The organism is Streptomyces sp. NPDC002896 (genome assembly GCF_040295225.1).
Taxonomy (GTDB): Bacteria; Actinomycetota; Actinomycetes; order Streptomycetales; family Streptomycetaceae; genus Streptomyces.
In genome coordinates, this window is record NZ_JBEOVA010000028.1 from 1 (window position 1) to 56600 (window position 56600).

Sequence of the window (56600 nt, forward strand, 5' to 3'; positions counted from 1 at the left end):
GAGACAACACAACATGCCATCACTGCCGCACGACAGCGGAACTATGTCTGACCAGCAGAAACACAGCCGTCACTCTCGGAAAGACAACGGCTTCTGAGCACTCCGCGTTCTGCCCAGACAATGTCTGGCAGGGGCTCACCCGCACACTCTTGCCGCCTACGCGGAACAGCTCATCGATGTGAACTGTTGGGAATTCTGGTGGGATTGACCCCACCCAGCCGGGAGGATCACGCCGAGCAGCCAGCCGCCGGGCGGAGGTGGCAGGCCCCAACGACCGCAGCTGACCGGGTCCCACCACAGTGCCGAACGGCCGGGGCGCTGCCGTGTCCGGGGTAGCGTCATCTGCGGCTGACGCGGCTGTCCCGATCAGGTGAACCACCGGCCACGCCCGAACCGCCCAGCGGCCGGGCGGCATCTTCGCAGGCATGACCGTCAGCCACTCCCACCTGCACCAGCCCGGACACGTCAGCATCACCATCCAGGGCGCCGACGAGAACACCGTCCTCGACTTCGCGTACGCCCTGGCGCTACGCAACAACGTCAGCGGGCCCGGCCAGCCCTGGCAGGTCCCCGGACGCCCTGGCGTCAACGTCCAGGTCTGCGGCCACCTCGAGCCCGCCGACGAACCGGGACCACCCGGATACGGCGCCGCAGTGGCCGATGGCTGTCAGTGCCAGATGCCATCGTGATCGGATGACCGCACCGAGCCGCGTGCGGGCCGAGGGAACCGGATTCCGGTCCGGCGCCCCAGCCCACGGCAGCGGCCGTCTACGGTCTCTACTGCGTGGAGTCAGCGCACTCGGCCGGCGGCGGGCCTTGCCCCCTCGGCGCCGCGACGGCGGTCGCCCTCAGGGGGCATCTACCGGCGGCGCTGACCCAGTGGCCGGCGGGGAGTGCCTGCCTGTCACAGCGTCTCCCCGCTGGGCGTAAGACAAATTGTCTTCCGCCTCTCGAGGGCTACCCGTCGAGATAGCCGAGCTCCGCGTCCACGCCGCAGTACCCGCAGCCGTCGACACCCTCGACCCGGGCGTGAAGTGCCTGCTCGCGCGTGATGCCCCGGATGCGTTCGCCTGCCATGTGGCAGCCGCCGACGTGCACGGCAACGGGCTGTGCACCGAGGGACTCCTGCAGCACCCACTCCGCCGTCGGCGGCCGCGCCTGCTCCTGGCGGCGCACCTCGGCCAGGCGCCGTTCCTCCTGCGCGATCCATCGGCGGGTGCGCTCCAGGTCGGCGACCTGGACTCGCTCGAGGAATCGCAACTGGTCAAGACGGGACGGCGAACGTTCGGTGTGACTGAGCACGCTAGTTGGTTGTGACCGCCCTTCCGTGATGACTACGACGGCTGCAGGAGTGCCGTCGATGCCGCCCTTCGCGACAGGTGGCCACAGACAGCGCCCCACGCCAGGGTGATCGTCGGTGCGGGCCTGGGTGTCCGACCTTCCTCTACTCCGGCGTGCACGCGCGCATGATGGACGCGATCACGTCGTCCAGTCCGTGCTCGGCCACCTCCGGTGGCAGCATTCCGCTGACTGCCAGGCCGGCGTAGCCGTGCAAGGCCGCGAAGATCGGCAGGGCGACGCGGTCCAGCGGCCCCTGCCGCACCTCGCCTCTGCGTTGCCCGTCGCCGATCAGTTCGAGGAGCTGTTCGGACCAGCGGTGGGCGACGGCCCCCAGCTCTTCCGACGCTTCCGGGCAGGGCGGACCTTGATGTGCGGCCTCTGGTGGGGCTCAGTCCACGCGGATGCCGCCGATCCGGGTGACCCACTCCGGGTCGCGGTGGTCGAAGGCGACGCTGACGCCGGTGTCCATCGCGGCGATACGGCTCATATCCTCATCGGTGAGCTCGAAGTCGAAGACGTCGAGGTTCTCCGCCATGCGCTCGGGCCGCACGGACTTGGGGATGACCACCACGCCGCGCTGGATGAGCCAGCGCAGCGCCACCTGGGCGATGGACTTGCCATGCGCCTCGCCGATGCCGGTGAGGGTCGGGTCGCTGAAAATGTCGTTGCGGCCTTCGGCGAGCGGCCCCCAGGACTCGATCTGCACCCCCCGCACAGCCATGAGCGACTGGTAGTCCGCGCGCTGGAAGAACGGGTGAGTCTCCACCTGGTTGACCGCCGGGGTGATCTCGTTGTTCTCGATGAGGTCGACCAAGCGGTCCGGGTAGAAGTTGGACACCCCGATCGCCTTGATCAACCCTTGGCGGTGCAGGTTCTGCATGGCCCGCCAGGAGCTGTAGTAGTCCCCGTACGGCTGGTGGATCAGGTACAGATCCAGGTAGTCCAGGCCCAGGCGCTTGAGCGACGCGTCGAAGGCCCGCTTGGTGCCGTCCTCACCGCCGTCGTGCACCCACAGCTTGGTGGTGACGAACAGCTCGCTGCGGGCGATGCCGCTGGCCTTGATGGCGCGGCCGACCGCCTCCTCGTTGCCGTAGACGGCGGCGGTGTCCAGATGGCGGTAGCCGGCAGCCAGGGCGTCGGTGACGACCTGCTCGGTCTGCTCGGCGGGAACCTGGAAAACGCCGAACCCGAGGATCGGCATCTGTACGCCGTTGTTCAAAGTGACCTGAGGGATCTTGGTGGACATGGTGAAGCATTCCTTCGTAGTTGCACGTGTCGTCATCGCACGTGTCGTCGTTGCCTGCCGTCTGCAGACGGTGAGCCAGTGCTCGGGCGGCAGGCGGGGCCATGCGCCGCAGGCGCATGCTGAGTGGGACCGACGAGGATCTGTAGGGGCTCGTCAGTGCAGGGCGTGCGGAGGCCTGGTCGACCGAGCCGGCCTACGGGGAGCCCGGATTCCCCGACCGCTAGGACTGGCGCTGCTCCTGCTCGTCCTGTTCCTGCTGGGCGAGGGTGGCGGCCCAGCTGGCGAGCAAATCGAGCGCCTCCTGTGACCTCGACCGCGGCTCGGCGGTGAAGATGAACAGCATCAGACCGGGGTCGGAGGGCAGCTCCAGCCCTTCGTAGGACAGGTCCAGGTCACCGACCACCGGATGGTGCAGCCGCTTGGTCCCGCTGCGGTGAAGACGCACATCATGCGCGGCCCATAGGGTGCGGAACTCCTCGCTGCGGGTGCACAGCTCCCCGATGAGGCCGGTCAGCGCCTTGTCGTAGGGGTTCTTGCCGGCCTCGGCGCGCAACACCGCCACGATGTCGCGGGCCGTGCCGTCCCAGTCGCGGTAGAAGTCGACAGCCCGCGGGTTCAGGAAACGAAACCGCGCCTGGTTGACCGGCCGGGCAGGATCGTCGAACAGAGGCGCGAGCAGCGCCCGGCCCAGACGATTGGCCGCCACAATGTCGCCGCGGCCGTTGCCCACCCAAGCGGGTGAAAGCTGACCGTCGAGGATCTGCTGAATGCCCGGACGCACCCGCCGCGCCGCCGGACGGCGCCGCACAGCCCCGCCAGCGTTGGCCGCTCGCGCCAGGTCGAACAAGTGTGCCCGCTCGGCCTCGTCCAGCTGCAACGCACGGGCGACAGCATCCAGCACGCTCTCGGAGGCGCCGCGCAGGCTACCGCGCTCCAGCTGGGTGTAGTACTCCACCGAAACCCCCGCCAGCTCAGCCACCTCGCCACGGCGAAGGCCCGAAACCCGGCGCCTGCCACCGTGCGTGACAAGACCCGCCTGCTCGGGAGTGACCTTGCCACGGCGGGAGACTAGGAACTCTCGTACCTCGCTGCGGTTGTCCATGCCCTCCACGCTACGAGCCTGCCCCTGACCCTGGGAGATGCTGCCAGCACCCCCTCAACAGCACCCTCCGCGCGGCTAGGCACTCGGACTGCGCCGGCCTTCGGGCTCAGCTACTGCGACGAGGGGGTGACGGCCTCCATTGGTGGGCCCGCCTGCCTGCGTTGCGCGCTGATTGGATGCACATCTATGTGCTGGCCGTCGGCTCGGGACGACCGACCTGGTCGATCATCGTTGCGGTGCCGGAATCTCCCGGCATGCGCTCGATCGCCACCATGGCGGCGTCGTCATCTGTCCGGTACGTCGAGGACCGCCGCGGTGATGAATGCCTCGCCGCGACCCTCGACCTCCTCACGGGGGGCTGCGGCGTCGTCCAGGTCCGAGGACGCCGTTTCCTCCAAGAAGGTGACCAGCGACGACAGGTCGGCCTGCCTGTGGGCTGCGCCCCGGAAGGCACCGAGAAGGAGAGCGGCATCCCCGACGGCATCGAGGCCCTTTGCCGCGGAAGTCACCGATGATGATCCGGATACGTCAGGTGGAAGCGGCGAACCTCGAGTCCTCGCCTCACCACATAGGAAACCGTCTCACAACGGCTAACACAATGAGGTGGGTCGACGCTGCGCCGTGTCCGAGTGCTGAGTTGCACGGCTGAACAGGCGGGCGCTGTAGTTCCGGGGGGCGGGGAGGGCCGGGTTACCTGCCGTGGCTACCGTGGCCCCAGCACCCCACCGAACCGACCCCTGGAGAACCCCCGTGCCCGTACCCCTCGGCGAGGACGTGCTGGCGCTGCTGCGCCGCCCCAGCACCTGCTACATCGCTACAACGATGCCCGACGGCTCACCCCAGCTCACCCAGACATGGGTCGACACCGACGGCGAGCACGTCCTGATCAACAGTGTTGAGTCGCATCAAAAGACCCGAAACATCGCGCGCGACCCCCGGGTAGCCATCGCAGTCTCCGACCCCTCGGACCCAGCCTCCTACGTCCAGATCCGCGGCCGTGTGGTGCGTGTGACCACCGAGGGAGCGGTCGATCACATCGAGGCGCTCGCACAGAAGTACCTCGGCGGGCCCTACCCATGGTTCGGCGGCCGCGACCAAGTCCGGGTGATCTATGTGATCCAACCCGAGCGGATCAGCAGCCCCCGCGGCTAACAACGGCTGACTCAATGACCTGAGTTGCCATTGGGTGATCAGGCAGCAGGCGAGTTTACGGAACGCCTCGTGCTGTCCACCGCAGCTGGCCGAGCGTCGACTACCGGGAGACCTCTGGCGGCTCTGGGGGTGTGGGCGCCAGGCGGTGCGCTGATGGCCCAGGCGGGCTCCGAGCCGGGCGCCGTGGTGACCGTCACCGTCGTCACGGACCGCGTTCTCGTCTCCGTCGGAGAGGTTGAGCAGGCGTTGGACACCGTCCGGGCGGAGCTGGCCGACCTGCTCGGCCAGTGTCCAGCCGTTCCTCTACCTCGAGGGGCGCGAGCAGCCCCTGGAGGTAGTCCAGCGCCCGCTCGCGCGGCTCGGACCTGCCAAAGCGGTGGGCGCACCGGGCATGCAGCCCGGCTGCCCCTCGGACCGCGTATCGACCTGCTCGACCGTCAGCTCATCAGCACACGGTCGCGCTAACGAGCGTCAATTCACCCCGTCACGCCGCATGTGATTGCGGTACTAGCCCTCGACGAACGTGACCGTCTCGTCGAGAGGTGCCCGGCCCGTACGGGTGTGACCCACCGTGACGTCCTCGAACCCGATCGACATGCCACAGAAGAGGATGAGCTCGTCCGGGGGTGACAGGACCTCCGCGACGGTCTTGTGATATTTCGCCCAGGCCATCTGCGCGCAACTGTGCAGCCCTTCGGCGCGGAGCAGCAGCATGACGGTCTGCAGATACATGCCGACGTCGGACCATTGGGCCGGGCCCAGGTCGCGGTCGATGTAGCAGAACAGGGCGGCGGGCGCGCCGAAACAGTCCCAGTTCGCGGAAGCCGCCCTCTGGCGCGCCTCTATGTCCTCGCGCGCAATACCGAGTGCGCCGTAGCGCTGCTCGCCGAAGGCGGATCGGCGTTCGCGGTACGGGGACTTCAGTGCGGGCGGGTACTGCTCGTACTCCGGCTCATCCCAGGGGTCGCCTCCGGCCACGCGCTCGCCGGCGCGCTTCTTGAGCTCGGCCAGCGGCTGGCCGGTCAGCACGTAGGCGTGCCACGGCTGGAGGTTCGATGCGGACGGCGCCCAAGCCGCGGCGGACAGCACGCGCTCCAGCACCTCTCTCGGGACATCCCGGTCGGTGAATCCGCGCACTGCCCGTCGGCTCCTGACCGCCTCATAGACGTCCAAGGTCGCCTACCTCCCACCTGCTCAACGCGTCTATCTCCGTTACACTCGCGATGGTATCATTCAATACCATCTCGTGTTTAACTATCGTCGAGTACGAATCCTCAGCCCTCGGCTCCCCGTCTCGGGCCCCGCTCTTTGGAGAAAGTCCATGGCCACGCTGCTGCACATCGACTCGTCCGTCCTCCCCGGCGAGGCGTCCTCGTCCCGTTCGGTCGCGGACGCCTTCCGCAAAGCCTGGGAGGAGCAGCACCCGGAGGGCACGGTGATCTACCGCGACCTCGCCGCCGACCCCGTCCCGCACATCACCGCCGATGCCTGGTCCGCCGGTTACACCGCACCGACCGAGCGCACCCCGGAGCAGTCCGCCGCGTTCGCCGCGCGCGTGAAGCTCATCGAGGAACTGGAGCAGGCGGACGCCGTCCTGATCGGCGCCCCCATGCACAACTTCTCGATCCCGTCGACCCTCAAGGCGTGGCTGGACAACGTGCTCCTGCTCGGCCGCACCGCGGGCGAGACCCCCTCCGCCCAGGGCACCCCGGTCACCGTCATCGCCAGCCGCGGCGGCTCCTACCGGCCGGGCACCCCGCGCGAGGGCTTCGAGTTCGTGCAGAACTACCTGGAGGCCGTCCTCAAGGGCACCCTCGGCCTGGACCTCGACTTCATCGTCCCGGAGCTCACCATGGCCCCCCGCAACCCGGCCATGTCTGAACTGGTCCCCCTCTACGAGGCCTCCCGCCAGCGCGCCTTCGAGGACGCGACCACCAAGGCCAAGGAACTCGCGGAGCGCCTCGCCGCATAAACCCCCGGGCCATAGACGCCGTGTGACACCTAGCCCCAGGGCGTCACACGGCGTCCTCGTCACCTGCGCCCACTCCGGCGGTGACGGTGGCGCTCTGTCCCTGGGGGCAGGTGCCCCGGCCTGGAGGCGGCCGGCGCGTTCGGCAATGCCAGCGGGCCGCGCATCGAGACGACGGCAAGGCGTGCGAGGGGTGAAGAGCACACCGCCGGCCAGGTATGCCGCGCGGTAGCCGTGCGGACAGCGCGATCCCCGTCAGCGACGAAGCCCTGACCGCCGCCCGCAGCCAGGGTCGGCGCGTAGCGACGATGGCCGCAGCTCTCAAGGTCGGGTTCGCCGTGAAAGCCGCATGAGACGAAGCGCGCCCACGCGGCAGGCAACCGTCGCGCGGGCGCGCTTACGCCTCACCGCCTGCTGGATAGGTAAACCGGGTCAGCAGCTCCGTCAGCTGCTTGGGCTCGCCGGGCCCCAGTTCGGCAACCAGACGCTCAGCCAGCGGCTCCGCCGCCACATGAGCTGCATCGAAAAGCTCGATGCCCTGAGGCGTGATCTCCACTGCCCGCACCCGCCGGTCCCCCGGAACGGTCTTGCGTACGGCGAGCCCCTTACGCTCCAGGTCGTCCACGACCCGCATGATTCCCGCCTTGTCCGACCCCGTTGCCGCCGCCAAGTCCCGCTGCACCGTGGGCCCGCGGTCGACCAGCACGATCAGCACGGCAAAATGCCGCAACTCGATGCCGAGCGGCCTAAGGGCCTCCGCCATCACCGCGGCCGCGTGCCAGTGCGCCCGACGCAGCAGCAAGCCGAGAGCGAAAGGCGAGGTATCCCCGGGGCGGTCGGTCGCACGCGAGGCGGTGGTTTGGTGAGGAACGTCAGCGGTCATGAGGCCACATTACAGCCACCCATTCGTTCGATACGGTATCGTTTGAAACTAAATGCGGATGCGTCTGCTGCGGCCTTGTTGCCTCACGCCTGAAGGACCTGGTCAAGACCGCGGGGCGCGATGACAGGTGGAGGTGTGCTTCCAGATCGCCAAGGGCGAGTGCGGCCTGCACCACTACCAGGTGAGGCTCTGCCGGGCCTGGTACCGGCACATCACCCTCGCCATGGCGGCTCTGGCCTATCTGACCGCCGTCCGTGCCCAAGGAGCCGAAAAAAGGGGCAGCGGATGCGGGGAACACGACCTCATACCTCTCAGCGTTCCGGAGATCCGCCGGTTGATCGGGCGCGCCATCGCACGCCCTCGGCCGATCCCAAGGCGGACTGACCACCAAAATCCACCTCGCCTGCGGCGGCCGGGCACGTCCTCTCGCCGTTCTGCTGACCGCCGATCAACGCCATGACAGCGTCTGCGCACGCCCCCTGCTCGAACGCATCCGCGTGCCGCGCAACGGACGGGGCCGGCCACGCTGCAGACCCGACCATGTGATCGCGGATGAGGCCTACGGCTCTCGCGGCCTGCGCGGCTACCTGCGACGACGCAACATCGCTCACACCATTCCGGAGAAGCAGGACCAGAAAGGGCACCGCCGCAACCGCGGCCGCCGCGGCGGCAGGCCACCTCAGTTCGACCGGGAGACCTACCGCCAACGCAACATCGTCGAACGCTGCTTCAACCAACTCGAAGGCTTCCGCGGCATCGCGACCAGATACGACAAGACCGCGACCTCCCACGAAGCAGCCGTCTGCGAGGCCTCATTCCTGCTCTGGGCAAGATCCGTTTGAAGACGGGCCCTTGCGGCATCCACTCAACCAGCGGCAGACATCGCAGGCGTCCCCCGCCGCATCCCGCACCGCCCCGTTCACGCGTCGCCCTTGAGCAGAGCCGCGCAAACTGTGCGGAACGCCAGCTCAGCGGCGTCTCCATCCACACCGGTTGAGCTCGCCAACACTCCACCCATACACGGGAGATGCCCTGCTCGCCGCAGTCTGCAGCACGCTTCAGGAGGGGCGTGGGGCTCGCTTGTCCTTGCGTTGTACCAGTTCCTCCTCGTCGACGAGGACGAGCATGGGCTTGCCGGGCTCGCACATCATCGTGACGATGAACCGACTCGGTACGTCCGTACGGTTGTTGCCATCCTGGTAATGGATCACATCGCCCCCCGGCTCCCAGAACGCCTCCCCGGCCCGGATCACCCGCTCGGGCTCTCCCTCCAGCTCGAACAGCATCTCGCCCTCCAGGACATACCCGAAGGCCGGCCCGAAGTGACGGTGCGGAGGCGTGCCAGGGTCTCCAGGGGGGAATTCGACGAGCGCAGTCATGACGTGTGCTCCTTCCGGAACGGAGGGTGGTTTCGCCTCCTGGATCACGGTGACTGCGGTTTTCCATGCCTCGGATCGCTGCCCCTGATTTCCTGGGCGGTTTGCCACCGGTTCGTTGTTCGGCATCACGCCACCTCCGGTCTCGGCGTCGATACGGAGAGCCGATCGCCCGCACCACAGATGACAGCATCAACCTGTGTGGCCCGGGGCCGCCTCGTCACGTAGATCAGCAACCGGTCATCGCCGTCCGCGCCCGGGCATCGATGGCACGGGCAGGCATGTCTAGAAAGACTACGCTGTCTCCGTACAGGCCACCTCTCCCCCGGGACGCCTGGACCAAGCAACGCTGACCGGTCACATGCGCACAATCTCTGAGCTTGGGCACGACTTCCGATCCGGTGAGCCCGCTGCCCCCGACAACGACGATCTTCATGCTGGCCAGACTGGCTCCCAGACCCTGTCACGCATCGGGCACCCCATCTGACCCGATCAGCTCCGTCGCAATGATCGGCCTGCACGGCCCTTGTGCGGGGCTTACGGTGGTCGCAGGCGATACGTTTCGATCTGCGGGCACACGCAGACGCCGACCGCGGTCGCCATGGCACAACAGAGAACGAACCGACTCCACAAGCGGACCCACCCGCACGGCTCACAACAACTCGTTCTTGGTACCCGCTCCTCCCGCATACAAGGGAGACGGACTCCTTCCCCGGACGCGATCGGAAACCTGAACAACCCAGTGAAAAGGTGCGCCATGAAGTTCACAGTCCTGGGTGGAACCGGCCTGATCGGCACACAGGTGGTCGAACGGCTGACAGCGGCCGGCCACGAAGTGATACCCGCTTCGCTTTCCACCGGAGTCGACGTGATCAGCAGCAAGGGCCTGGAGGAGGTTCTCGAGGGCGCCGATGTGGTGATCAACCTGACGAACTCCCCGGTATTCGACGAGTCCTCCATCGGCTTCTTCGACACGTCGATGAACAACATCGGGGCCGCGGCGGAGGCGGCCGGCGTCCGCCACCATGTGATTCTCTCAATCGTCGGCGTGGACCAAGTGCCCCAGCTCGACTACTACCGGGCCAAGGTCGGCCAGGAGAACGTCCTCAAGAACGGGCCGACGCCGTACTCGATCGTGCGCGCCACGCAGTTCTTCGAGTTCGTCGGAGCGACCATGTCCTGGACGACCGACGGTGACACCGTCCGCCTGCCGACCACACCTTTGCAGCCGATGGCCAGCGCCGACGTCGCCGCGGCGGTCGCGAGGGCCTCCTCGGACACCCCGTTGCAGGGCATCCGCAACACCGCCGGCCCTGAGGTCTTCCCTCTCGACGAGTTGGGCCGAATCACTCTGGCCGCACGCCCCGACGGCCGCCGCGTGGTCACCGACGACCAGGCGGGCATGTTCTCCGCAGTTGTCGGGGACGTGCTGATCGCACCGAAGGGCGCCGACCTGGCCCCCACGCACTACAGGGACTGGCTCCAGCAGCAGCCATAGCCGGACGCCGAGCCGCGTCGGGTCACTGAGGGAGCCAAGCAGTCGCGGCAAGGTCATCTCGCTCGGGGAAGGGGTGACGAGGGGGCCGGCATGCAGCCGAGGTTCCCCTTCGTTCGGATCCTTGCGAACATCAGGTCCCTGAAGAGGCATGCCCGGCATTGCCACTGTAGGCCGCGCCAAAACAATGGTGGCTGCCGGTAAGAGTGGGACCTTACTCGCGGTTGTGGGGGTGCATGCGGCGGTCCCCCTCAGCGGGCAGGCGCTCCGCTGACACGGCTTCTGCCTGCTTCTTCGTCCTCGCCCATGCTGGATTCGCCTTCCACCAGGGCCACCCATAACGAATGGATGAGACGCACGTCACACTCGGCTTCCTGTCACACATTGCCGGACCCCCCGGTCAGTAGTGCGTATCCACAACACGGCAAGGAGATCACCGTGGAATCGCGTCTCAACTACTTCGGCCACCCCCTCGCGGCGAAGGTGCTGAAGCACATCAACTCGGCCAACAAGGTGCTTTCGGACTCAACGCTGCCGGTCGTGATCCAGGAGCTGGTGAAGATTCGGGCAAGCCAGATCAACGGCTGCGGGTTCTGCACCGACATGCACATCAAGGACGCCGCCGCGGCGGGAGAGACCCCCCAGCGCCTCCACCTGGTCGCGGCCTGGCGCGAGGCCACGGTCTTCACCGACGCTGAGCGCGCCGCACTGGAACTGTCGGAGCAGGGCACCCGCATCGCCGACGCAGCCGGTGGTGTCACCGATGAGGCCTGGGCGAACGCCGCCAAGCACTTCGACGAGGACCAGCTCGTCGCCCTGATCTCCCTCATCGCCCTCATCAACGCCTACAACCGCATCAACGTCATCAACCAGCAGCCTGCCGGGGACTACCAGCCTGGCCAGTTCGGCTAGCCGACACCCGCCCGGCTCGGCACACACGGTCCGTCTCCATGCCGCCCCGACCTGCGGCGGGGAGACGGACTACCGGCGTCGACCGGTTCCGCTGAGCCAGGCGGAATCTTCGCCGCCTCACAGCCCGGGCCCGTCATGGGCCGGCTCCGGCAGGCCGTCACTCGGCACCACAGCCACTCACACCCCCGGCAGTGCCATACCCTCACTGCCTCATGGGTGACGCAAAGAAGCGTCGGTGAACGTCGTCTGCCCACTGCCACCCCGAAGTCTCCGCTCCGCCTTCCGGCTCAGTGCGCAGCGGCAGCGCCGGCAACACGCCGCTGCCTGGAGCAAGGACCGGCCCCTGTGCCGCCTCTCGCAATGTCCGGCAATCAGCCGACCCAGGCACCGGATCCGGAACGACGTCGCCCAGCACATAACACATCTTCTAGTTGGTAAACCAATGCGATTCGGTGCCATGGTGAGAAAGGTGGATCATGAGGGTTACTCGGCGCCAAAGACCAGCCACATTGGCACCCTTTGGCTTCAGCGGAGACGACTCGTCGAGTGGTCGTGGCCATGAGAGGCGTCGCACCATGACGGGCGACAAGGGGACGCATCCCCTGTCATCGAGCCGGCCGCCCGAGGACCCGACGTCGGCGGGCTTGCGCGCTCTTCCCCGTCCCGTGGCCGTGGTGGTGGGCGCCGGTGGCGTGCTCGGAGCGGCGCATGTTGGTGTCGGGTACGCGCTGGAGCAGCGCGGATTCGTCCCGGACATGATCATCGGAACCTCGGTGGGTGCCCTCAACGGGGCCATCGCGGCCGCCCACCCCGACAGGGCCGCGCCGTGGCTGGACCACGTGTGGACGCAGTTGCGTCGCCGTGAGGTGTATCCGCTCGGCTACCTGTCCTCACGGGCCAGCCTCTTCACCGATCGCGGCCTGCGTCGACTGATCGCTCGGGCTGGGCTGCCGTCGCGGATCGAGCAGTTGGCGGTCCCGTTCACCGCGGTGGCCATGGACCTGGTCACCGGCGCTCCGGCGCTGCTCGACCACGGAGACCTCGAGTCCGCGCTGCTGGCCAGCGCAGCCATTCCCGGGATGCTGCCCCCGGTGGATCGTGAGGGCCAAACGCTCGTCGACGGCGGGGTGATCGCCTACGTCCCGGTACTGGCGGCCCAGCAGGCCGGGGCGGCCAGCGTGGTGGTGGTGTCGACCGGGCCGGAGAGCTCGCCGTTGCGCCCCACCAATCCCCGCCGACGTGCCAGAGCGATCGCCGCCAGGGCCGGGCTACTGCTGTTGCACCATCAGATCGAGCGTGACCTGCAAGAGGTGTCCAAGCACATCCCGACCGTCGTGCTGCCGACCGGCATCGAGGCCTGGCCCGCCCCGTGGGACTTCGGCCAATCCCAGCGGCTGATCAGCACCGCGTCCCTCGCGGCGGGGCGCTTCCTCGACGACCTGCGCATCAGCGGGCCTGGCCTGTATCGGGCCGACGATCCTCCGGCGACATCGGTCAGTCCGGGCGAGGCATCCCCTTCCTCCGTATTGGGGCTCGGCCTGTGAGTACCATCGCGTTCCTCAACATCGCCATGCACGGGCGCGTCAACCCGACGCTGCCGGTCGTCGCCGAGCTTGTCCGGCGCGGCCACTCCGTCTCGTATCACACCTCGCCCGCGTTCCGTGAGGAGATCGAGGCCACCGGCGCGACTGTCTGCCTCTACCCCGGAGGCGACCAGCCGCTCCCCGATCCGCCGACGCCGGTCACGCTGATGGAGGGGCTCGCGTACACCACCGTCCGCTTGCTGCCCGCCGTGCTCACCGACCTGCGCCGCGTCCGGCCCCACTTGATCGTCCACGACAACGCCTGTTTGTGGGGCGCAGTCGCCGCCCGCGAACTCAAGGTGCTGGCGGCGTCGTCGTTCACCACGTTCGCGTTCAACCGGCATGTGCCCAGCCCCACCCGCGGCTCGTGGGATCTGCTGGCCGCAGCTGCGGCTCGGCCCCGCAGCCTCCAGGGCTACCTGCGGTCGCGCTGGGGTCTGCACCGCCGCTTCGACACGCGTGGGTTGCCACTGCTCGACCTGGGCAACATCCGCCAGCCGCTCAATCTGGTCTACACCTCGCGGGAGTTCCAGCCTGCCGTCGAGGACTTCGACCAGTCCTACCGGTTCGTTGGCCCAAGCATTGGCGCCCGCCCAGTCGACCCGACGTTCCCGGCCGATCGGCTGCACGACCCGGTGCTGTACGCCTCACTGGGCACGGTGTTCAACGCCGACCCGCAGCTGCTGCGCAGCTTCGCCACTGCGCTCGCCCCGCTGGGCGGCACCGTGATCATCTCCACCGGGCAGACCGATCCCGCCGCGCTGGGTCCGTTGCCGGCCAACGTGCTCGCCCGCCGCTCCGTGCCGCAACCGGAGGTGCTGGCCCGCGCGGCGCTGTTCGTCACCCACGGCGGGATGAACAGCGTCAACGAGGCCATGTACGCCGGGGTTCCGATGCTGGTGGTCCCGCAGGGCGCTGACCAGCCGATGGTGGCCCGGCGCGTCGCCGAGCTCGGCGCCGGCCTGTCGATCCGTACCCAGGACGTCACCGAGGCCTCCGTGCGTGCCCTCGCCCGGCGCCTGCTCGACGAACCCCGGTTCCGGGAAGCCGCGACCACCCTGCAGGCCGCCCAGCACAAGGCGGGTGGATATCGGCGCGCCGCCGACGAAATCGAGCGGTACCTGCATGCGGCCGGCGCGGTCAGTCAGTCGGCTCCCGTCGATCCGTCACAGCGAGGCTGAGCGATGTCACCCGTCGTCGTTCTGCTGCTGTTCGCCGGGCTGTCGGAGGCCGCCGGGCGCATCCTGCCTCTGGTAGCGCGCCGCCCGGGCATGTCGCGGACTTTTGTGGCCGGGTTGCTGCTGCCCGGTGGCCTCGTCGAGGCTGCTGTGTTCGCGCTGTGGCCGCTGACCGCATGGACCCTGGCCGAGCTGGTGCAGTCCCCTCCACCGCCAGGCGCCGGGTTGGTGTGGACACCGGGCCTGGTCGCCCCGCTGGTGCTCGCTGCCGTCCTTGCATTCCCGTTGCTCGGGCCCCTGCTCCACCTGCTGCTCTTTGTGGGGGTCGGGGCCGGTCTGGCCAGCCCGCTCGCCGCGGCGACCGGGCTGGGCTGGTGGGCCGCCGCCGGTTGCGTGGCCGTCGCCGGGGCCGGTCTTGGCGTCGCTGTAGAGGCCGTTCGGCGTCTGGTCGTGAGGATCAGTGCGACCCGGGCACCGGAGCCGATCGCATGAACGACTTCCTGATCTGGATCTGCGCGCTTGGGCCGGTGCTGCTCGCCGAAGCTCTGCTGGCCCGCTACGAGGTGCTGGCCTACACCGCCGGCTGGCGGGCCCCTACCACCGAGCTCCCGGAGGGCGTGCCCTATGCCCGGGGTGCGGCCCCTGACAGTCCCCCGGACGCCTACCTGGTCTACCTGGTCTACCTGGACGGCATCGGGAAACGCCGCGTTCGCGACACCCGCGACGGCGGCCAGCTGGTCAAGGCCCTGATCGCCGGAGCGCCGGAGCTGCGGGTGCTGGGTCAGGTGCAGCCCTACTCGCCGCTGGCCGACCCGCTTGCTGATCGGCCGGTGTGGGCGTGGCTGCGCCGCCACGTCGGGCTGCTCTTGTTCCTGCACAATGTCATGCAGATCTTCGTCGCCGCCGACCACCGATACCGCCCCCTCTACAACCGGGCCGTCGGCTCCCAGATCGCCACGCAGCTCCGCCTCGCCGGCTACCAGCCCGACAGCGGTATCCCCGTGGTGCTGCTCAGCTACAGCGGCGGCGCCCAGGTCGCCACCGGCGCGGTCGAAGAACTGCACACCCAACTGCGCTCCCCGCTCCTGCTGATCACGCTCGGTGGGTTCCACAACGGCGCCAACGACCTCACCCATGCCGAGCACGTGCATCAACTCACCAGCGCGACCGACTGGATTGAGCGGGTCGGCACCTGGATCTTCCCTCAGCGCTGGCGGCTGTTCCGCCGTAGCGGATGGAACCGCGCCGGCCGCGCCAGGAAGATCACCGTGCATCGGCTCGACCCGGCCACCCACCTCGGGCCGCGCAGCTACATCAGCCCGGAGGCCCAGCTGCCCGATGGCCGCAGCTACCTCGACCGCACCACCGACACCGTGATCGCGCTCATCCGCGCCCGACACAGCGCGACCGCGGCGACAGACGACCCGTTGCCATGAGGGCCTCGACCAGAGCGCGCAGCGCAGGGTCCGGCACGGTCGGCGCGAAATCGGCCTTGTCGGGCGTCTCCGTCGCGACGCCGTCGGCTGAACTACTCACGGAGGGGGCAATGAGCAACGGAGCCCGGAGCCCCTGCCCGGACAACGCCGCCGCCTGCCCCGTTGCCGCGGCCCGCGGGAGGCGGCCTTCACGTTGGCGGCGGCCGCCGTCCGGGACAGAGCAGCACCAGGACCCAGATCCTCACAGCCGCGCTCGAACTCTTCGCCACCAAGGGCTATTCAGGCGGCCTTCGCGTCGCGCCTGGGCCGGATCGCCCCCCGGGGAGACCGAGCGGACACCGGCGTTCACGTCCCTGGTGTCCGCGCAACTGGCCGGCCTCGTCATGCTGCGCTACGCCCTCGCGGTGGAGCCGCTGGGCTCACTCGACTTCGAGGAACTGATGGGCTCGTCCCGGCCATCGAAGTCCACTTCGACCGGCTGCCCCAGGAGGAGGCTGCCGGGGCGCCCTCGGGACGGGCCGCCGCCGAGGCCCCGGTTCGGATCCCCGCCTCGGCTGCTCCTCCCGGCGCTTCGGCGGCCTGGGCCAACGCCAGACGAAGACACCCCGCCCCGCGGCGAATAGGGAACGAATCCGACTTGCCCCTGCCCATGCGACATCCCCAGCTCATGTGGAGGGAGTGGACCATGGGATACCCGCAACAAGCAGGACGAGGAGCGTTCCGCGTGGTCCTACACGACCGGTGTGTAGCCGCGCAGCAAGGCCGCTCTTCCGCCAAGTCCGGTGTCGTGCTGAACGATCGGGTTCGAATCGCGTTGAGATACCACCAGGTGCTCCCTGTCTTGGCCGCTCGCTGCGAGCGGGCGGCCCAAGACGTAAAGCGGCAGGTCAGGTGTTGGTTTCCGCCTGGAGGGCAGCACGGTCGACGTCGAGTCCGGCGACCAGGCCGCGCAGGACGGGGCCATACTCCGGGTGGGCGAGGGCGAACGCCATCTGGGCGACCAGGTAGTCGGCCGGATTGCCGGTGTCGTACCAGCGGCCCTTGATGACCTGGCCGTATACGGCGCGGGTGGCGGCGTAGGCGTTGATGGCGTCGGTCAGGTAGACCTCGCCGGTGCGGTGCTCGTACCAGCGGCGGGTCTGCTCGCGCAGTTCGTCGATGATGCCAGGGGTGACGACGTAGCCGCCGATAGCCGCGTACGACGACGGAGCGGCAGCGGGCTCGGGCTTTTCGACCAGGCCGGTGATGCGCAGTTGGCCGTCTCCGAGGTCCTCCTTGACGATGGGCACGCCATAGCGCTGGGAGTCGGTGGGGTCCATCGGCATAAGGGCCAGCACCGGGCAGCCGGTCTGCTCATACGCGCGGACCAGCTGCTGGGCGCGGGGGACCTCGGCCACGAAGACGTCGTCGGGCCACAGCACCAACACCGGCTCGTCGCCGAAGGCACGGGCAGCGTTCAGCACCGGGGTGCCGTTGCCGTACGGGCCGTACTGGTCGAGGTAGGTGATGTGGCCCTGGCGGGCCAGCAGCGCCTCAACCGGTTGCCGGTCACCTAACATCGCACCCACGGGGTGCGCTACTCCCACGGCAGTTACTCGGTCGGCGACGACACCCTGTGGGGCGTCAACCACCGCAAGAAGGGCTCCGCAGACACCCTGACCGCGCTGAGGCCGATCCGCGCCGCCCGGCCCGACGGCGCACCCATCTACGTGACCCTGGACAACCCTTCTGCCCACAAGGGCCTGCGCCACCCGGAGTTCCGTGGCAGGACACGGTGCAGCATCTCGTGGACGGCTGCGGCCGCGAACAGCACGGTCAGCATGGAGCACACGACGTCAGTGGCGCTCATGCTTGTCGTGCCCTCCCACGGAGCGGGCCCTGCTTCGGTCGGAGCTGACCTGCCTGGACAGGAAGCCGCAGGTCAGTTCACGGGGCGCGGAGCACGCAGGTGGGCCCGCTGGGCCAGTTCCTCCTCGTCGACCAGCGTGAGCATCGGCTTGCCCGGCGCACACAGCATGGTCACAAGGAACCGGCACGGCGCGTCCGTGCGGGCGTTGCCGTCCTGGTAGTGGATCACGTCGCCGCCCGGCTCCCAGAACGTCTCGCCCGCCTTGACGATGCGTTCCGGCTCTCCCTCCAGCTCGAAGCGCACCTCGCCCTCGATCACGTAGCCGAAGGCCGGTCCCGTATGGCGGTGCGGAGGAGTGCCAGCTGCACCGGGCGGCCACTCGACCAGGATGGTCATGCCCGAGGCGCCCTCGGGGATGTGGAGCGGCTTGGCGTCCTGCAGCACCGTCGCCGCCGTCATCCACGTCTCGGGATGGGTGTCGCCTGCCGAATCCTTACTTGACACTGTGTAGTACCTCCGTAGTTGTTGCTTTGCACGGGCAGATGGCCGTGTGCCGCCAGATGGTCGGTGTACCAACCTTTCCCGAGGGCGATGACAGGGTTCGTGCGTTCGGGCTGGTCATGGGCTGTCTCGAAGTGAAGACCGAGTACACGCTGCGTCTGTGACAGATGCCACTGCTTTCGGAGCGGCTCATGAAGCGCAGGTTCGGGTCCCGCCCTGCACGGATGGCCATCGCGCGGCCACGAAAGCCGCGCGTTCAGCGGGTACGTCGTGACACTGATCCACTCTCTCTCACAACAGCGGTGTGAGCTGTCGTATGTAGTGCACGTGGCTGACCTCGCCGTCAGCCAGACGCACACGGGGTCGCTGACCCCTCGATGGGAAGGGACCCAGATGAGAGTCTGGTCAAGCGGCTGTTCGGCCGGGCCAACTTCGATCTGCTCCACAAGCGAGTGCTCCTGACGGCGCGAGGCCGTTCATGATCTCGGTTGTGGTGACCCTCCGTGGCAACCACGTCCCTCATCACTCACCACGGTGCAATGGGGTCGAGACCCACGGCCGGAACAGGTACGCACCGAGTGCATCGAGATCGTGTGAGGGCCAGGCGGCTGGACTCAGGGGCGGTCCCCTGCACGGTCACATGTCCTCACCCCCACGGTCGGTCACTGTGGCTGGGCCCGCGGGTGTGGGGAGCAGTCGCTTGCGGGGAGCCGCCAACCGGACAACCCGCGCATGACGGCGCGCGTCCTGCTGTGACGGCTTGTAGCATGGTGATCCAGAATTGGAGGACATCATGCGCGCCGGGGATGACGCGAACTCCCTTGACCAGGCGACGAGGGATTTCATCGCAGCGCGCCCCCAACTCTTTGGCATCGCCTACCGCGTGCTCGGCAGTGCTGTGGAAGCCGAGGACATCGTCCAGGAGGCGTGGCTGCGGTGGCAGAACACCGACCACGCCGACGTCCACGAGCCGGCAGCGTTCCTGGCTACGGTCACCGCCCGTCTGGCGATCAACGTCGCCAAGTCCGCCAGGATGCGGCGTGAGTCGTACATCGGGCCCTGGCTTCCGGAGCCAGTTGATACGAGCGTGGATCCGCAGCTGGGAGCGGAACGGGCAGAGGCACTCGACCTGGCGATTCTCTTCCTCCTGGAGAAGCTGAACCCCGTGGAACGGGCCGCTTACGTTCTGAGGGAAGCCTTTGACTACGCGTACAAGCAGATCGCGGACATCCTGGAGACGAGCGAAGCAAATACGCGCCAGTTGGTGAGCCGCGCCCGAAAGCATCTGTCAGCGGAACGCAGGGAGCCAGTCAGCTCCACCGCTCACCGGCGCCTGCTGGAGGTGTTCCTCGCCGCGGCGCAGACCGGCAATCTGTCAGTACTCGAGGATGTTCTCACGGCGGACGTGGTCAGTTACTCCGACGGCGGCGGGGTGCGCGGGGCATCCAGGATTCCGGTCGTCGGCCGTCCGCACGTCTCCAAGTACCTTGCCGCCTTCGCCCCACGTTTCTGGCCTCAGGCAGACATTCGCTGGGTCGAGGCCAACGGCAGGCCGGCCGTCCTTGTCTCGGCCGATGGAAACGCGGTGGCTCTGCTGTCCGTCGATGTGTCGGCACGAGGCATCGAACGCATCATGTGGGTAATGAATCCGGCCAAGCTGGCCCCTTACTTGGCTTCACTGGACAACTGAGACAGCCCTCCGCCGGCTCTGCGCCCGGGTGCCCCAAAGCGGGCTGGCAGAAGCTCGGCTACGGCACTGTGGGTGCGCGGTCCGTGGGGGGCGGGCGGGGTTCCTCACGCCCTGGGGTGCCCGGTCGGGCCTGGGCGGTCCGATGTCGCCGTGAGGTGAAAGCCGACGTCGCGCATGACGGCGTTGAGGGCGTCGGGGGTGGAGCCGATCCGGTGGCTGGGCTACTCGAAGGCGGTGCGCAGCTCGCTGTCCTCGAACCAGTGAAAAAGGTGGACGGGCTTGCCGCCGTTGGACGAGTGCATGACGGCGCGGGTGCCGGCCGAGAGGGTTTCGAGGACCTCCGGAGTCATGCCCACGCCGCCAGCGAGTTCCAGGGCGAGGGTCCAGTCGCCGCCGCGGCCGAGCCCCGCACGCGGCCGACCGCCTACTGCGCCTGTGTCGCGATCTGGATCAGGTTGCCGCAAGTGTCGTCGAAGACGGCGGTGGTGACGGCGCCCATCTCCAGGGGCTCCTGGGTGAAGCGGACGCCGAGGTCGCGCAGCCGCTCGTACTCCGCCTTCACGTCGTCGACGGCGAACTGGGCGAGCGGGATGCCGTCCTCGACGAGCGTGTCGCGGTAGGTCTTGACGACCGGGTGGCCGGCGGGCTCCAGGAGGAGTTCGGTGCCACCGGGCTCGTCGGGCGAGACGACGGTCAGCCACCGGTCCTTCTCGCCCACCGGGACGTCGTGCTTCTTCACGAAGCCGAGGATCTCGGTGTAGAAGCGCAGGGCCTTGGCCTGGTCGTCGACGAAGACGCTGGTCAGATGGATCTTCATGGGGTGCTCTCCTCCGGTCCGGGTGTGTCGGGCATGAGCCATCGCTCGGCGATCTGCCGCAGCGGGGCTGTGTTGAGGTCGTGGAACTTGTAGCGGCCCTCCCGCCTGGTCTCGACGAGCCCGGCGGTCTCCAGCACGGCGAGGTGCTGGGAGACCGCCTGCCGCGACATGCCGAGCTGATGCTTCATGCTCAGTCGCGAGCAGATCTCGAACAGTGTCTGTCCGGACTTCTCCGCGAGCTCGTCGAGGATGGTGCGGCGGGTGGGGTCGGCCAAGGCTTTGAAAAGGTCGTCGGCCACGACCACACGATAGGCAAATGCCCACTTGCCTATCAAGTCGAGGTGCGCCGCGTCCCGAGTCGGCCTGCCGTCGGCGGGCGCAGGCCCGCGGGCAGCGAGGACGCGGCAGGTGGACTGGGCGGTGCCCTGGCACTGCTCGCAGCCTGTCGTGGGATGCGCCGATGATTTGCAAAGAAGCCGCGTGGCTACAAGAAAACCTGGGGACGACGCACTCGATCCGTAAACCCCACTCCGCGCTGATCCGCACCGGCCGCAGGAGGTGACTGCCGCGGCCGCACGGCGCACCTGGCCGGGTTGCGGTGCGCCGGGCCGGCTTCGGTATCCACCAGGGCCTTCACCGCCTCGCGGCGTGCAAAATCGCGGCAGATGCGGCGATCCGATCGAGCAAGAACAGCGCCGCGATGCAAACAGCGATCCAGGCCGATAGCACCACAACACCGCTGACCAGCCCGTCGTGGTGGAAGTAGGCGATCCCGCCCAGTGCGCGGACGCCGACGCCCGGAGGCATCACCGAAGTGAGTGGTTTCAGCCAACCAGGCAGAAATTCGGGCGGCAGTACCCCACCGCTGCTGGCGTTCCCCATCACTATCAGGAAAATCGACGCCAACAGAACTCCAATCGGGCCGAAGATCCGGATCAACAGCACGGTGGATGCCGCTACAGCCCCCGCCATTAGCGCCACAAGGCCCGCGATGCCCAGAAAGGGACCGGGCATGGCTCCGAAGGCCGTACTCGCAATGAGTGCTGTCGCCAGCCCGCCGACGATCGCGAACAGCGCCAGACTGCTGACGCGTTGCCCGAAGGAGAGGCGCGGTGCCACTTGATAGGTCATCTGGCCGAAGAGAAACCCTGCCAGCACCAGCCCGAATGACGCATAGAAGACCGACAGACCCCGGCTGTCTCCATGCGAGAGCGGAAGGATGTCGATCACGGGCAGTTTCTCCCCTGCCCCACAGCCCGAGGTGCACAGACTGCCGAGTGGCGCCACCAGCGCGGACACCGCAGGACCGTTCGCACCCGCGTATACGATCTTGGGCCTGCCGTCGTCGGCCAACAGCGCAGCATACGCCTGGCGGTGCTCAACCGCCCGACGGGCCGAGGCGTTGTCCGGGTACCGGTCGACCTGGAAGCCGTCTGGCGAGACACGCTGCAGCCGGACGTCGAAAAGTGCCGCGGTCTTGTCGGATGCGGCGATGGCGACCGGCAGCCGGTGCGGCTGGGGCGTATGGAAGGCGGCGAGGAAAACGCTGACGAAGGCCAGACCGATGGTCAGCACAGTGATCACGGGCTTGAACACCGCCTGCGGACCGGTCAGCCCCGGCCGCTGGGGTGGGGCGTCGCTCTGCGGACCTGGATGGTGGCGGTGTCGACCCGGCCCTGGGTATGTGTCAGGGAAGTGACTTTGACTTGTGGAAGCGGTGCTGGGCATGGCTCCTCGGCCCTTAAGGTGTAAGGTAACTTGTATAAGCTACCTTACACATGGAGGGCTGCACCGGTGGCGGTGAAGGATCCCAGCGAGCGCATCGGCTACCTGCTCTGGCAGCTCTCGCACGCATACACGCAGCGCCTCGAACGAGCACTGCGCCCACTCGGACTGACCCAGGCGCAACTCAGCACGCTCGTCCGATTGAGCCTGGACGGGCCTCTGTCCAGTGCCGAACTCGCCCGCCGCTGCGGCGTCACCGCACAGTCCATGGGCACAGCGCTGCGGGGTCTGGTCGAGCGCGGACTAGTCGAGCGGCGTCCCCACCCCACTCACGGAAAGATCATCGAAGTGTGTGTCACGGCCGCGGGCGAGGCACTGGCACTGCGGGGCGAGACTGCGCTCGAACCGTGCGAGCAGGAGGCCCTGGAACCGTTCCTGCCCGAGGAACGGGAACAGGTGCGTACTCACCTCCGTCGCATGCTCGGCGCCCTCAACACCTCGGCGCTCGGACCGGGCAACGGAAGTCAGCGCGACGGGACATGAGTAGCGAACGGCTCAGCTCTGGAGCACGGGGAGGGTCGAGCACTGGGCCAATGCCCTGCATCAGCCGGAGGTGGCGGGTTCTGGATGGCTGGGAACCGCGTGCTGGCAGGCATGGCAGCCCGGGCCACCCTCGAAGCAGCACTGGAGCGTCGCGAGACCCGCGGCTGCCACAACCCCAGCGCCTACCCGGACCTGGATCCCACGCTGCGGGTCAATCTCGTATGGTCCCCGACGACGGGTATCACCCGCGAGAGCATTCCGGCCATCCCGGACGAGATTTCCTCTCTGATGGAAGAGGTCTCGACCGATGGAAAGCTTGCCGAATGAACCTCGTACAACACTGCGAGCACGCAATGGCGGCACACCCGTCTGCTCTCCTTCGAACACAACAGGTAACCGCCAGCGGAGTCGTGACGCGAGCGAATGAACAGCCGCACTGTCTCGTGCAACCTGGCCCCTGAGGGCCGCATCGGTGAATTTCCCCGATTCTTGCGAACCCCTGTCACAAGTAGATCCGCTGTGCTGTCTCTTCTAGTACAGACCGATTTGTTCGGTGACGGTGATCAGCTCATTCGGAGGAGCGCGCCGCACCACGAAAACCTACGAGAGGAATCCGCTGTGAAGGTCGTAGTGATCGGTGGAACGGGGCTCATCGGCTCGAAGCTGGTCGGCAAACTCAACGAGCACGGGCATGAGGCAGTCGCGGCCGCTCCTGGCACCGGCGTCAACACTCTGACGGGCGAGGGTCTGGCCGAGGTCCTGCAGGGTGCGTCGGTCGTGGTCGACGTGTCCAACTCCCCCTCGTTCGAGGACGGGGCCGTCATGGACTTCTTCCGTACCTCCACGACCAACCTCCTGGAGGCGGAGCCAAGGCCGGCGTGACGCACCACTTGGCGCTGTCCGTGGTCGGCACCGAGCGGCTCCAGGAGAGCGGATACTTCCGCGCCAAGCTGGCCCAGGAAGAGCTGATCAAGGCGTCCGGCATCCCCTACTCCATCGTCCACGCCACCGAGTTCTTCGAGTTCATGAAGGGGATCGCGGACGCGGCCACCGAGGGCGACACCGTGCGTCTGTCCCCCGCCAAGATCCAGCCCATGCACTCCGACGACGTGGCAGCGGCCGTCGGCCGTGCCGCGGTCGGCACCCCGGTCAACGGCGTGGTGGAGGTCGCCGGTCCCGACGTGTTCCAGTGCGACGAGCTCATCCGCGAGGTACTCGCCGCCACGAACGACCCCCGCACGGTCGTCACGGACCCGCACGCCCCGTACTTCGGTGCCGAGCTGCAGGAGACCTCGCTCCTTCCGGGTCCTGACGCGCACATCGCCGAGACCCGGATCAGCGACTGGCTCGCGCAACAGCAGTAAGCCCTGCGGGTGGCCCCTGCCTGCAGACGGGGGCCACCCCTGCGCCCGGCCGCAGGTTCACTACACCGCTGAACGGACACTGCGTTGGCCTTCCTTGCCGACACAGCGCTGGCAGCAGGTGGGGTCCTGATCAGCGACAAGGTGAAGCTGATTCTCGACATCTCCGCTGTACAGCGGGACCATGCAGTAGCTGCCTAGCCCGGGAAATGCCTGTCGGCGCATCAGCTGCCTGGCTCAGACAGCGCCGCATGCGCCGGCAGCACTTCTCAAGGGGCACAGCCCATGGCGTTCCGCGCCATGCCGACTCCGCCCAGTCCCCGGCCGGGACAGGCCTCGCACACGGCAGATGACTTTGTGGGGTCGTGGCGGCCACGTTGCTTTGCGGTCTCTGCCGCAGAAGGACACACAATGACCCAAGCCACTGAGAACCGAATTGACATCGCGGCCACAGTCGTTTCGCTAGCCGCTGAAGCCACCGAGCTGGAGACCCGTGTCAACGAGCTTCGCCAACAACTCGTGAACCTCAACGAGCGGATGAGAGCCATCTCCACCGCCCTGCAGAAGTTTCCCCCCAGTTGAGCGGCCGTACGAACACAGCCGTCGGTGACGGACTCTGGGCTGCAGGGCGATCCGGGGGCCTGCCGCTCGAGGACCGGGTTCTGGCTGTCGCGTACGGGCGCACGGGACGCTGCGGCACCCGCCCCGCTCCATTCAGCGAAGAAGACGCCGCTGAGCGAGGACGGCACGCTGGTTGCTCCCGCGGCCACAGCCGCTGAGCGGTCGAGAAGCTGTCGGCACTCGACCAACCACCTACTCGGCATCGAAGCCGATGCCCAGCTTGTCTGGTCGGCTGGCCGCGGGCAACTGAAGGGACGGCATGCTGCTCGCTCTCGAGCCCGTGCGGCACAGCCAGCCGAAGCCGTCGAGCGGCACACATCACGCGCCGCAGCCGCCGGCGCATCCCGACCGGCCTGCCCGCTGCCACAAGCACCTTTGCGTACCCGGCGGAAGAATCTCAAGAAGGTGCCGTAAGTCCCGGCCTGCAGGTGTCACGAAACGGCGTGCTTCGGGATGTCGCCCGACACGGCCGCTGGCATCGTGGGACGCACAGAGCCGGAATGCGCCGAACTCACCGAGCGGGCGCGCCACTGGCTTCGAGTGCAGCACTCACGCCCCACGACGCCGGAACAGCACGATGCCCTCGCCCGCGCTGTCCGCCAGGTGGAGCACAGCCGGCCAGAGTGAGTGTGGCCGTGCGCATCGCCAGGCGCGGAGCGGTGCGGCTGGATGTACACCATTCAGTACAACCACCGCCTCGGGCTGGTGTACAAGTCCGACGTAGTGACGGCGCACTGACCGCGGAACCGTAAGTACCGGGCCCACAAGGGCCGATGGGGGATCATCCGGATGCCGGTCAGCCGCCGTCGGGGTCCTTCCTGCGTACCCACCGGTCGCGGCCGGGCGAGGGGAAGCCCCCCGGTACCGCCGGTCAGCACGCGGGGGCACGCCGCCGGCAGGCGGGACGGCCGGTCCGTCCCGCCTCGCCCCGCGACACAACGCCGGACGAGGAGCCTTGAGGCGGCTGTCCCACAACGTTGCGAGGAGCTTCCCGGCTCACTGCAGGCGCCGTCCCTCCCGCAATCCCCCGGCCGTGCGCGCTTTCCCGTTCCGGCATGCTGGAGGCCACGGTCTGCTCGAACCGTGTTACCGGTTCGTCGCCGTGACACGTATCGTCACGATGCGGCCGCTCTTCAGGAGGTGACTCCTGCCGGTGGCGTGAAAATGCTGCTGCGAGGCTCATCCAGGCCTCGCCGGGACGCGGAACGACCCACTCACTGATCAACAACGTGTCAATGCTTTAATGGCATCGTTGGGAACGATTCCACGGTCTTGGGCTGGCGGAACTATGCGCGGCTCGCTGCCTAGATGGGTCCTTTACTCAGAGGTTTGATTTGATCAAGTGGTCGGGCCGTGAGCCCGCGAAAACACTGTGTGTCTGCCTGAGCTCCTGCGACAGCAGTCAGCGGCACCCCTGTGCCCCAGTCCTGTCACAGGAACGGGCCGATCCCGGTTCATCGAACAGATGCGATTGGAGCAGACGTGACTTTCAGTGACCACAGTTTCTGCAGCACCCGAACAAGCCATTCGGCGCCTCACGCCCGGCAGCACTTCGGCCTTCAGAAGAGTGTCCTGGAACCGCTGGGCGGAGCCGTCCGCAACCACACGGTAGCTGCGTGGTCCCGCCACTAGACAGCCGCAGCCGGAGGAACGAAGACCGCAGGATCATGCATCTCGAACCGTCCCCCACGACAAGTGACCTTGAAGAGGCTGTTTCTGTCTTTGTCCAGCACCGGACACGTCTCTTCGGGATCGCCTACCGCGTCCTCGGCAGCTCGGTCGAGGCTGAAGACGTGGTCCAGGAAGTGTGGCTGCGTTGGCAGAAGACCGACCGCTCCGCGGTGGTCAGCCCGGTGGCCTTCCTCTCGAGCACCACGACCCGCTTGGCCATAAACGTCGCGCGATCGGCGCGCGTGCGTCGGGAAACCTACATCGGACCGTGGCTGCCCGAGCCCATCGACACGAGCTCGGACCCGGAGGTAGGCGCGCAGCGCGCAGAGGCCCTGGAGCTGGCTCTGCTGCTGGTGTTGGAAAAGCTGAGCCCAACCGAGCGCGCCGCATACGTACTGCGCGAGGCGTTCGATTACGCCTATCCCGAGATCGCTGAAATCCTTCAACTCAGCCTCGTCAACGTCCGGAAGATCGTAAGCCGTGCTCGCAAGCATCTGTCGGACGAGCAGCGGGAGAGCGTGGACACGGCGGAGCACCGACGCCTTCTGAACGCCTTCGTCTCAGCAGCTCGAACGGGGGATGTGGCCTCACTGGAAGCCCTTCTCACCCCCGATGCCGTCAGTCTTTCCGACGGCAACGGTATCCGGGGCGCCGCTCGTATACCTGTGCTGGGCCGTGCACGCGTGGCCAACCTGGCGACCGCCTATCCACGGTTCTGGCGGGGCGCGGACCTCAGGTTGGTCGACGCCAACGGCCGTACGGGCGTGATGATCTACCGAGACGGCGAGCCCACCACGTTCCTGACGACAGCCGCCTCGAAGGAAGGTATCTACAAACTGTTTTGGGTGTGGAACCCGAGCAAGATCGCCGCGTTCCTTGATTCGCGTTCCCGCTTCGCAGCTGCTCTCGGCCCTGCGTCGGGTGGTGTGTAACTGCGGCAGTGTGACGAGGCGGTAATCGCGCGATCAACGGAGGCACGTGACAGCGTCTGCCCCGGGCGGCTGGCCGGCCGGCGAGCCCGGACGCGCGGGGTCACGCATGGCCCCCTGATGCAGCTGGCCTTCCCGACGGGGCGCGGACGACGACGGGGGGAAGCGGACGCTCACCGAACGGGACCTCTCTGCGGGCCCCATGCGGTGAGTAAGCGCCTCATGTTCACGGGAACCGAGCCGAGGACGCTGGCTGGAGCCTTCTGCGCGGGCGTGGGGTGCCGGCAGAAACAGCTGCCCACCAACGGCGACCACTCGCGAAGAGCATGTCCTCGATCCTGCGCCCGCCCGCCGTCCCCGTCCTTGAACGGGCCCGTCGGTCCCCGCACCTGCTTCCAGCGGGAGTACCCGTGTGAGGGAGCAGCCGCGTGCGGTGCTCGGGCGGGAGCGCTTCCGCCGGCAGAGCCGGCAGCGCGAGCGGTGATCGGCACTTCCCACGCACGGGCCGCACGGTGGCGCCAAGCACCACCCTTCCCTCAGGACCGTACCGTCATACATCAGCTGGTCCACCGGGCCGCCTCCGGCGTATCGGCCACCTGCGGCCATGGCCAACGGCTCCGAAAGCGCCTGTCAAAAAGTGATCAGGATCAGCCGTCGCCCTGCTGTGACGGGCTCTGGTGTGAGCGGGGGCCACCGAGGGTGGGGGGCTGGTTCCAGGAGCGCAGTTTGTCGGGGTTGAGTACGACCCAGACTTGCGCGACGTGGTGGTCGGCGATGTCGAGGCTGATGACGGCGGCGACTTGGTGGTCGTAGCGGGCTACGAGGCCGGTGCGGCCGTTGACGGACTGGGTGGTCAGGGTGGTGCGCGGGCGGCGGGCCAGGAATGTCAGCAGGCTGTGTGCGACCTGGCGGCTGCCGTGTACCGGCCTGATCAGTGCCCGGACCTTGCCGCCGCCGTCGAAGAACGCCGTGGCGTGCGGGCACAGCAGCGATGCCAGCAGATTGGCGTCCTCGGTCACGCAGGCCTGGCGGACAGCGCGGGCGAGGGCATCGTGCTGTTCCGGCGTCGTGGGGCGTGAGCGCTGCACCCGAAGCCAGTGGCGCGCCCGCTCGGCGAGTTCGGCGCACTCCGGCTCTGTGCGTCCCACGATGCCGGCGACCGTGTCGGGTGACATCCCGAAGACGTCATTGAGCACGAACGCCGCCCGCTCGGCCAGCGACAGGGAGTCCAGCGCATCCAGCAGAACTCGGCCGACCTCCTCCTCCAGCGTGGCAGCAGGACGCTCAGCCGCCTGGGGGCCCTCAGCGGCCCTTGCTACGCAGGTGGCGTCATCAGCCCGGTCGGATCGGGCGAGTCGGCTCAGGCAAATCCCGCCTGCGGTCTTCGCCAGCCAGCACCGGGGCGCTGTGATCTGCTTGCGCGCAGCGTCGGACAGCCCGTACCACCGGCCGTAGGCCTCATCGACAACGCTCTCTGCCTCACGGCGGCTGCCCAGCATCCAGTAGGCGACATCCAGCAGAAATCGACGCTCGTCTAGCAGCTCTGCGATCGGCATCGCGTCAGCGTGGTCCATACAGCACCCTCCCTCTCGCACGGCACCACACAATGCGGGCGCCGCAGCAGTGATCCAGGTGACGGGTCCGTGCACGATGGACGTCAGTGTTCCCTCTGCAGACACCTGGCAGGCCTCCAGTCAGTGGGAGTGCTTTTGGACGAAGGGCTGGCATGTCGTCTACGGGCGCGCCGAAGGGTGAGTCGGTCGTGTACCTGCCCGGCACGACAACCCCGGCTCTCCTTGGCGGGAGTGTTCGGCAACGCAAGATTTCGCGCACAGCGCCCTCTTTTTCTGTGGCCTCGTCAGTTAGACCGGAGACCGGCAGATGTTGTGACACCGCCGCATCTCGCTGGTCGGGCCGCAGAGCGCCGCTGTCGGGTTGTGACGTCGAGTAGGCCCTCTCCGGGGCGGTGCCAGCGCGCTGCGCCAGGAGGCACGCGGCTGATCGACACCGGCTCCCCTGGCTCAGCGCCGCGGCGGCCGGGCAGGCCGCCGCAGCGCTCTCCTCGCGAGCGCGTTCTTCAGCCGCGCCGGGCCAGGCCCGTACGGCAAGCAGCGTCCATCGCGCGGCTGTCACACCTCCGTCAGCTGTCCGGTCAATGCGGAGGGTGGCTCGCGCGCCACTCGCACAAGCCCTGGCAGCGAGGAAGGAAGCATGTATGGCCTCAGGAGCCGGGGACCACCGATGCATCCGCGCTACGACCGCCCACGCTTCCGTGGCTCCGATTTCGTACGACTACCCGCTTGACCCGCAGAAAGACGCGTAATGCCGCGAGACCCCGACAAGCACTCCGCCCCTGCCGCCGCCAGTGTGTCTCTGGCAGCCGAGGCCGCCCTGCTCGAGGCCCACCTCCGCCTGCTTCAAGAGGCAATTGACGCTGTCGACGCACGCATCAAGGCCGTCTCCGACGCGCTGCGCCTGCTGCGCGGCACATCCTCCGCCTCCGCCCAAGGGACAGACAGCGAAAATCACTGTGGATCATCCGGCCGCAAGGATGCCGACGGTCTCGCCGACGACGCCTGTCGGAAGGCGGCGGAGCGTTTCATGCCCTGCTGACCGCGACGAGACGGAACAGGCTGGTGGCAGGACTCGGCCCGCCAAAACCGGTGGGCGGCGTGGTCCGTCCACCGGCTTGGGGCTGCCCTGGGGGACGGCGGCCAAAGACCATCAGATCACTGACAACCACGTGATCCATACCGTCGCGTCTGCCGCGAACAGTGGCAATAATTGGTGCGATACCGTTCAGTGTGTGCTGAACCTCAGCATCCTCCGGTGGGTCGGTCGCTCTGCCGCCTCGGGAACAGCCGTCCGGCGGCACGGTGACCTGCCCTGTTTCGCAACCCCGTGATCAGTGGGGTGAGTCTCTTGGGGACCCGTGGGGCCCGTCTGGTGCATCTACATTCCGAATGGGGCACTGCATATGATGTCAGGGGGCCCATTCCCGCGTTCAGTCCGAGCGGCACCGCACGTGAGCCGGGGCGCGGCACGAGGGGTTGAGGATGAGAGGAACACATGGTCTCTGTAACCCACGCGGCGCATAACATTGAAATCACCGCTGAGAGCCTTCAAGACGACCTGGCCCGCCTGCAGGTCCAAAAGCAGGCACTGGAAAGGGAACTGGCTGCGGTCGTGGCGCATCTCGGCTCGGTGCAGCGGGCCCTCAGCGCCCTCGAGACCCTGATGCTCGACCCGGCTGTTGCTGCCTCGACGGGTACGGCCGGCGCTGCAGCTGCGCAACGGGGCCAGGCTGCGACGCCCGGCGAACCGCAGACAGACCGTGCCTCCGCCGAGTCCGCAGACGCCACACCGAAGTCCGCGCCCCGGGCTCGGAAGCCGGAGAGCGGCAAAGACACGGAACGTCCTGTTGCCGCCGGCACCGACACGGACGGGGAGAAGAAATACGGCCAGCTCACCGAACAGATCATGGAGTACTTCGCCAACGTCGGCGACGTCGACGTGCGGGCCCGTGATGTTGCCGCGGCACTCGGTCGTGACTCCGACAGCGGAAGCATCAACGGTGTCCGCAGCACACTCGACCGTCTTGTCGGTACCTCCCGTATCCAGCGGACCGGCCGGGGCCTCTACCGCGCCAAGCGTTCCTAGACGTACCTCCTGAGTCGGCGCAGGGGCGCAGGCGGCACGCAGTCCTGAGGCTGCCTGATTGCGGCAACCAAGAATGCGGTGAGCACACCTTGTGGGCCTGTGGCATCGAGGCGTGGCTCAGTCGGTGCGTCTGTCTCGCTCTTGTATCGCCTGCTTCTGGTTGCGGGGACGCCGCAGAGTCGATCATTCGGTCTGCGACGCTGTCACCGGCCCCGCCGCTGATGCGAGGAATTCCGCCGGAAACAAAGGCCTGCACTGCGGGGCGCCGTCGGCCCCAAGTCTCTGCGGAGCAGTCGACAGCTACGCCGTTTACGCTCATCTGCCCGGCAGGGCAAGGATTTCCGGTTGCTCGAAACCGGTGAGGCCCGGTCGCCGGGAGGTACGTTGCCCAGGTGGCAGCCAACCGGTCGCGAATAAGCGGCCTGACCTCTGCGGCGCTAGCTGGGCCAACGTCTCGGCGTCCGGGGGCGGATCAGGATAGCTGCCAGGCGCAGTGTCGGCCCGGCCGACGAACCCTTCGTAAGAGCGCCTGCCTGGTGTCCGTAGTCGGGCGGTGAATGGTCCCGGGCGCCACCATCGGGGGATTGCGTGGCGCCCGGGCGCTGCACCTGCGGGCTCTGCGCAGGTGATACGTTCCGGACACCTATCACGGGGGATTGTGTCGACGGCACCCGCAACGCTGTGATCAGCCTATCAAAACTTTGCTCTCCTGCTGACCGAGTCGACACTGGCGGCGAAGACAGTGTTCCGTGCAAGGGATCAATGCTCGGCGCCCCTGCCCCATATGCCCGCATGCCTTACAGTATGAAACGGGACAAGTCCGAGTCGACGTGGATGCGAGAGCCTCGCCCGCGGATCCCCGTATCAGGGTTATGACAAGCTTCACAATGTTCTGCGCGTTCTCGGTTGCCGGCACAGTATCTGGGCGGTGCTCGGGGCCGGCGATCTCACGGACGCCGAACATGGGGCTGAACACAGCGGTGTGAGCGATGAGCGTGGCAACCTCGGCACAGGACACCGGCCGGATCTGGGCGGGCGCCACCCAGATGATCCAGTCTTCTGTGGCAGCATCGGCAAGTCGCCGGCTGCCTCGAAAAGCCGGGTGGCCCGGCTGATCGAGTACGGCATCCGAGATTGCCTGATCATGGTTTCCTGCTATTACCTCGTGTTTGCCACCGTGTGACACTTTATCCCTGCTCGGCCGGCCATCACGGGGCCGGGTGGCCCTCAGCACATGCGACGGCCCGCGTCCTGATGCCCGCCGTCAGCCGCTGAGCCCTTCCAGCATGCTCACGCGGCCGAGCGGCCGCTCGCCCGGCTCCCGCGTTGCACGCCCCCTGCTCCACTCCGACGCACCGCAGCCTGACGCCCGCTTCGCGAAGCGGATCGTCGACCCGGTTCTCGACGGCATCGTGGCGCGGTCGAACTGAGTTCGAGGGCGTCCTTCTGCGGGCCCACCAGGCATCCGGCCTCAGGGACGCCGACCTATCGGACTCCGGCCGAGGGATGCCAGCCCAGCCTGCGGGACACGGCCAGACCGGAGGCGATGACCGCCGGCCGTACCGCCCGTAGATCGACCGACCCGGCACCTACGACCACGGACAGGGCCGCGACGACCTCGCCATCGGCGTTGAGGATCCGGGTGGCCACCGAGTCGACTCCAGGTGTCGTCTCCTCACGGACGACGGCCACGCCGGTCTCGCGGCACTCGGCCAGCAGTGTCCGCAGCCGCGCGGGATCGGTGACGGTGCGCTCGGTGTACGCCGGCAGGCCCTGCGCGATGACCTGCTCGACCAACTCGGGACCGGCGTGGGCGAGCAGCACCTTGCCCACGCCGGAGCAGTGCAGCGGCAGCCTCCCGCCGAGCCTCGACACGACGTCCACCGCGTTGCCCGCCGACAGCCGCTCGACGAGCACGGCCTCGGTGCCCTCCAGTACCGCCAGCTGTACGTGCTGGCGCAGCGCGGTGTGCAGGTCGTCCATGAACGGGAGCGCGGCGGTGCGCAGCGGGGCGCTCAGCGGAGCGAGCGTGCCCAGCTGCCACAGTCGGATGCCGACCGTGAACGCGCCGTCCGGTGCCCGGGACAGCGCACCGGCGTCGACCAGTTCCAACGCCAGCCGGCGCACTGTGGCATGGGGCAAGCCGGTCTCCCGGGTCAGGTCGGCGAGGGTGAGCCGGGACCGGCCGGGCCGGAACGCGAAGAGAACCTCGAACAGCCGTGAACTCACGCTGCGACCGGGCTGACTGGACCTGGGCATCAGACCTCCGCATGGCGTGGCGGCTGCCGAAAGAGGGCGTCCATTGAATGAACATAGCCGTTCTCGGCGGTGAAGGACCTCGGTGAGGATCGGGGTGTTACCAGGACGTTCGCCCTCGAGGCAGAGGAGTGGATCTATGCCCGACATTGTTCCCGGCCCGCGGATCGCCATCATCGGGGGTGGCATCGGTGGTCTGGCTGCCGCCGCCTTCCTGCGCCGCGCGGGGCTCACCGCAACCGTCTACGAGCAGGCGCCCGCACTCGGCGAGGTCGGCGCCGGGCTGGTCGTGGCCCCCAATGCCGTACGGCTGTTGCGTCGCCTCGGCGTCATGGAGCGGTTTCTGCGCCGGGCCGTGCCGCTGGACTGGGGTTGGGAGTTCCGCCGCTGGGCGGACGGGAGCGTGCTTTCGGTGGAGAAACTCAGCGGTGTGTGCGAGGGGCTCTACGGTGACCGCACCTATGTCATCCACCGGGCCGATCTGCTCGACACCGTCAAGGCGGCCGTGCCCGGCGAGTGGGTTCGCCTGGGCGCCCGGTGCACGGCGGTCGACGCAGGCTCGGACGGCGCGCTGCTGTGCTTCGCCGACGGCAGCCGGGTCGAGGCCGACGTCGTTATCGGCGCCGACGGCGTGCACTCCGTCGTCCGCGGCGCGGTGGCCGAGCCTGCGCCGCCGGAGTACTCCGGCCTCTGTGCCTTCCGCACCATCGTGCCCGCTCGATCCGCGCCCGACTTCGCCCTTCGGCCGGCCCAGACCCTCTGGCTGGGCCCCGGACGGCACTTCGTGCACTACCCGATCGCAGGCGGGCAGGCCGTCAATGTTTTCGCCGCCGCCCCTGCCGGGGGCAGCCTCGACGAGTCCTGGAGCGCGACGGCCACGATCGAGGAGTTCCACTCCGAGTTCGCCGGCTGGGACCCGCGGGTGACGGACCTCATCACCGCCGGCGGTGTCCCCGGGCGGTGGGCGCTGTTGGACCGGGCGCCTCTGCGGCACTGGAGCCGGGGCAGGGTCACGCTGCTCGGTGACGCCGCGCATCCCATGTTCCCCTTCTTCGCCCAGGGCGCGGCCCAGTCCATCGAGGACGCCGCCGTGCTGGCGCGCTGCCTGGCCGCGTCCGTGGACGACCCCGAGCAAGCGCTGAAGCGGTACGAGGCGGCACGCATCGACCGCACCACGCGCCTGCAGGAGGTCAGTCGGGCCCGCCGGGACATCAACCACCTGCCCGACGGGCCCGAGCAACAGGCTCGTGACACGGCTCTTGCCGGGTCCGACCCCCTGGTGGGCAACGGCTGGATCTACGGCTACGACGCCGAGGAGGCGCTCGCCTCGTGACCGGCGGGGCACTCAGCAGTCGATGGTGACCCCGGGTCCGGCGACCCGGGACACGCAGGCGCACATCTGCCGGCCCTCGGCCCTTTGCCGGGGAGACAGGAACACGTCACGGTGGTCGACGGTCCCGTCGGTCTCCAGGATCCGCACGCGGCACAGTCCGCATTCGCCGCGCAGACAGTCGTACATGATCTCGACACCCGCATCTTCCAGGGCGTCGAGCATGCTGGTGCCGACCGGGACCTCGACCGTCACGCCGAGGCGGGGCACGGTCACCCGGTACGGACGGGCGGGATGGTTGCCGCTCGTCCCGAACGTCTCGAACCGGAGGTCCGCGGGCGGCCGTTCCTCCTGCTGCCAGGCCTGGCGGACGTCCCTGAGCAGTCCCATCGGCCCGCAGAGGTAGAGCACACCGTCCTGCGGAACGCCGGCCACCACGTCGGCGGGACTCACGCGTCCTCCCCTTGCGGATTCGGCCAGGGTCACCAGGCCGGGGTGGGAGGACTCCAGTTCCGCCGTGAACGCCATGCTGTCGCGGGACCGGCCGGCGTAGAGGATCCGGTAGGCGCTGCCCCGGGCACGCAGGGCCCGGGCGAGCCCGAGGACGGGGGTGATGCCGATTCCGGCGGCGAGCAGCACGCTGGGGGCCGCACCGGGGTTCAGCGGGAACTCGTCGACGGTGTCGGTGACTTCGAGTTCGTCGCCCGGTTTCAGCGAGTGCATCCACACGGATCCGCCCCGGCCGTCCCGCTGCCGGCGCACGGCGATGCGCAGCAGGCCGTCGTCGTGGCCGAGATCGACCAGGGAGTACGACCGGGTGTCGCTGCCGGCCGCGAGCCGCACGATGACATCCAGATGGCTGCCGGGCGGTGGGGTGGGTGCCGGGTCCGGCAGGCGCAGTGTGATCAGGGCGATGTCGGGCGCCACTTCGTCGCGGGCTTCGACGGTCGCCACGTGCTTCGCGCCGCCGCTCATGCCGTCCGCCGTGTCGTCGCGGCGACGGACGCGAGTGCGGTGGGATGGGTGCATTCGCGGCCCTCCTCGGCGGCGACCCTGGCGTCGATGATGCGCCGCGCCCACATCCCGCCGATGTCGATGTTGAGGTTGTAGAACTCGTGATCGGGATTGGCCTCGATGGCGCGCTGCTGGGCGCCCAGCATGTCGGAGTCCTGACCGAAAACGCGGGAGACGCTCTGCCGGAGGAGATTGGTGAGGCCCTGGTCGGCGAGGTGGTAGTTGCGGGTGAACGCCCAGAAGTAGTGGCAATTGCCGGGGCCGGCGGGCGTGATGGTGTTGAGCACCTGACCGTTGACTCCCGCGCTCCGGTCTCCCTCCGGTGCTCCCGTGCCCACGGGTGCGACGCCGACGTCGATGGTGACAGTCGAGGGTGCGGTGAACCGGATGATCTGCCAGCGGTCGACGGGGCCGCGGTACTCCGGGGCCTTCCGCCTCAGTTGCATGGCCAGGAACGGGGGCGCCTCGATGCCGTGCATCCAGCGGGTGAGCGTGACCGAGTCCTCGTCGTGTGCCACGTCCGGTTCGGAGTCGGACAGTTCGTCGTTGGCGAGGCTGTCGGCGTGCAGGAACTGCTCGTGCGTCAGGTCCATCAGGTTGTCCAGCACCAGACGGTAGTCGCAGTCGAGTTCGATCCGCTCGCCGTCACCGGCCCACGCGGGGTCGTCGTTCCAGTGGAGGTCGGGGACGAACGCCGGGTCGGCCTTGTCGGGATCACCGGGCCAGATCCAGACGAACCGGTGCCGCTCGACGACCGGGTAGGCGGTCACGGCCGCCGACGGGTTGAGCGTCTCCTGGGCCGGCATCCGCCGGCAGCGTCCATTGGGGCCGAACGTCAGACCGTGGTAGCCGCACACCACGTTGTCGCCGTCGAGGCGGCCCATGGACAGCGGGACGAGCCGGTGCCAGCACGCGTCGGCCAGGGCGACGGGCGTTCCCTCGGACGTGCGGTACAGGACGATGGGGCGTTCGCAGATGGTGCGTGGGAGGAGCGTCCGGCCGACCTCGGTGTCCCAGGCCGCCGCATACCAGGCGTTCAGCGGATACATGCGGGAAGTCCCTCCTTCCGGTGCCGGGCGCGTCACTGGGGCACTCCGGGCCGCTCGGAGCCGGCCAGCCAGGCGGCGCCCTCCGCGTAGAGCCGGTCGACCGCCTCGCCGACCAGGCCCGGCAGTCCGGGCTTCACCGTGAATCCGGCCTTCGTCTGCACATAGCCGAGGTAGCGGTACCCGACCGGGAACCGGGCGAGCAACTCGGGATCGAGCTTGAGGGAGGCGGCGGGGTCGACAACGTCGAGGCGGTCCTTCTCGTAGATGGGCTGCCTGCGGACGATGGTCCACTCGTCGTCGTCCCGGGACAGGAAGTCGTAGAACCGGCCGGTGCACACCACGTCCACCAACACGCCGTCGACTTCCGCGCGCTGACTGATCGTCATCTTGGTCTGCGCGATCGCGCGCTCCCCCGCCACATCCGAGGTGTGACCGCCAAGGAAGTGCAGGATGCTGACGCCGTTCTCGAAACCCTGCTTGCTGGCGGCTATGAAGTCCGCGGCGGGGGCCTGCAACCACGTGGCGCTCATCCACCCGTCCGGGTGCCAGACGGTGGCGAACCGTTCCCAGTCACCGGCGTCCCGCCACAGCGCCCAGTTCTCCACCAGCTGCCTGATCTTCGCCTGATCAGCGTTCATCGAGCTCTCCGTGTCTTGATTGCCGGCAGCTGTCGCCGGGTGCGTCCCTTGACCGTGCGGTCAGGCACCCGACTGCTCGTCGGCTTGTTCTTCGGACCGGTCCGGGTGGAGCCGGTCCAACAGCCGCAACCCCTCGCGCGCCCACTCCACCTCGGCGCGGGCGCGGGCGATGAGACCGCTGTACGCGAACGCCTTGAACTCCACGACCGCGTCCTGCTCGCCCGGCGGCGTTCGCTCCAGGCGGGCCAGCAGCAGGGGCACGCGGCGCGCGAGGATGTCCTCGCGCTGCTTCTCGTACGACGCCAGGGCGTCTTCGTGGAACCGCGCGTGCGCCTCCAGTTGGGCACGTGCCGCCTGAGGGCTCGCCCATTCGAAGTACGCGGCCCTGAGGCGCTGGGGGTCCCGTTCGCGCCGTGGTTCCTCGACCTCGTCCATCCAGGTCCGCAACTGGTCCCGGCCGGCCTCGGTGAGGCTGTACCGGCGCTTCTTCCCATGCTCGCCGCGAGGCACTTCCTCGCTCTCAACGAGACCTGTGGACTCCAGCTTTCGCAGCTCGGGGTAGATCTGCGTGTGCGGCGCGTGCCAGAGGTAACCGACGGACGCGTCGAACTGCCGCATGGCGTCGAAGCCGGTCATCGGTCGGGCGGCCAGCAAGGCCAGCAGGGCCAGGCGCAGTGACATGGGAGGAACCTCCGCGACGGGCCGGCGCCACCACCGGCGACGGGTATTAATGTATCTCCATACATACCTGTGTCAACGGTTCTGGCAGATGCCGCTGCAACAAGCCCGCCGGGTAAGGTCGTCCGTGTGGCAGACAAGGAGACCCCGTCGGGAAAGCCTGCAGCCGAGCCGGGCAGGCGTCAGCGCCGGAGGCGCCCCAATGATCCCGACCGCCAGCGGGACCCCGTGGGCACCCGACGGGCCATTTTGGCCGCGGCCGGCGCGGAGTTCGGCGCCCATGGATTCGACGGGGCCCGGGTCGTCCGTATCGCGGAGGCGGCCGGTGTCAGCCATCAGCTGATCACGTACTACTTCGGGGGCAAACGCGGGCTATACGAGGCGCTCAGCGAACGGTGGCTGGAGTCGGCCATGCCGCTCAGCCAGGCGCTCCCCTTCGCCGAGGCCGTCCGCCGGTATTGCGTCATGGCCTATGAGGACCCGGGCTGGGTGCACACGCTGACGCGCGAAGAGCCCGGCACACCCCCGCCCGCCGAGGACGAGCGTGCCATCGAGCTGTTCAAGAGCGTCGAGGACATGCGTGAGCGGCAGGCGCGCGGCGAGATCCGCTCCGACCTCGATGTGGGGGCGGTGTCCCTCGCCTTCTTCGCCGCCTCGATCGCCCCGGTTGCCCTGCCCTGGATCGCACGCGAGTTCACTCGTCAGGACCCGAGCTCGCAGGAGTTCATCGACCACTACGCCGAGCAGGTGGCCCGGATCATCTCCGCACTCGCCGAAGCGACGGTGAACGAAGCGGCGGTGGACGGAGCGGCGGCGAACGGCGCCTCGGTGGACCGCGCCTCGGCGGACGGCGAGCCCCAAGAATGACGGAGGCCGTGCTCCCGCCCACCGGGAGCACGGCCACCCACCGGGAACCTGGTCGGCTCAGCCCGGCGGAAGCCGCCGGGCCATCTGCAAGTGCGCCAGCTGCCAGCCGCCCGATTCGCCCGCCACCCAGACCCGGCTGACAGCGGCCTGGATGACGAAGGGCGTCAGCTCGGGCACGAAGGCGACGCGCATCTCCTGCAGGCAACTGACCACGGCCATGGTGCCGAACCGCTGAACGGTCACGTCGTAGGTGTCCACCTGGCTGGTCCGGCCCAGGCGTGCCGCGTACCGCAGCCAGTCGTCCACACCGTGGATATGACCCACCGCCGAGTGCACGACCACGCAGTCGGGATGCATCAGGGCACGAAGGCTCTGCTCCGGGTCAGGGAGCGTCTGTGCGGCGAGCCAGGCGGCCTCGGCCTCCTCGACCGTGGCCGGGGCGGGCGCGGGGCGGACGGTCGCCGCCGTCGATGAGGTGGTCATAGTTCCAGCTCCAGGATCGGGGACCTCGACCGCGACGAGCACGGGGTGAACAGGCCCTCCGCGCGCTCGTCGTCGGTCAGGACGTCGTCTCGGTGATCGGGCTCGCCCGCGCGTACCCGTACGATGCACTCGCCGCAGATGCCCTGCCCACACGAGTAGGGGGCCTCGATGCCGTTCGCCAGCAGGACGTCGAGGACGCTCTGGTCCTCGGGGACGAGGTACTCCGCTCCCGTCGAGGACAGACGCACCGTGAATCCGCCCTCCCCTCCCCCGTCGGGCTCGGCGGCGGGCGTCGAGGCGCTGAAGCGCTCCTTGTGCAGGGCGGAGGCGGGCCATCCCAGCTCGGCGGCCCGCCCCAGCGCGTAGTCCATGAACCCACCGGGACCGCAGACGTAGACCGCGGTGTCGGGGACGGGGTTGCCCAGGTCGCGCGCCAGGTCGAGGAGTTGCTCCGGGGCCTGGTCGTCGAAGTGGAGGGTGACCCGTGGATGGTTCTCCAGCTCGGGGACGAAGGCCGCGTCGGTCCGGCTGCGGGCGCAGTAGTGCAGGTGGTAGTCGCCGCCGGCGGCGTCGAGTGTCTGTGCCATCGACAGCAGCGGGGTGATGCCGATGCCTCCCGCGAGGAGCAGGTGCCGGCGCGCGGGCGTCAGACCGAAGCGGTTCCTCGGCGCGGCGATCCGGAGCGTGTCGCCCTCGGCGAGGGCGTGCATGGCTCGTGAACCGCCTCGCGACACGGGCTCGTTGAGCACCGCGAGCCGGTACTGCTTGCGGACGCCCGGAGGTCCGCACAGGGAGTACTGCCGGACCAGTCCCGCCTCGCCGATCTGTACGTCGATGTGGGCGCCGGCCTCGTACTCCCACAGCTCGCCGCCGTCGGCCCGGGCGAGGTCGAAGACCGCGATTCTCGGCGTGGCGTCGTACCGGGCCACGACGACCGCGTCCGTCCAGGTGGTGCTCACGCCTCGGTCACGCCCCTGCCGCCGTGGGCGCGGCCGCCGGGCTCAGGGCGTCGTCCCCTGGCTCCGGCCGGGTGGAGAGGCCGGCTTCCACGCGGCGGACCGGGTCGCCGGGCGCGCCGACACCGAGCGGGGTCCGGCCGGCCTCGACGTCGTCCAGCATCGTCCGCAGCATGCGGCGGAGCATGACGACCCCGCGGTCGGACGGGGCCAGGGTCTCCTCCGAGTGCTGGGTGATATCGCCCTGGGAGCGCTGGGCCTCGTAGTCGCCGGGGAAGCGCTGACGCTCCTCCTCGCTCAGCTGCCAGCCGTCCTTGCCGTTCTGCTTGATGCCGAAGGTGAAGGACTCGGCCCGGCTCGGGTCGGCGGAACGGATGGAGAAGACCAGCCGGTGGTGCGTGTCGTCGGCGGGGACCACCCAGATCAGCATGTCGTTGCGGACGTCAGGGGTCGACCTGATGAAGTCGGGCAGGGCGACGATGTTCGGCAGCATGCACTCCACCGACCAGTCCAGGTCCACGAGCGCACCATCGGCACCTTTGGTGTCCTGGTAGCGCCAGATGTACCTCACGCCGTGGTCGGTCCGGTGGAAGGTGGTGCGCTCCGCGGCGGTGCTGGGGTCGTAGTAGCTCTCAGGGAAGCCAGTCGTCCCGGTGCCCTGGAACTGATACCCGCTGTGGTTGGAGTGGAGCCACGCCGCATGCACGGGGTCGACGGCGTTCTCGAAGAGCTGGAGCCAGTTGTAGTCCTGCTCCAGGCCGATGACCTCGGCGCCAGGCACCATCCAGCTGGTGTAGTAGCTTTCGCCCTCCTCGAGGGGCTCCAGGCTGTCGAAGCGCGGCAGCGGGGGCTTGAGCTCGGGTAGGCCCATGTAGACGAAGACCAGGCCGTACCGCTCCTCCACCGGGTACCAGGGCTGACGTGCCAGGTTGCGGCGGCGGCCGCCGTCGAGTTCACAGGCCTGCTCCAGGCAGTGGCCCTGCACATCGAACTTCCAGCCGTGGTAGCAGCAGCGGATGCCGTCCTCCTCGATTCGGCCGTAGAAGAGGCTGCTGCCGCGGTGCGCGCACCGCTCGAAGACGACACCGGGGCGGCCCTGACCGTCCCGGAAGACGATCAGGTCCTCGCCCAGGAGGCGGGCGCGGTGCGGAACGTCGCTGGTCAGCGCGGCGGAGCTGGCGATCGGCTGCCAGTAGCGACGCAGTGCCTCGCCCATCGGTGTGCCAGGGCCGACCTCGGTCAGGCGGGCGTCGTGAGAGGAGGGCTTGCGGCCGTAGCCGGTTCCCGTGTCGGTCACGGTCGTGTCGGTCATGCTGAACCATCTCCTCGGCGTTGAGGCAGCGGGGACGCGTGAATAAGGGCCACTGGGGGTTCGGACGGCTGCGGCGAGCCCGCGATCGAGGCTCCTTCGCGCTCCCGTCCTGCGTGGTCGCACGAGCGTGCGGCAGTCCTTCCTCGACGGCTCGGGCGCGTGCCGCGACGGCTCGGGCGGATGCGGCAGGCGATGCAGCCCACGTGGCGCTTCTGCCGTTTGTACGGCTCTGATGAAAAACTGTCAATGGCTCTGGCCTGCATTGATGAATTACTTGCAGACGTCTATCGCATCGCCGAGCGCCCTGTTACGTTGTGCCTCGCCGAGGCGACGAGCCGCTCGCGGACTCCCCTGCCGCCTCGCGATCACACCTGAGAACGCGCCGCGCGAGCGACTGCCTTTCCATGCCTCCCCCGCACCCCGCCTCCACCGCGCGTTCACCCAAGGCCGAAGGAGACGATGATGTCTGGACCTTCCACATGAGCGCCGGGCACGGCGCCGAGCACGACTACGTCGTCGTCGGCGCGGGTACCGCCGGCTGCGTCCTCGCCGCACGCCTGTCCGCCGACCCCGAAACACGCGTGCTGCTGATCGAGGCCGGCCCGCCCGCGGATCGCAACCTGCTCGTGCAGCTGCCCCTCGGGGTCGGGCTGCTGTCAGGACGCAAAGAGATCAGCTGGGGATACGAGTCGGAACCCGAGCCGGGCCTGAACGACAGACGTATCCCCATCCCGCGTGGCCGACTGGTCGGCGGCACCGGGTCGATCAACGGCTCGACCCATGTCCGCGCACACCGCCTCGACTACGACGACTGGGTCAAGACCGGTGCGACCGGGTGGGGTTGGGACGACCTGCTGCCCTACTTCCGCCGCACGGAGAACAGCTGGCGCGGGGACACCGAGCACCACGGCGGGTACGGACCAGTCAACGTCTCGACCTCCGTCCGAAGGAGCCCTTTCGGCCGGCGTCTGGACAGCGCCGCCCGATCGCTGGGCATGGAGTTCCCCGACGACACACAGAGCGGTGACCCCACCGGCGGCGGCCAGAACGAGACCGCCATCCGTCGCGGCCGACGCCACAGCACCGCGGCCGCCTACCTGCGCCCCGCGCTGCGGCGACGGCCCAATCTCACCCTGCTCACCGGGGTCTTGGTGGACACGCTCGTGCTGGAGCAGGGACGCGCGAGGGGCGTCTGTGTCGTCGAAGGCGGACGGAGCCGGGTGATCCGAGCGGCCCGCGAGGTCGTGCTCTGCGCCGGAACCTACAACTCGCCGCAGCTGCTGATGCGTTCGGGCATCGGACCGGCGGATCACCTGCGCGAGCACGGCATCGACACGATCGTGGACCTTCCCGGAGTCGGCGCCAACCTGCAGGAGCACCCGGCGGCGCCCGTGCTGTTCGACGTCAAGGATCCGGTGACCTTCCACGAGCACCTGCGCGCCGACCGGCTGGTGCTGGGCGCGGTCCGCTGGCTCGTCACCGGCAGCGGTCCCCTGGCCGGGATGCCCGAGTTCCTGTCCGCGTACATCCGTACCCGCGACGACCTGGACCGTCCCGACGGGTTCCTCGGCATCCTGGGCGGCGGTTTCGGCGCCCGGCCGTGGTTCCCCGGCATCCGGCCGCTGAAGGACCGCCACTGCGTGGCCCTCAACGCCGTCGCGACCCCCCGCAGCCGCGGCGAGGTCCGGCTGGGCTCCGCCGACCCGACATCCCCTCCGCGGATCACGTTCAACCTCCTCACCGAGCCGGAGGACGTTGCCGCCCTGCGCGAGACCGTACGCACCACACTGGCCATCCTGCGCAGTCCCGAGGTCGCCCCGATGATCGGGGCGGAACTCGCACCGGGCCCCGACCTGCGCACCGACCAGGACTTCGAGCGCTATCTGCGGGAGACCGGCTACTCCGCCAACCACGCCTGCGGCACCTGCGCCATCGGCACCTCCGAGGCCGCCGTCGTCGACCCCGACCTGCGGGTGCACGGCATCGACGGGCTGCGCGTCGTCGACGCGTCGGTGCTGCCGAGCGTGCCCGGCGCGAACATCAACGCCACCGTCATCGCCGTCGCCGAGAAGGCGTCGGACCTGATCCGCGGGGTCCCGGCTGCCTCCGGCGCCACCGTCACCCCGCTCCGTGAGAGGACCTCAGGATGAGGGAGCCCCTGACCTACGCCATCGCGTACGGGGCGGCCGAGGCCGCGCTGGAGGCGGCCCGGGCCGAGGGCGCGCGTATCTGCGTCGTGGTCGTCAACCGCAGCGGCGTCACCAAGGTGCTGCTCAGCGACGACGGGGTCGGCCCCATCGGGATCGAGACCGCGCGCCGCAAGGCCTACACCGCCGCCGTCACCGGCATGCCGACCTCGAACTTCGCCGCTTTCGCCGCGTCCCCCGCCATGGCGGTCGCGCCCGTGCACCTCGTCGACGCCCACCTCCTCCCGGTGCCGGGCGGTGTGCCCATCACCGTGGACGACGGCGAGGTCATCGGTGCCGTCGGCGTCGGCGGAGCCGACGCCGAGACCGACGAACGACTCGCCTCCCGCGCCCTGGAAGGGCTGAAGGACCTGCTCGCCTGAGCGCCCGCACCACCCGTGACACCCAAAGGAGAACGACCGTGATCGAGGACTTCCTCGTCGTCGAGGGCGTGGCCCACAACTACAACTTCCGGCCCGAGAACTGCGTCAACCCGCATGTCGGGGCGGCCATCGGCGAGCACCTGTACAACCTGCACAAGCGGGTCAGCGGCCCCGAATACACCCTCGAACGCTCCACCTACATGCAGGGGGCCGGCGCGGACATCATCGGCCGGGCCCTGCTCGCGGAGAGCCAGACCGACGTGATCGCCTACCACGAGACCCCTATCTACGGCCACTTCCGCGACGGGGGCTCGGCGCTGAGCTTCGGGCTGGAGATGCGCGAGAAGTGGCCGGAGCGCGTGCTGATCTACGGCGCGGTGTCCCCGCTGCGCCCCGGAGCGCTGGACCGCGTGGACGAGCTGGTGGAGAAGCACCGGGTCAACGCTCTCAAGCTCTATCCGATCGACGTCGTCGAGGGCCGGGCGACCGCGCTGGACATGGGTGACCCGGAGATCTGCTTCCCGGTGTTCGAGCGGGCCCGGCAGCATGGTCTGAAGGTCGTGGCCATCCACAAGGCCCTCCCGGTCGGCCCCGGCCCGACCTCCGCACTCGGGATGGCCGACGTCGAGGCCGCCGCGCTGGCCTTCCCCGACCTCACTTTCGAGGTCGTCCACGGCGGCATGGCCTTCGTCGAGGAGACGGCCCTGCAGCTCGAGTCCTTCCGTAACGTCGTGGTCAATCTGGAGGCGACGTCGTTCCTGGCGGTCTACGCACCTCGCCGCTTCGCACAGGCGATGGGTGCCTTCCTGCAGGCCGGTGCCGCCAAGCGGATCATCTGGGCGACCGGCTGCGACGCGGTCCACCCCCGGCCGGCGATCGAGGCGTTCTGGAACTTCGAGATGCCCCGTGACCTGGTCGAGGAGTACGGGCTGCCCGAGCTCACCAAGGAGGTGAAGGCCGACATCCTCGGTCGCAACTTCCTGCAGATGCACGGCATCGACGAGAAGGAACTCCGCGAGCGCATCCGCGGCGACGAGTTCGACACCAACGAACTCCAGGAGCCCTGGGGCGGGCGGGTCGCCCCGGTCGACGACGCGCTGGCCGGTGCCCGATGAGGGTCACGGAAGCCCAGGTCCGCGCGGCGCTCAACGAGATCCTCGATCCGTGCAGCATCACTGCGGGAGTCCCCGCCGGGCTCGACGACATGGGACTCGTCAGTGACATTCACGTACAGGACGATGGCGCAGGCGGACAGCGCGTCGCGGTCAGCGTCGGCGTGACCGAGCCGAGCTGCGTGCTCATCGGCTCTTTCGCGAACGAGGCGCAAGCCCGGCTCACGGCTCTGCCCGGTGTGTCCGCGGTGGACGTGCGGCTGGCGGACGACTTCGACTGGACCCCGGACAGGCTCGCACCGCACTACCGGCAACGGCTCGCCGAACACCGCGCACTGAAGCACCGTACCCTGCCCCTCCTGGCCGTGACCGCGACGGGACGAGCCGGTGACCAGTGAGACCTCACAGCAACCGGACGCCTTGGACCTCACGGTGGTGCTGGCGAACAACACCGCCGTCATGGGGCGTTTCATGGAAGGGCTCAGCCGGGCGCCGCGTCCTCCCGAGAGGGTCGACCCGGCTCCCGTCCGGGTGGTGCGCGACATCGTCGTCGGCACGCCGTCCGACGCCGAGGGCCGTACGGAGCTACGGATGGACCTGTACCTGCCGCGGTCCGCGCCGGCCCCCACCCCGGTGATCGTGTGGCTCGCGGGAGGCGGCTGGCGCATGCAACGGCGAGGATACGGACCGCAGTTGGCCCGGCTCTTCGCCGAACGCGGATACGCCATGGCGGACATCGAGTACCGGTCCTCCGAGGTCTCCGTCTGGCCGGCCCAACTGCACGACGTCCTCGCCGCGTTGCGCCACCTGCGCGACATCGCGGACACCCACGGCCTGGACCCGGCGTCGATCGGGCTGTGGGGCAGCTCCGCGGGCGCGCACCTGGCGCTGCTCACGGCCTTCGCATCCGACGCCGACGGCTCCCCCTCGGCGCCCGGCGTACGAGCCGTGGTGGCGGGCTATCCACCGACGGATCTGCTGTGTCTCAACGACGACGCCCTGCCCGGTGGAGTGCTGGGCGTGGATCACTCCGATCCGGCGTGGGGGCTGCTGGGCGGACGCCCGTCGGACCGGGCCGCCACGGCCGTCGAGGCCAGTCCGGCCCGGCAGGCCCACCCGCGTGTTCCGCCCGTACTCCTGCTGCACGGAGACGCCGACCTCCTCATCGGACCGGCCCAGAGCCGTCGGCTCCACGACGCCCTGAGCGCCGTGGGCGCCGAATCCCATCTGCTGCTGGTCCACGGCGCCGATCACGGCTTCCTCAACACCGGCGACTGGGAACTGCACCCCATGACGGCCACCGTGCTGTCCTCCCGCACCCCGGACGCCGAACGTTCCGTGCTGCTGACCCCCGCGCTGATCGAGCGCTTCTTCGACCGCCACTTGCGAACGGATCCATGGAATGCCTGAAATACCACCGCGCTACGACGACGTGGGCCGCGCCCTCTCCCGTCTGGCGCTGGCCGCCGTCTTCGTCTCCGGAGGCCGCCACGTCTGGCGGCATCCCGACGGGCCCGCGCAGGGGGCGGGGGACTTCCTGAAGCGGTGCCGCCGTGCGGTGCCGCTCCTGGACCGGTTCACGGACCGCCAACTGGTACGCGTCAACGCGGCCGTGCACTTGACCGCCGGAGCAGCACTCGCGGCCGGCATCGCGCCCGCGGCCTGCTCCGCGGCACTCGCCGGCTCACTGGTGCCCACGACCCTCGCCGCCTTCCCCTTCTGGACCCAGTCGGAGGGCCCGCAACGCGCCCGCCAGCAGGGCGACTTCCTCAAGAACCTAGCCCTGGCCGGTGGCCTGCTCGCGGTCGCCGTGGGCGATGGGCGGCCCTCCCGGCGCGCTCCCAGGTAGGCGGTCGTCAGCGTGACCAACGTCCCCGCACCGGACGCGCCGGGCACCCCGCCCGGCGCCCCGGCAGAACAAGAGGCGGGCACGGCATCCGCCGGCCTGGCGGCGCACCCAGTCGCCGGCCCACCGCCTCGCAGGACGCGCGGCGTGCTGCTGGTGATGTGCGGCTCCGTGATGTGCGTCCAGTCGCTCGTCGCCGCCATCAACCTCGCGATACCCAAGCTGTCGGCGAGCAGCCTGCACCCATCGCCCACCCAGCTGCTGTGGATCGTCGACTCCTACGTCATCGTCTTCGCCGCGCTGCTGGTCCCCGCCGGGGCGTTGGGGGACCGGCTCGGCCGCAAGGGCGCCCTCCTGAGCGGTCTCGGGCTGTTCGCCGCCGGCGGCGCCGTGTCGGCGCTCGCCCCGAGTGTGGCCCTGCTGCTCACAGGGCGGGCGCTGTCCGGGGCCGGCGCGGCGCTGCTCATGCCGGCTTCCATGTCCCTGCTGCTGCACGGCCTTCCGGCCGGGCGGCGGGCCACCGCCGTGGCGATCTGGGGCGCCTCGCAGCCGGTGGGTGGCGTCCTGGGCAACGCGGGTGGGGCGTTGATCCTGCAGTACCTGCCCTGGCGCGCCCTCTTCTGGGTGTACGTACCGATCGCAGTCGTCCTGCTGGTCTGCGCGGCGTACGTCGCGCCGCGGCCCGCCCGAACCCCGGCCGCACTCGATGCTCCGGGCTCGGCGCTGCTGGTCACGGGCTGCGTCGCCCTGCTGTTCGGCATCATCGAGGGCCCGGCGCGCGGCTGGACGTCGGTGGCCGTCCTGGCCGCTTTCGGAACGGCCGTCGTGGTGCTGACCGGCTTCGTCCTGGTCGAGATGCGCACCGAGCAGCCCGTCCTGGACCCCCGCCTCTTCCGCGTGCGTCCGGTGCGTTCGGGAACCGTGGGCGTGGCCGCCGTCTTCTTCGGCATGTTCGCCCTCTTCTACGTCCACGCCCAGTTCCTCCAGTACGCCAAAGGCTTCTCCCCACTACAGGCGGGATTCGGCGGGCTGCCCCTCGCGGCCGGAATCGTCATGGCGACCCGGATCGGCCTGCGCTGGACCGACCGCTGGGGTGACCGGCGGACCGTGTGCACCGGGCTGCTGCTCGTCGGTACCGGACTGCTTCTGCTGTCCACGGCGACCGTAACCACGCCCTTCTCCCTGATCACCGCGTACACGCTTGTCACGGCGCTCGGCAACGGCCTGGCGCTTCCGGCGCTCTCGCACGCCGTCGTCTCCGGTCTCCCCCCGCATCGGGTGGGCGTCGGGTCAGGACTCAACAGCGCGGCCCGGGAGTTCGGCAGCGCGCTGGGCGTCGCCGTCGTCGGCACGGCCATCGCGACCGGTTTCTCCGCCCGCCTCCCAACGTCGATCACGGCCGCCGGAACGACACCGGCCGAGGCGTTCACCGCCGCCGCGCGGACGGGAGCCCAAGCCCGGACAGTCGTCGCGGAGGCGTTCGCCCACGCCGTCGCCGTCGGCTACCGCGTCTGTGCGGGCGTTCTGCTGATGCTCACCGTCCTGGTGATCGCGGGCATGCGCCGCACCCGGGCCGCCGACCGGGCCGACCCGGCTCGCCCTGTGCCGTCACCTGGCCGGGACGCCGGGAACACCCCAACCACCACCATGCCGCCCCCAGGAGGAACCTCCCCATGACCACTCACCTGGCATGCGCACCCTCATCACCCACATCTTCGTCGAGGGCGACAGCCTGCTGGACTCCGACAAACGCGGGGCTCACCGGTGAACCAGCTCTGACCTGAGCCGGACGGCCCCACCTGCACATGCTCAGCCGCGTCGGCCGTCGGCCGGACGGCGACCGGCGGGACCCAGGCCCGCGAGGCGTTCCGAGACACTTCGTCGTCACTGCGCCGGGTGTGGTGCACTGGGGGGAGAACGGCAACGACACCGAGCCGGTGCGGTATTCGCGCGACGCGACCTCGGGGTAACCGTCCGTATCCCACTTCGGCTCCGAGCCCTGTCACCTGCTCCTTCCCCAGGAGCCGCAACGAAGGACAGGCGATGAAGCCGCCTCCATTCACGTACTGTGATCCCGAATCCGTCGATGAGGCCGTCGCGCTCAAGGCCGAGTACGGCATCGACTCCCTCGTCCTCGCGGGAGGACAGAGCCTTCTCCCCCTGCTCAACATGCGGCTTGTCAGGCCGGAGGCACTGATCGACATCAACAAGATCGGTGACCTGCAGAAGATCGAGCGCCGGTCCGACGTCCTGGAGGTCGGCGCCGGGGTCCGGCAGTACGAGCTGGAGGACCACCCGCTGGTCGGCGAACTGGTCCCGCTGCTGCCGGAGGCTGCCGGCTACATCGGCCACATCGAGACCCGCCACCGCGGCACGGTCTGCGGCAGCCTCGCGCACGCCGACCCCGCCGCCGAACTGCCGTGCACGGCGGTGACGCTCGACGCGACGGTGGTCGCGCAAGGGCCGTCGGGCATCCGCACCATCGAGGCCCAGCACTTCTTCCAGGGCCGGATGGCCACGACCCTGGAGCCCGAGGAGGTCCTCGTCGCCGTCCGCTACCCGGTGACGCCGCAGGCCGCGGGCCACGGCTTCGTGGAGGTGGCCCGGCGTGTGGGCGACCTCGCGCTCGCCGGCGCCGCCGCGGTGGTGAACCTCGACGGGGACGGGCGCTTCACCTCCGTCTCCGTCGGCGTCGCGGGCATCTCCGACACGCCGGTCCGCGCCTCCACGGTGGAGAGCGCACTGATCGGTGAGGCCCCGACCGAGGAGAACATCACCAGGGCGGCCAAGGAGATCGTGCCCTCGGTGACCTCGGGGGACGACATCCACGCCACACGCGCCTACCGCCGGCACCTCGCCACCGTTGTGGTGCGGCGCGCGATCACCGCGGCCGTGGCGCGCGCCCACGAGAGGAGCGACGGGAAGTGACGACCTCAACCGCCGCCAAGTACGGCACCGTCCGCCGGGCCGTGACCGTGCGCGTCAACGGGCGGAACATGACCCGCGAGGTGTCGACGCGCACCACGCTCGCCGACTTCCTGCGCGACGAACTCGACCTGGTCAGCGTGCATCTGGGATGCGAGCACGGAGAGTGCGGATGCTGCACCGTCCTCTTCGACGGCCACTCCGTGCGCTCCTGCCTGATGCTGGCCGTCCAGGCGGACGGGCACGCGGTCGAGACCGTCGAGAGCCTGTCCGTCAACCAGGCGGAGCTGCACCCCATTCAGGAGGCCTTCGCCGAGGAGCAGGGGCTGCAGTGCGGCTTCTGCACGCCCGCGATGGTGCTGCGTACCAAGGAGATCATCGAGACCGGTCGTGAGATGACCGATGCCGAGGTGCGCCACGAGATCTCCGGGATCCTGTGCCGCTGCACCGGCTACCAGAACATCGTCAACGCGGTACAGTCCGCCGGCACCAAGCTCCGCGGCCGCACCGCGGGAGGTCGTGACTGATGACCTACACGTACATCGGCAAGGAACGCAGGCGGATCGAGGACCCTCGGCTGCTGGTCGGCCGCGGCGGGTACATCGCCGACCTCAGGCTGCCGGGCATGCTGCACGCCGCGATCCTGCGCAGCCCCGTACCGCACGCGTGGATCAGGTCCATCGACGCCACCGAGGCACTGAAGTTGCCGGGAGTCGTCGCCGTGCTCACCGGCGAGGACTGCAAGGCGAAAATGAACCCCTGCATGAGCTTCGGCCCGGCCACCATCACGCAGTACCCGATCGCCGTGGACAAGGTCCGTTACGTCGGCGAGGCCGTCGCGGCCGTCGTCGCGGAGAGCAGGTACCTCGCCGAGGACGGCGTGGACCTGCTGGAGGTCGACTACGAGGCGCTCCCGCCGGTCGCCGATCCCATGACGGCCATGGAGCCCGATTCCGCGCTGCTGCACCAGGAGCACGGCAGCAACATCGGGTACGAGCGGACCTTCGAGTTCGGCGATGTGAACGCCGCCTTCGCCGGGGCCGACCTGATCGTCGAGGACACCCTGCAGTGGGGCCGCTCGGCCGGAATGCCGATGGAGACCACGGGCGCTGTGGCCCAGCCCGGCTTCAACGGCGTACTGGAGATCTACTGCAACTCGCTCAACTTCAGCTACTTCGTCTTCCTGATCGCGGCCACACTGAGACTTCCGTCGAACAAACTGACGATGAAGCCGGTTCCGGCGGGCGGCAGCTTCGGCAGCAAGCTCGCCGCGCACAAGGTGCCCGCCCTCGCCGGCTTCCTGGCCCTGCAGGTGGGTCGCCCGGTGTCGTACCTCGAGGACCGGTTCGACCACCTGATGAACTCCGACCACCACGGGTGCGACCGCATCTACCAGGCTCGCATGGGTTTTCGCGCCGACGGCACGATCGTCGGTCTCGACATCGACGTCGTCGACGACTACGGCGCCTACATGCAGTTCGGCATCGGCCACCACGGCAACGCCTTCTCCCAGGTCGTCGGCCCGTACCGGTTCCGGGACGTGAAGTACCGCCTGCGGGCCGTGGTCACCAACAAGTGCCAGCAGGGCGCCTACCGCGGCTTCGGCTCCGAGGTGCACAACTGGGTGCTGGAACGGCTGGTCGACAAGGGGGCAGCCCGGCTCGAGCTCACCCCGGAGGAGATCCGCCGCCGCAACTTCATCCAGCCCGACCAGTTCCCGTACAAGATCCCCGGCGGCAACCTCTACGACAGCGGTGACTACCCCGCCGTACTGGACAAGGCACTGTCGATGATCGACCTGGACAGGTGGCGCGCCGAACAGAAACGGCTGCGGGAGGAGGAGGGCCGCTACATCGGCATCGGCCTGGCCACGACCCAGGAGCGCAGCGTCTTCAGCGCCACCGAGTTCTGGTTTCTGATGGAGAAGCCCACCTTTCCCCTCACCTCCAGCCCTGAGAGCGCGACGGTGACGATCGACCCCACCGGGCAGTTCCAGCTCCTGCTGCACTGCCAGTCGATGTGGGGCAACAGCCCGGAGACGGTGGGCGCCACCGTGCTGGCCGAGGAGTTCGGGATCCCGCCGGAGAGCGTCAATGTCCGGTACGCCGACTCGGCCCACGCGCTTCCTGGCACCGGCCCGGGCGGCAGCCGTTACACCGCCATGGTGGCCGGTGCGATCCGGGGCGCGTCGCGCAAGCTCCAGAAGAAGCTCATCCACATCGCCGCGCACAGCCTCGAAGTGGCCCCGGAGGACCTCGAACTCGTCGACGCGCGCGTGCAGGTCAGGGGGGCTCCGGAGACGGGCCTGACCGTCGCCGAGCTGGCGGGCACCGCCTACTTCTTCGCGCTCAGCCTGCCCGAGGGCATCACGAGCGGACTGGAGGAGTCCTACACCTACGACCACCCGTACACGACGCTTCCGGCACCGGACGGCTCGGACCTCGGCGTCTTCTACCCGATCATGGGCCATGCCTGCCACATCGCGGTCCTGGAGGTCGACCCCGACACCGGGATCCCCTCCTTCCTCGACTACGTGGCCGTACACGACGCCGGGACGATCGTGAACCCCAGGAGCCTGGGCGGTCACGTCACCGGCGGCGCCACACAGGGCATCGGGACCACGCTCTACGAGGAGCTGGCCTACGACGAGGACGGGCAGTTCAAGTCCTCCACACTCAGGGAGTACCTGATCCCCACCGCCAGCGAGGCCCCGGCGTTCCGCATCGGACACGTCCAGACGCCCTCGCCGTTCACCGAGTACGGCATCAAGGGCGGCGGCGAGGGCGGCCGCATGGTGGCTCCGGCGGCCGTGTCGGCGGCCATCGACGACGCTCTACGGGAGTACGGGATGCGGGTTCGCCGACTGCCGGTCAAGCCCGCGACGATCGTGGCGACGGTGCAGGCGGGGCGCGCCGCGGAGGGGCGCAAACTGCACAAACTGCACTCGATCGAGTGATATCTGAGTGATCGTGAGTGCTCATGAGTGAGTGCCCTCTACGGTCTGGAATGTGAATCTGACCGAGTGGGCGAAGGCTCAGGGTGTCCATCCGCAGACCGCGCGCCGTTGGTTCCGTGAAGGAACGCTGCCGGTGCCCGCGGTGCGGGTGGGGCCGCGCACGATCCTGGTGAACATCGAGGCCAACCAGGCCGTCGATGTCGTCGGTGGCGTGGGCCTGTACGCCCGGGTCTCCTCCCACGATCAAAAGACAGACCTGGAGCGGCAGAGGGCCCGTCTCGTGGAGTGGGCGGCGAAGGCCGGGCGGCGTGTCGTCCGCGTGGAATGCGAGGTCGCTTCGGGTATGAACGGCGCGCGGGCGAAGCTCCGCCGCCTGCTGGCCGATCCGGCCGTGATGACGGTCGTCGTCGAGCACAAGGACCGCCTCGGGCGGATGAACGTCGAGCTCGTCGAGGCCGCATTGGCGGCCCATGGCCGCCGCCTGGTCGTCCTGGACGAGGGCGAGGTCGGGGACGACCTGGTCCGCGACATGACCGAGGTCCTCACCTCGTTCTGCGCCCGCCTGTACGGTCGCCGCTCGGCGAGGAACCGCGCGCGCAGAGCGCTTGAGGCGGCCGCGAAATGAACAAGGCCAGGAAGCCGCTCCGCCCGGTCCGGGATCCGTTCGTGGTCCAGGAGGCGACGGGTGTGGCCATCCGTGACCGTCTGAAGGACCTCACCCCCCAGGACGAGAAGGTCCTCCGCCTGATGGGGGCCCACCTCGGTTCTCTCGCGGCCGCTGACCTCGCCCGGTACTCGCGGGCCGACTTCGAGCGCACCAATCGCTCCTGGGCAGCCCGCAAGCAGGACCTGACCGGGCAGTCGTCGTCGCGGTGGGCGGGTTCCCTCACAAAGGGCACGCACGATCAGTACGCACTCGCCCGGCGCGGCCAGTTCGCGTACCGCGACAAGCTCGCCGACGGCATCCGGATGCTCATGCACCGCCTGTCTCTCCCGGTCGGCGAGAAGGGTGCGACGGGCAAGCCGGGCGGGTACCGGTCGAAGAACGAGTGGTTTTGCAAGTCCCGCCGCCTCCACATCCTCAAGGCCCGTCTCGCGGCCGTGGAGGAGGACATCGCGACGGGCCGCGTGCACGTCGTGCGCGGCGGGAAGAGGCTCGCGAACAACCGGCACAACCTGACCACCGCCCAGCTCACCGAGACCGGATGGCGCGAACGCTGGGAAGCCGCCCGCTGGTTCCTCAGCGCGGACGGGGAGTCCGGGAAGCGGTTTGGGAACGAGACGATCCGCGTCGCCTTGGACGGCGAAGTCTCGATCAAGCTGCCCAAGCCGCTGGAGTATCTGGCCAACGCGCCGCGCGGCCGGTACGTCCTGTCCGCCCGCGTCACATTCCGGCACCGGGGCGAGGAATGGGCCGACCGCACCGCCCACAACCGTGCGGTCGCGTACGCGATCCACCTCGACGTACTCAAGGGCCGCTGGTATCTGACCGCCTCCTGGAAGCGGCCCGCTGTCCAGGCGGTCCCCCTTCAGGCCGCGCGCGCCGATGGGCTCATTGGCGTGGACACGAACGCCGACCACTTCGCCGCATACCGTCTCGACAAACACGGCAACCCCGTCGGCGACCCCCAGCGGTTCACCTACGACCTCACCGGCTCGGCGGACCACCGCGACGCGCAGCTCCGGCACGCACTCAGCCGACTCCTGCGCTGGGCCACCCGGATCGGCGTCACCGCGATCGCCATCGAGGATCTGGACTTCTGTGACGGGAAGACCCGCGAGAAATTCGGCCGCAACAAGCGCTTCCGGCAGCTCATCCACGGCATCCCCACCGGCAAGGTCAGGGCCCGGCTGGTGAACATGGCCGCCGAGCATGGCCTGGCCCTGGTCGCCGTCGACCCGGCGTACACCTCCAAGTGGGGCGCAGCGCACTGGAAGGCGCCCCTGACCAGCAGCAAGCGTGTGATGACCCGCCACGACGCGGCGGGCATCGCGATCGGAAGGCGCGCCCTCGGGCACCCGATCCGGCGACGGACGAAACCGCCCCGCACCCACCAGAGCGATGGTGGCGGGCATCGGAACGTCCAGGCCGATCGTGGTACCCGGGGGCGTGAGGGACTCCGCCGGACACGGAACGGAGCCAGCCCCCAGAGGGCGGCGACCGGCCGTGCGGTCACAGCGGAAAACCAGCGTGCCCAACACCGTTCGGGGCACGCGGCTGAGCATGGGGCCTGGCAACAGGACTCACTCCCGCTCAGTCTTTAGGAACGGTAGGGCTGCTGCCCGCCACCCCCGCGCTCTGCGCCCACCCCCCGGACACAGCGCAGCGCCGCCGATCGCTCGCCGCATCAGGCGAATGCCGACACGCGCGGCAACCCGGCCGGCCCGCCGCAGGCGGAGGGATCTGCCGGCCCGCAGCAGGCGAGGGGATCAATGGGCGAGCGGAAGCTCCTGCTCGGTCCAGATGCATTTGCCCTCGGCGAGATGGCGAGTGCCCCAACGCTTGGAGAGAGCGGCCACCAGGTGCAGGCCCCGGCCGCCTTCGTCGGTGTACGCGGCGCGCCGGATGCGAGGGCTGGTGAGGCTGCCGTCATAGACCTCACAGATCAGCGACCGGCTGCGCAGCAGGCGCAGGCGTATGGGGCCGCTGGCATGCCGGATCACGTTGCCGACCAACTCGCTCACCAGCAGCTCGGTGGTCATGGCGAGCTCGTCCAGACCCCAGACGGCCAGCTGGCTGCGGACGTACTCCCTGGCCTGGCCGGCTGCCCGCGGGTCGTCCGGAAGGCTGCACGAGGCAACGCTGTCGACAGGTGTGCCCCGAGTGTGGGCCACGAGGAGGACCGCGTCGTCGTTGGTCTGCTCACGGTCGGGCAGCAAAGCCGAGACGATGACGTCGCACAGGTCATGGAGCCGCCTGGTGTCACTGTGCTGGGTGCCGGTCGGGAAGCATGAGGTCCGGGCCACGGCCCAGGTCAGCGTCTGCCTGAGCTGAGCCAATCCTTGGTCGATGTCCCGGGTTGCGGATTCGATGAGGCCGTCCGTGCAGAACACGAGAAGGCTCTCCTCCGGCAGGCGCAGCTCGTGGGTCTCGAAGGGAGGTTCGGCGGCGCCCAGCGGCGGGTCGCCGGCCAGCTCTGGGCAGTGGACCGTCCCATCGGGAAGGACGATGGCAGGCGGGAGATGACCGGCCGAGGAGAGCGAGCAGGTACGGGTGACGGGGTCGAACACGGCGTACAAGCAGGTGGCGTACTTGTCGTCGCCCAGGTCGGAGACGAGTTCGTTGAGGTGGAAGAGCAGCTCATCCGGACTCAGTTCGAGGTCGGCAAGGGTGCGGACCGCCGTGCGCAGCTGTCCCATGATGGCGGCTTCGGCGATGCCGTGCCCCATGACGTCGCCGATCACGATGGCGACCCGATCGCCCGACAGCGGGATCAGGTCGTACCAGTCGCCGCCCACCTCTTCGCCCTTGCCGGCGGGCATGTAGCGAGCGGCGGCGGAGACGGCCGGCAGGGAGGGCAGTGTCCTGGGGAGCAGGCCGCGCTGGAGTTCCCGGGCGCGGGTGTGCT

General features: G+C 68.9%; 53 protein-coding genes and 8 pseudogenes (1 of these 61 running past the window's edge). 35 read left to right on the forward strand and 26 right to left on the reverse strand.

Annotated elements, in window-relative coordinates; genetic code table 11:
• Positions 1-425: 425 nt before the first annotated feature.
• Positions 426-689 (forward strand): DUF6207 family protein, encoded by a 264-nt coding sequence (locus ABT009_RS35940; RefSeq protein ID WP_351304915.1) that lies wholly within the window; start codon positions 426-428, stop codon positions 687-689.
• A gap of 268 nt (positions 690-957) precedes the next feature.
• Here ABT009_RS35940 and ABT009_RS35945 read toward each other — a convergent pair whose 3' ends face one another.
• From ABT009_RS35945 to ABT009_RS35965, 5 genes and pseudogenes are all read right to left on the reverse strand, one after another.
• Positions 958-1302 carry a DUF6233 domain-containing protein gene (locus ABT009_RS35945; RefSeq protein ID WP_351304918.1) on the reverse strand — a complete coding sequence of 115 codons (345 nt, stop codon included), beginning with the start codon at positions 1300-1302 and terminating at the stop codon, positions 958-960.
• Positions 1303-1444: 142 nt separating this feature from the next.
• Positions 1445-1693 (reverse strand): annotated as a pseudogene (locus tag ABT009_RS35950) (TetR family transcriptional regulator); the annotation flags it as partial.
• Between the two features lie 36 nt (positions 1694-1729).
• Positions 1730-2575, reverse strand: a complete 846-nt coding sequence (locus tag ABT009_RS35955) for an aldo/keto reductase (RefSeq protein WP_351305111.1) — start codon at positions 2573-2575, stop codon at positions 1730-1732.
• 232 nt (positions 2576-2807) lie between these two features.
• Entirely contained in the window at positions 2808-3689 is an 882-nt protein-coding gene (locus ABT009_RS35960; protein WP_351304921.1) for a helix-turn-helix transcriptional regulator, read from the reverse strand.
• 284 nt (positions 3690-3973) lie between these two features.
• Positions 3974-4198 (reverse strand): hypothetical protein, encoded by a 225-nt coding sequence (locus ABT009_RS35965; RefSeq protein WP_351304924.1) that lies wholly within the window; start codon positions 4196-4198, stop codon positions 3974-3976.
• A gap of 241 nt (positions 4199-4439) precedes the next feature.
• Between ABT009_RS35965 and ABT009_RS35970 the strand changes: the two genes are divergently transcribed.
• Positions 4440-4841 carry a PPOX class F420-dependent oxidoreductase gene (locus ABT009_RS35970; protein ID WP_351304927.1) on the forward strand — a complete coding sequence of 134 codons (402 nt, stop codon included), beginning with the start codon at positions 4440-4442 and terminating at the stop codon, positions 4839-4841.
• 198 nt (positions 4842-5039) lie between these two features.
• Here ABT009_RS35970 and ABT009_RS47535 read toward each other — a convergent pair.
• Positions 5040-5238, reverse strand: a pseudogene (locus tag ABT009_RS47535) (IS701 family transposase); the annotation flags it as partial.
• Between the two features lie 110 nt (positions 5239-5348).
• The gene (locus tag ABT009_RS35975) at positions 5349-6014 is read right to left on the reverse strand and encodes a nitroreductase (RefSeq protein ID WP_351304929.1); all 666 of its coding nucleotides are present in this window, start codon (positions 6012-6014) and stop codon (positions 5349-5351) included.
• Positions 6015-6162: 148 nt separating this feature from the next.
• Here ABT009_RS35975 and ABT009_RS35980 point away from each other — a divergent pair, with 148 nt between their 5' ends.
• Positions 6163-6813 carry an FMN-dependent NADH-azoreductase gene (locus ABT009_RS35980; protein ID WP_351304932.1) on the forward strand — a complete coding sequence of 217 codons (651 nt, stop codon included), beginning with the start codon at positions 6163-6165 and terminating at the stop codon, positions 6811-6813.
• A gap of 394 nt (positions 6814-7207) precedes the next feature.
• Here ABT009_RS35980 and ABT009_RS35985 read toward each other — a convergent pair whose 3' ends face one another.
• Complete coding sequence (locus tag ABT009_RS35985) at positions 7208-7693, reverse strand: MarR family winged helix-turn-helix transcriptional regulator (RefSeq protein WP_351304935.1); 486 nt, start codon at positions 7691-7693, stop codon at positions 7208-7210.
• A 127-nt stretch (positions 7694-7820) separates the two neighbouring features.
• Between ABT009_RS35985 and ABT009_RS35990 the strand changes: the two are divergent.
• Together ABT009_RS35990 and ABT009_RS35995 are read left to right on the forward strand one after the other, a co-directional pair.
• A pseudogene (locus ABT009_RS35990) lies at positions 7821-7967 on the forward strand (IS701 family transposase); the annotation flags it as partial.
• 85 nt (positions 7968-8052) lie between these two features.
• Positions 8053-8535 (forward strand): annotated as a pseudogene (locus ABT009_RS35995) (IS5 family transposase); the annotation flags it as partial.
• 216 nt (positions 8536-8751) lie between these two features.
• Here ABT009_RS35995 and ABT009_RS36000 read toward each other — a convergent pair.
• Entirely contained in the window at positions 8752-9198 is a 447-nt protein-coding gene (locus ABT009_RS36000; protein ID WP_351304938.1) for a cupin domain-containing protein, read from the reverse strand.
• A gap of 628 nt (positions 9199-9826) precedes the next feature.
• Here ABT009_RS36000 and ABT009_RS36005 point away from each other — a divergent pair.
• From ABT009_RS36005 to ABT009_RS36030, 6 genes are all read left to right on the forward strand, one after another.
• Entirely contained in the window at positions 9827-10567 is a 741-nt protein-coding gene (locus ABT009_RS36005) for an SDR family oxidoreductase (RefSeq protein WP_351304941.1), read from the forward strand.
• A gap of 435 nt (positions 10568-11002) precedes the next feature.
• Positions 11003-11476, forward strand: coding sequence for a carboxymuconolactone decarboxylase family protein (locus ABT009_RS36010; protein ID WP_351304944.1), 474 nt, complete (start codon positions 11003-11005; stop codon positions 11474-11476).
• A 575-nt stretch (positions 11477-12051) separates the two neighbouring features.
• Positions 12052-13020: a patatin-like phospholipase family protein gene (locus ABT009_RS36015; RefSeq protein WP_351304947.1), complete on the forward strand. Its 969-nt coding sequence runs from the start codon at positions 12052-12054 to the stop codon at positions 13018-13020.
• Positions 13017-14240: a macrolide family glycosyltransferase gene (locus ABT009_RS36020; protein ID WP_351304950.1), complete on the forward strand. Its 1224-nt coding sequence runs from the start codon at positions 13017-13019 to the stop codon at positions 14238-14240. Before ABT009_RS36015 ends, ABT009_RS36020 begins: the two co-directional genes overlap by 4 nt.
• A gap of 3 nt (positions 14241-14243) precedes the next feature.
• Positions 14244-14729, forward strand: coding sequence for a hypothetical protein (locus tag ABT009_RS36025; RefSeq protein WP_351304953.1), 486 nt, complete (start codon positions 14244-14246; stop codon positions 14727-14729).
• Positions 14726-15673: a hypothetical protein gene (locus ABT009_RS36030; protein WP_351304956.1), complete on the forward strand. Its 948-nt coding sequence runs from the start codon at positions 14726-14728 to the stop codon at positions 15671-15673. Before ABT009_RS36025 ends, ABT009_RS36030 begins: the two co-directional genes overlap by 4 nt.
• Positions 15674-16560: 887 nt before the next feature.
• Here the strand turns inward: ABT009_RS36030 and ABT009_RS36035 are convergent.
• The 3 genes and pseudogenes from ABT009_RS36035 to ABT009_RS36050 form a co-directional block, all read right to left on the reverse strand.
• Positions 16561-17205 (reverse strand): annotated as a pseudogene (locus ABT009_RS36035) (sugar phosphate nucleotidyltransferase); the annotation flags it as partial.
• A gap of 173 nt (positions 17206-17378) precedes the next feature.
• Complete coding sequence (locus tag ABT009_RS36045; protein ID WP_351305119.1) at positions 17379-17522, reverse strand: hypothetical protein; 144 nt, start codon at positions 17520-17522, stop codon at positions 17379-17381.
• Positions 17523-17594: 72 nt separating this feature from the next.
• The gene (locus tag ABT009_RS36050) at positions 17595-18026 is read right to left on the reverse strand and encodes a cupin domain-containing protein (RefSeq protein ID WP_502990030.1); all 432 of its coding nucleotides are present in this window, start codon (positions 18024-18026) and stop codon (positions 17595-17597) included.
• 790 nt (positions 18027-18816) lie between these two features.
• Between ABT009_RS36050 and ABT009_RS36055 the strand changes: the two genes are divergently transcribed.
• The gene (locus ABT009_RS36055; RefSeq protein WP_351305115.1) at positions 18817-19713 is read left to right on the forward strand and encodes an RNA polymerase sigma-70 factor; all 897 of its coding nucleotides are present in this window, start codon (positions 18817-18819) and stop codon (positions 19711-19713) included.
• 104 nt (positions 19714-19817) lie between these two features.
• Here ABT009_RS36055 and ABT009_RS36060 read toward each other — a convergent pair.
• From ABT009_RS36060 to ABT009_RS36075, 4 genes and pseudogenes are all read right to left on the reverse strand, one after another.
• Positions 19818-20177, reverse strand: a pseudogene (locus tag ABT009_RS36060) (DUF6461 domain-containing protein).
• On the reverse strand, positions 20138-20530 hold the full coding sequence (locus ABT009_RS36065) for a VOC family protein (RefSeq protein ID WP_351304959.1): 393 nt from the start codon (positions 20528-20530) through the stop codon (positions 20138-20140). The pseudogene ABT009_RS36060 and the gene ABT009_RS36065 overlap by 40 nt, the downstream one beginning before the upstream one ends.
• The gene (locus ABT009_RS36070) at positions 20527-20829 is read right to left on the reverse strand and encodes an ArsR/SmtB family transcription factor (RefSeq protein ID WP_351304962.1); all 303 of its coding nucleotides are present in this window, start codon (positions 20827-20829) and stop codon (positions 20527-20529) included. Before ABT009_RS36070 ends, ABT009_RS36065 begins: the two co-directional genes overlap by 4 nt.
• Positions 20830-21163: 334 nt before the next feature.
• Positions 21164-22114 carry an ABC transporter permease gene (locus tag ABT009_RS36075; protein WP_351304965.1) on the reverse strand — a complete coding sequence of 317 codons (951 nt, stop codon included), beginning with the start codon at positions 22112-22114 and terminating at the stop codon, positions 21164-21166.
• Between the two features lie 210 nt (positions 22115-22324).
• Here ABT009_RS36075 and ABT009_RS36080 point away from each other — a divergent pair, with 210 nt between their 5' ends.
• The 5 genes and pseudogenes from ABT009_RS36080 to ABT009_RS36100 all read left to right on the forward strand — a co-directional run bounded on the left by ABT009_RS36080 (position 22325) and on the right by ABT009_RS36100 (position 27383).
• Positions 22325-22798: a MarR family winged helix-turn-helix transcriptional regulator gene (locus tag ABT009_RS36080; RefSeq protein ID WP_351304968.1), complete on the forward strand. Its 474-nt coding sequence runs from the start codon at positions 22325-22327 to the stop codon at positions 22796-22798.
• Positions 22799-22903: 105 nt separating this feature from the next.
• Positions 22904-23125 (forward strand): annotated as a pseudogene (locus ABT009_RS36085) (succinate dehydrogenase); the annotation flags it as partial.
• Between the two features lie 291 nt (positions 23126-23416).
• Positions 23417-24162 (forward strand): annotated as a pseudogene (locus ABT009_RS36090) (SDR family oxidoreductase).
• Positions 24163-24570: 408 nt separating this feature from the next.
• Positions 24571-24741, forward strand: a complete 171-nt coding sequence (locus ABT009_RS36095; RefSeq protein WP_351304971.1) for a hypothetical protein — start codon at positions 24571-24573, stop codon at positions 24739-24741.
• Between the two features lie 1706 nt (positions 24742-26447).
• A complete protein-coding gene (locus tag ABT009_RS36100) occupies positions 26448-27383 on the forward strand; it encodes an RNA polymerase sigma-70 factor (RefSeq protein ID WP_351304974.1) in 936 nt (311 codons plus the stop codon).
• Between the two features lie 644 nt (positions 27384-28027).
• On the opposite strand, the gene ABT009_RS36105 is transcribed toward ABT009_RS36100, so the two are convergent.
• Complete coding sequence (locus ABT009_RS36105; protein WP_351304976.1) at positions 28028-28954, reverse strand: sigma-70 family RNA polymerase sigma factor family protein; 927 nt, start codon at positions 28952-28954, stop codon at positions 28028-28030.
• 793 nt (positions 28955-29747) lie between these two features.
• Here ABT009_RS36105 and ABT009_RS36110 point away from each other — a divergent pair.
• The 4 genes from ABT009_RS36110 (at position 29748) to ABT009_RS36125 (ending at position 32470) form a co-directional block, all read left to right on the forward strand.
• Positions 29748-29993: a hypothetical protein gene (locus ABT009_RS36110; protein WP_351304978.1), complete on the forward strand. Its 246-nt coding sequence runs from the start codon at positions 29748-29750 to the stop codon at positions 29991-29993.
• Between the two features lie 456 nt (positions 29994-30449).
• Entirely contained in the window at positions 30450-31040 is a 591-nt protein-coding gene (locus ABT009_RS36115) for a hypothetical protein (RefSeq protein WP_351304980.1), read from the forward strand.
• Positions 31041-32022: 982 nt separating this feature from the next.
• Entirely contained in the window at positions 32023-32223 is a 201-nt protein-coding gene (locus ABT009_RS36120; RefSeq protein ID WP_351304982.1) for a hypothetical protein, read from the forward strand.
• A 103-nt stretch (positions 32224-32326) separates the two neighbouring features.
• Entirely contained in the window at positions 32327-32470 is a 144-nt protein-coding gene (locus ABT009_RS36125; RefSeq protein WP_351304983.1) for a hypothetical protein, read from the forward strand.
• 55 nt (positions 32471-32525) lie between these two features.
• On the opposite strand, the gene ABT009_RS36130 is transcribed toward ABT009_RS36125, so the two are convergent.
• Complete coding sequence (locus ABT009_RS36130) at positions 32526-33269, reverse strand: IclR family transcriptional regulator (protein ID WP_351304985.1); 744 nt, start codon at positions 33267-33269, stop codon at positions 32526-32528.
• A gap of 166 nt (positions 33270-33435) precedes the next feature.
• Here ABT009_RS36130 and ABT009_RS36135 point away from each other — a divergent pair, with 166 nt between their 5' ends.
• On the forward strand, positions 33436-34629 hold the full coding sequence (locus ABT009_RS36135) for an FAD-dependent monooxygenase (RefSeq protein WP_351304987.1): 1194 nt from the start codon (positions 33436-33438) through the stop codon (positions 34627-34629).
• 12 nt (positions 34630-34641) lie between these two features.
• On the opposite strand, the gene ABT009_RS36140 is transcribed toward ABT009_RS36135, so the two are convergent.
• The 4 genes from ABT009_RS36140 to ABT009_RS36155 are packed head-to-tail and all read right to left on the reverse strand — an operon-like array spanning position 34642 to position 38008.
• A complete protein-coding gene (locus ABT009_RS36140; protein ID WP_351304989.1) occupies positions 34642-35655 on the reverse strand; it encodes a PDR/VanB family oxidoreductase in 1014 nt (337 codons plus the stop codon).
• Positions 35598-36689 (reverse strand): aromatic ring-hydroxylating dioxygenase subunit alpha, encoded by a 1092-nt coding sequence (locus ABT009_RS36145; protein ID WP_351304991.1) that lies wholly within the window; start codon positions 36687-36689, stop codon positions 35598-35600. The genes ABT009_RS36140 and ABT009_RS36145 overlap by 58 nt, the downstream gene beginning before the upstream one ends.
• Positions 36690-36721: 32 nt before the next feature.
• Positions 36722-37327, reverse strand: coding sequence for a nuclear transport factor 2 family protein (locus tag ABT009_RS36150; protein WP_351304993.1), 606 nt, complete (start codon positions 37325-37327; stop codon positions 36722-36724).
• Positions 37328-37387: 60 nt separating this feature from the next.
• Entirely contained in the window at positions 37388-38008 is a 621-nt protein-coding gene (locus ABT009_RS36155; protein ID WP_351304995.1) for a PadR family transcriptional regulator, read from the reverse strand.
• A gap of 126 nt (positions 38009-38134) precedes the next feature.
• Here ABT009_RS36155 and ABT009_RS36160 point away from each other — a divergent pair, with 126 nt between their 5' ends.
• Positions 38135-38872: a TetR/AcrR family transcriptional regulator gene (locus ABT009_RS36160; protein WP_351304997.1), complete on the forward strand. Its 738-nt coding sequence runs from the start codon at positions 38135-38137 to the stop codon at positions 38870-38872.
• A 57-nt stretch (positions 38873-38929) separates the two neighbouring features.
• Here ABT009_RS36160 and ABT009_RS36165 read toward each other — a convergent pair whose 3' ends face one another.
• The 3 genes from ABT009_RS36165 to ABT009_RS36175 are packed head-to-tail and all read right to left on the reverse strand — an operon-like array spanning position 38930 to position 41623.
• On the reverse strand, positions 38930-39355 hold the full coding sequence (locus ABT009_RS36165; protein ID WP_351304999.1) for a nuclear transport factor 2 family protein: 426 nt from the start codon (positions 39353-39355) through the stop codon (positions 38930-38932).
• On the reverse strand, positions 39352-40314 hold the full coding sequence (locus ABT009_RS36170; protein WP_351305001.1) for a PDR/VanB family oxidoreductase: 963 nt from the start codon (positions 40312-40314) through the stop codon (positions 39352-39354). The genes ABT009_RS36165 and ABT009_RS36170 overlap by 4 nt, the downstream gene beginning before the upstream one ends.
• Before the next feature lie 7 nt (positions 40315-40321).
• Positions 40322-41623 (reverse strand): Rieske 2Fe-2S domain-containing protein, encoded by a 1302-nt coding sequence (locus ABT009_RS36175; protein WP_351305003.1) that lies wholly within the window; start codon positions 41621-41623, stop codon positions 40322-40324.
• A 479-nt stretch (positions 41624-42102) separates the two neighbouring features.
• Between ABT009_RS36175 and ABT009_RS36180 the strand changes: the two genes are divergently transcribed.
• From ABT009_RS36180 to ABT009_RS36235, 12 genes are all read left to right on the forward strand, one after another.
• Entirely contained in the window at positions 42103-43773 is a 1671-nt protein-coding gene (locus ABT009_RS36180) for a GMC family oxidoreductase (protein WP_351305005.1), read from the forward strand.
• Positions 43770-44192, forward strand: a complete 423-nt coding sequence (locus ABT009_RS36185) for a GlcG/HbpS family heme-binding protein (protein ID WP_351305007.1) — start codon at positions 43770-43772, stop codon at positions 44190-44192. The genes ABT009_RS36180 and ABT009_RS36185 overlap by 4 nt, the downstream gene beginning before the upstream one ends.
• A gap of 38 nt (positions 44193-44230) precedes the next feature.
• Positions 44231-45307, forward strand: coding sequence for an amidohydrolase family protein (locus tag ABT009_RS36190; RefSeq protein ID WP_351305009.1), 1077 nt, complete (start codon positions 44231-44233; stop codon positions 45305-45307).
• Positions 45304-45702 (forward strand): metal-sulfur cluster assembly factor, encoded by a 399-nt coding sequence (locus ABT009_RS36195; RefSeq protein WP_351305011.1) that lies wholly within the window; start codon positions 45304-45306, stop codon positions 45700-45702. The genes ABT009_RS36190 and ABT009_RS36195 overlap by 4 nt, the downstream gene beginning before the upstream one ends.
• The gene (locus tag ABT009_RS36200; RefSeq protein ID WP_351305013.1) at positions 45692-46714 is read left to right on the forward strand and encodes an alpha/beta hydrolase fold domain-containing protein; all 1023 of its coding nucleotides are present in this window, start codon (positions 45692-45694) and stop codon (positions 46712-46714) included. The genes ABT009_RS36195 and ABT009_RS36200 overlap by 11 nt, the downstream gene beginning before the upstream one ends.
• Complete coding sequence (locus tag ABT009_RS36205) at positions 46707-47153, forward strand: DoxX family protein (protein WP_351305015.1); 447 nt, start codon at positions 46707-46709, stop codon at positions 47151-47153. The genes ABT009_RS36200 and ABT009_RS36205 overlap by 8 nt, the downstream gene beginning before the upstream one ends.
• 12 nt (positions 47154-47165) lie before the next feature.
• The gene (locus tag ABT009_RS36210) at positions 47166-48827 is read left to right on the forward strand and encodes an MFS transporter (protein WP_351305017.1); all 1662 of its coding nucleotides are present in this window, start codon (positions 47166-47168) and stop codon (positions 48825-48827) included.
• Positions 48828-49193: 366 nt separating this feature from the next.
• A complete protein-coding gene (locus ABT009_RS36215) occupies positions 49194-50078 on the forward strand; it encodes an FAD binding domain-containing protein (protein WP_351305019.1) in 885 nt (294 codons plus the stop codon).
• Complete coding sequence (locus ABT009_RS36220; RefSeq protein ID WP_351305021.1) at positions 50075-50602, forward strand: (2Fe-2S)-binding protein; 528 nt, start codon at positions 50075-50077, stop codon at positions 50600-50602. The genes ABT009_RS36215 and ABT009_RS36220 overlap by 4 nt, the downstream gene beginning before the upstream one ends.
• Positions 50602-53031: a xanthine dehydrogenase family protein molybdopterin-binding subunit gene (locus ABT009_RS36225; RefSeq protein ID WP_351305023.1), complete on the forward strand. Its 2430-nt coding sequence runs from the start codon at positions 50602-50604 to the stop codon at positions 53029-53031. The genes ABT009_RS36220 and ABT009_RS36225 overlap by 1 nt, the downstream gene beginning before the upstream one ends.
• Positions 53032-53083: 52 nt before the next feature.
• Positions 53084-53656, forward strand: a complete 573-nt coding sequence (locus ABT009_RS36230; RefSeq protein ID WP_351305025.1) for an IS607 family transposase — start codon at positions 53084-53086, stop codon at positions 53654-53656.
• Positions 53653-55296: an IS200/IS605 family accessory protein TnpB-related protein gene (locus ABT009_RS36235; protein ID WP_351305027.1), complete on the forward strand. Its 1644-nt coding sequence runs from the start codon at positions 53653-53655 to the stop codon at positions 55294-55296. The genes ABT009_RS36230 and ABT009_RS36235 overlap by 4 nt, the downstream gene beginning before the upstream one ends.
• Before the next feature lie 165 nt (positions 55297-55461).
• On the opposite strand, the gene ABT009_RS36240 is transcribed toward ABT009_RS36235, so the two are convergent.
• Positions 55462-56600, reverse strand: partial view of a SpoIIE family protein phosphatase gene (locus ABT009_RS36240; protein WP_351305029.1) — the final stretch only. The gene runs 1666 nt beyond the window's last position; 1139 of the gene's 2805 nt are visible here — the last part of the coding sequence; its start codon lies beyond the right edge, outside the window; the stop codon is at positions 55462-55464.

What these genes read in the sequence shown, in the direction of transcription:
- ABT009_RS35940 (WP_351304915.1), top strand. Translation starts at nt 426, where the DNA reads ATGACCGTCAGCCACTCCCACCTGCACCAGCCCGGACACGTCAGCATC.
- ABT009_RS35960 (WP_351304921.1), bottom strand. Translation starts at nt 3,689, where the DNA reads ATGGACAACCGCAGCGAGGTACGAGAGTTCCTAGTCTCCCGCCGTGGC.
- ABT009_RS35980 (WP_351304932.1), top strand. Translation starts at nt 6,163, where the DNA reads ATGGCCACGCTGCTGCACATCGACTCGTCCGTCCTCCCCGGCGAGGCG.
- ABT009_RS35985 (WP_351304935.1), bottom strand. Translation starts at nt 7,693, where the DNA reads ATGACCGCTGACGTTCCTCACCAAACCACCGCCTCGCGTGCGACCGAC.
- ABT009_RS36000 (WP_351304938.1), bottom strand. Translation starts at nt 9,198, where the DNA reads ATGCCGAACAACGAACCGGTGGCAAACCGCCCAGGAAATCAGGGGCAG.
- ABT009_RS36005 (WP_351304941.1), top strand. Translation starts at nt 9,827, where the DNA reads ATGAAGTTCACAGTCCTGGGTGGAACCGGCCTGATCGGCACACAGGTG.
- ABT009_RS36015 (WP_351304947.1), top strand. Translation starts at nt 12,052, where the DNA reads ATGACGGGCGACAAGGGGACGCATCCCCTGTCATCGAGCCGGCCGCCC.
- ABT009_RS36025 (WP_351304953.1), top strand. Translation starts at nt 14,244, where the DNA reads ATGTCACCCGTCGTCGTTCTGCTGCTGTTCGCCGGGCTGTCGGAGGCC.
- ABT009_RS36030 (WP_351304956.1), top strand. Translation starts at nt 14,726, where the DNA reads ATGAACGACTTCCTGATCTGGATCTGCGCGCTTGGGCCGGTGCTGCTC.
- ABT009_RS36045 (WP_351305119.1), bottom strand. Translation starts at nt 17,522, where the DNA reads ATGAGCGCCACTGACGTCGTGTGCTCCATGCTGACCGTGCTGTTCGCG.
- ABT009_RS36055 (WP_351305115.1), top strand. Translation starts at nt 18,817, where the DNA reads ATGCGCGCCGGGGATGACGCGAACTCCCTTGACCAGGCGACGAGGGAT.
- ABT009_RS36065 (WP_351304959.1), bottom strand. Translation starts at nt 20,530, where the DNA reads ATGAAGATCCATCTGACCAGCGTCTTCGTCGACGACCAGGCCAAGGCC.
- ABT009_RS36095 (WP_351304971.1), top strand. Translation starts at nt 24,571, where the DNA reads ATGACCCAAGCCACTGAGAACCGAATTGACATCGCGGCCACAGTCGTT.
- ABT009_RS36100 (WP_351304974.1), top strand. Translation starts at nt 26,448, where the DNA reads ATGCATCTCGAACCGTCCCCCACGACAAGTGACCTTGAAGAGGCTGTT.
- ABT009_RS36105 (WP_351304976.1), bottom strand. Translation starts at nt 28,954, where the DNA reads ATGGACCACGCTGACGCGATGCCGATCGCAGAGCTGCTAGACGAGCGT.
- ABT009_RS36115 (WP_351304980.1), top strand. Translation starts at nt 30,450, where the DNA reads ATGGTCTCTGTAACCCACGCGGCGCATAACATTGAAATCACCGCTGAG.
- ABT009_RS36125 (WP_351304983.1), top strand. Translation starts at nt 32,327, where the DNA reads ATGCTCACGCGGCCGAGCGGCCGCTCGCCCGGCTCCCGCGTTGCACGC.
- ABT009_RS36135 (WP_351304987.1), top strand. Translation starts at nt 33,436, where the DNA reads ATGCCCGACATTGTTCCCGGCCCGCGGATCGCCATCATCGGGGGTGGC.
- ABT009_RS36140 (WP_351304989.1), bottom strand. Translation starts at nt 35,655, where the DNA reads ATGCACCCATCCCACCGCACTCGCGTCCGTCGCCGCGACGACACGGCG.
- ABT009_RS36145 (WP_351304991.1), bottom strand. Translation starts at nt 36,689, where the DNA reads ATGTATCCGCTGAACGCCTGGTATGCGGCGGCCTGGGACACCGAGGTC.
- ABT009_RS36150 (WP_351304993.1), bottom strand. Translation starts at nt 37,327, where the DNA reads ATGAACGCTGATCAGGCGAAGATCAGGCAGCTGGTGGAGAACTGGGCG.
- ABT009_RS36155 (WP_351304995.1), bottom strand. Translation starts at nt 38,008, where the DNA reads ATGTCACTGCGCCTGGCCCTGCTGGCCTTGCTGGCCGCCCGACCGATG.
- ABT009_RS36165 (WP_351304999.1), bottom strand. Translation starts at nt 39,355, where the DNA reads ATGACCACCTCATCGACGGCGGCGACCGTCCGCCCCGCGCCCGCCCCG.
- ABT009_RS36175 (WP_351305003.1), bottom strand. Translation starts at nt 41,623, where the DNA reads ATGACCGACACGACCGTGACCGACACGGGAACCGGCTACGGCCGCAAG.
- ABT009_RS36180 (WP_351305005.1), top strand. Translation starts at nt 42,103, where the DNA reads ATGAGCGCCGGGCACGGCGCCGAGCACGACTACGTCGTCGTCGGCGCG.
- ABT009_RS36185 (WP_351305007.1), top strand. Translation starts at nt 43,770, where the DNA reads ATGAGGGAGCCCCTGACCTACGCCATCGCGTACGGGGCGGCCGAGGCC.
- ABT009_RS36195 (WP_351305011.1), top strand. Translation starts at nt 45,304, where the DNA reads ATGAGGGTCACGGAAGCCCAGGTCCGCGCGGCGCTCAACGAGATCCTC.
- ABT009_RS36205 (WP_351305015.1), top strand. Translation starts at nt 46,707, where the DNA reads ATGCCTGAAATACCACCGCGCTACGACGACGTGGGCCGCGCCCTCTCC.
- ABT009_RS36215 (WP_351305019.1), top strand. Translation starts at nt 49,194, where the DNA reads ATGAAGCCGCCTCCATTCACGTACTGTGATCCCGAATCCGTCGATGAG.
- ABT009_RS36225 (WP_351305023.1), top strand. Translation starts at nt 50,602, where the DNA reads ATGACCTACACGTACATCGGCAAGGAACGCAGGCGGATCGAGGACCCT.
- ABT009_RS36235 (WP_351305027.1), top strand. Translation starts at nt 53,653, where the DNA reads ATGAACAAGGCCAGGAAGCCGCTCCGCCCGGTCCGGGATCCGTTCGTG.